We start from the raw sequence: 57,025 nt of genomic DNA, 5'->3' as shown, positions 1-57,025 counted from the left end.
CGGTTTACCATCGAGCACGGAAGCAATAATGTGTTAACGCTCGATCTGGCCAGTGTGGCTTACTGGTACCAGGACAAGGCAGACCGCACACCTCCGATACCGGATGCTGCGGCGCGTAAGCCCATGCCGCTGATCGGACCGTCGGAGATCCATCGCTGGCGCAATGAATGGCGGAAGAGCAAGGGCAATGATACCCGCCTCTGGGGTAAATAAGCAATGGCCCGTAACAAAATGATCAGTAAAAAAAATCAAAAAAGAAAAATAATTTATGGCACGTTTTATCAAACAGGGAAGAGCGGTAACCGAACTGCAGCAGGAGCACTCGAAAGTAAAAGAGGTGGTGGAGGAAATGATCCGCGCTATTGAATCCGGCGGAGATGAAGCCGTGCGTTCCTATGCAGCAGGCCTTGATCAATGGACACCCGAATCCTTCCGTCTTTCAGCAGAACAGATACAGGCGATCATAGAGCGCACACCACAACAGGTAAAGGACGATATTCTTTTTGCACAGCAGCAGATCCGTTTTTTTGCTGAACAACAGCGAAAGGCCCTGCTGGACCTGGAAGTAGAGACCCTGCCGGGTGTGTTCCTGGGGCATAAGAACATCCCGGTGAACAGTGTGGGCTGTTATATTCCCGGGGGGCGCTATCCCATGGTGGCCTCCGCGCACATGAGCGTGCTTACGGCCAAAGTAGCAGGCGTAAAAAGAGTGATCGCCTGCACACCACCAATACAAGGAAAGATACCGGAAGCCACCGTTTGTGCCATGCACTTTGCAGGAGCCGATGCCATCTATATACTGGGAGGTGTGCAGGCACTTTGTGCTATGGCGATCGGTACGGATTCCATCCCTGCGGTGGATATGATCGTGGGCCCCGGAAATGCTTATGTGGCGGAAGCCAAACGGCAACTCTTTGGACGGGTGGGCATTGACCTGCTAGCGGGGCCTACAGAAGTACTGGTGATTGCGGATGAAACGGCGGATGCAGAGATGGTGGCCTGCGACCTGCTGGGGCAGGCAGAGCATGGTCCCACCTCACCGGCAGCACTCATCACAACTTCTGAAAAGCTGGCACGGGAAACAATGGATGAAATAGAGCGCCAGCTGAAAACCTTGTCTACGGCGGATCTTGCAGGAGCCGCCTGGCGGGATTACGGTTCGGTGCTGTTGGTAGATGATCTTGCGGAGGCGGTGGCCGAAGCCGATAAACTGGCGTATGAGCACGTGGAAGTGCTTACGGCCGATCCTTCTTATTTTCTGGAACACATGACCAATTACGGGGCCTTGTTCCTCGGTCCGGAAACGAATGTGGCCTTCGGCGATAAGGTCATCGGCACCAATCATACCCTGCCTACGATGAAAGCGGCACGGTATACCGGCGGATTGTGGGTAGGCAAGTTTTTAAAAACCTGTTCCTATCAGCGTTGTACGCCGGAGGCCGGCGCGATGATCGGTGCGTATGCAGAACGGCTTTGCGCTATCGAAGGCTTTGCCGGACATAAGGCGCAGGCGACACTTCGTGTGAAACGGTATGGTAAAAAACAGGAAGCTGAACAATGAATAGCAAATTTTTAAAACCAGTCAGTAACACGTTAAAGATCGTGTTGCTCTCGCTTGTTATAAGAAGCAATATGGTTGTTGCACAACCGGTCCGCTACGAGGTGCCACAGATCAACGGATCCTTTGTGCATCTGTTTGATCCCAATAATGATCCCGCCCGCGGCGACAGCTCCTGGTACACCAATGATCATTGCTTTGTAAAAGCGGCAGACGGCTCCTGGCATGCCTTTGGTATCATTCACCATTTGCCCGTGGCACCCTGGAAAGAAACCCGTTTGTTTCATATTACATCACGTAAGTTATTACAGCCACACTGGGAGGACAAGGGCTATGCAATGTCGGCGGAACCCGGTGTGGAGCGGGTATTGTGGGCACCGCATGTTTTTACGGAAAAAGATCGTTATTATCTGTTCTATAACACGGGCAACATGCAGGAAAATGCACCCAATTATGCTTCATGGGGGCAACTGCGCCTGGCCACCAGTGCGGATCTGTATCGCTGGGAACGACATGCATTGAACCCCTTATTCAGTGATGCAGGTCATGCCAGGGATTCCTATATTATGAAATATAAAGGAACTTATTACTATTATTACACACGTACCTACAGTGAGACCGATCTCCGTTCCGTAGTGGCCGTGCGTACGGGACCGGATCTCTACCACTGGAGCGGTCCGCAGATCGTACATACACAGCCTTTCCGGGTAGACTGGGGCGGGGATGCAGAGAGTCCTTTTGTGGTAGAAAAGGACGGACTGTTCTATCTGTTCATCTGCCGGGCAATGACGGAGTACAACCGTACCGATGTGTACTGGTCAAAAGACCCGCTCTATTTTCCAACGGAACAGTTGGTCTGCACGCTGCCGGTACATGCTGCGGAAGTGATCTATGATAAAAAAGAAGGCTGGTTTATTTCCAATACCGGCTGGGATAAAAAAGGGCTTTACCTGGCCCCGTTAAAATGGGTATCAAAACCGTAATAACATGAATGTTTCGACCTTAAAACGAGGATGGTTCCTTTTGCTGCTGCCGTTTTTTGCAACGGCGCAATACCGGCAGGGGGCTGCATTGCCCGCACAGCCCTCCGGTTATGATGCTTACCGTATGTGGAGCAGTCTGCCACAGCAGCGGATCGGTGTAAGGGCCTATATGCGCAGCACCTATGATCGTGGTGGCGGTGGTTATGATGCTTCCAATTTTCTTTTTATGAAAAAAGAAGATGAGAACGTAACGCTGGATGTAAAGGGGAATGGCACGTTATGGTTCTTCCGGGCCAATCACTGGCACGGCAGTCCCTGGCATTTTGTAGTGGACGGAACCGATAACGTCGTTAAGGAAACGGCAACAGCTGATCCGGTGGATGCCGTTAAAAAATATAAAACAACTGCTTATATCCCCGCAAAAGCGCTCCCTGAGCCGTTTGCATGGACCTGGGGCACTACCAAGGGGGCTAATCTTTCCTGGATACCGATGCGGTTCAATGATTCGTTACAGATCGCTTATTCAAGAACGTTTTATGGTACGGGATATTATATCTACCATCTTTATGCGGATAATGGGTTGCTGGCGGGCAGGACCAACCCCTGGAACCTGCAACAGGTGCCGCCTGCGGATGTGATGACTTTTGTAAACCGCGCAGGCACGGATATCGCCCCGGCAGATATCCGGAAAATAAAGGGAACCATACAGCGTGATCAGGAGCATGCCGTTCTGGCTACACTGCGCTCCGGACCTGCTACGCTCCGGGCGCTGAAGCTGACGTTGCCGCTGGATCAGGCGGAACAACTGGAGCGGGTACGGCTGAAACTGACCTGGGACGGGGCCGCGGAGCCTTCCGTTGATGCACCGCTTTGTCTGTTCTTCGGAGCAGGTACCTTTTTCAACCGAGAGAAAAAAGAATACCTGGTGAAAGGATTGCCGATCAATATAAGATACGATTACGCAAAAGGGATCGTAGAACTGGCCTGCTATTATCCCATGCCGTTCTTCCGCTCGGCACGGATCGAACTGACGGGTATCCCTTCCGGTGCGGGAGCGATAGGCTATGAACTGCGTTATGAAAAAAAGATAGCCGGAACACCGGAGCTCAGCAGTTATTTTCATGCTACCTACCGCGACTTCCCAAAACCGGAACTGGGACAGGATATGGTGTGGCTGGATACAAAGGGGCTGGAAGGGCAGCAGGACTGGTCGGGAAGTTTCCTGGGTAACTCGTTTATTTTTTCACACAATGCCAATCTCAATACACTCGAAGGTGATCCGCGTTTCTTTTTTGATGACAGTCAGACGCCACAGGCCTATGGTACGGGTACGGAGGAGTGGGCCGGCGGCGGCGATTACTGGGGCGGAGAGAACATGACACTGCCATTGGCAGGGCATCCCTGCGGTGCCATTGAAAAGAAAAAAGCGGTAAATGAAAAGGACCTGACCCAGTCGGCATACCGCTTTCTCTGGGCGGACCTAATGCCTTTTGGAAAGCGGGCCGTGATCCGCTTTGAGCACAATGAGAACGTTTCCCAGGAACATTATGAATCGGTTTGCTACTGGTACGGATTGCCGGCGGCCTCCCTGGTGGAGACGGATCAGCTGGACATCGGCAATGAGCCCGATGAACAACGGCACAACTATCATTCACCACAGGCTTCTGCGGTAGAAACGATTGAGTCGCGGTACGAATGGGGACCGGATGCCTATCCCGCGCATGCCTGGGGTTACGATCTTCCCAACCTGCCGGGATATAAAGAATACATCGGGAAAGAGATCTATCCTGCACAAAAGGAAGACGGGCGCACTACAACGGGTACTACCGAATTTAATATCCGCCTGCGGAAGGACAACCAGGGTGCATTGCTGCGGCGTATACTGGATTACGGCTATCCCAATCAAACGGCTGAAGTATATATCGCCGTACCCACCGGTAAAAAAACAATTGCAGCAACCAGCTGGAAAAAGGTGGGCATATGGTACCTGGCGGGCTCCAATGTATCAATGACCTCGCGGCCCAAGGATGAACTGGGTAAAAGGGTGTACGAGGTACGCACGTCCAACCGGCGCCTGCGTGATGATGAGTTCCTGATCCCGGCCTCACTTACAAAGAACCGTACCACCCTGCGCGTGCGGATCAAAAATGTTCCCGATGAACAGGAGCTGTATCCGGGGCATCCTTTCCCTCTGAAGAGCAAATGGAGCGAACTGCGTTACCATGTTTTCAGTTATATCATTCCTTCATTCAATATTCCCGGAAAATGAACCTGAAAAAGTTATTGTTGATGCTGCCGGCGATCGCAGGAGTGATACAGGCAAAGGCCGATATCCGTCTGCCGGACATCATTGGAAGCAATATGGTACTGCAACAGCAAAGCAGGGTAAAACTATGGGGATGGGCCGATCCTTATGAGAAGATCACGGTGAAGGGATCCTGGGATGATAAAGTATATGAGACCACGGGTACGCGCGATGCGAAATGGGAAATTGAATTACAGACACCCGCCGCGGGCGGACCGTATACCATTTCCTTACAGGGAAAAAATACCCTGCTGCTGGAAAATGTGCTGATCGGTGAAGTATGGCTTTGCGCCGGGCAGAGCAATATGGAAATGAGCGGTAGCTGGGGATTACAGGACATTCAGAAAGAATTGCCGCAGGCACACCGGCAGGAGCTGCGTTTTTTTCACATACCTAAAACAACCGCAGCTTTTCCGCAGGAGCAGGTAAGGGGGCAATGGGTGGTCTGCGACAGCAATACACTGAAGACCTTCAGCGCGGTGGCTTATTTTTTTGGAAAGCATCTCCGGCAAAAACTGGGTGGCCCGGTGGGCTTGATTGAAGCGGCCTGGGGCGGTACGGCTGCGGAAGTATGGACACCGGACCGTATTGTAAATAGCAGCCCCGTACTAAAAAAAGCGGCGACCCTGATACAGCCCAGCGGCATGTGCCCATTTATACCGGGCAGCGCTTACAACGGGATGATCGCTCCCATTGTTTCGTATACCATTGCAGGGGTTACCTGGTACCAGGGCGAGAATAATACGGATGCGGCTGCTACCTACCGTCCGCTGTTTACGGCGATGATCGATGCCTGGCGCCTTGCCTGGAAGCAGCCATTGCCGTTTTATTATGTACAAGTGGCGCCTTTCCGCTATAAGAAAATAAATGCGGGCGCCCTGCTTCGGGAAGCGCAATGGCAATGCCGCGTTATTCCGCACACGGGTATGGTGGCCACCAATGATATTACCGGCAATGTAAACGATGTGCATCCGCAGAACAAACACGATGTGGGGCTGCGGCTGGCCAACTGGGCACTGGCGGATCATTACGGCCGTACCGGCATCGCCTATAAGAGCCCGGAATATAAAAGCATGTCGGTAAAAGGGGCAAAGGCATTTATAAAAATATCGGGTGCGGAAGCAGGGTTGAAATTAAAAGGAGATACCCTTGCGGAAATACAGATCGCCGGTGCAGATAAGGTCTTTTATCCTGCGCAAGCTGTTATACAGGGCGATACCATCGTGGTTTGGAATACGAAGGTAAAAAAGCCAATGGCCGTCCGGTATTGTTTTACCGATACGGCCATTGGAAATGTATTCAGCAGTGCCGGGCTTCCATTATTGCCCTTCCGTACCGATCGGTGGGCATTCCCGGGATTTTAAGAACAGCGCTGCCGGGTATTATTTTAAAAACAACTCGATCACCGGGATCTCGTAAGGTGGCTTTTGTTTGGGGAGTTCCAGTACAATATCTCCATTCTCCGTTTTGTAAAGGACCTCTGATGCATCATGTAAGAACTGTGCATATTGGATCTTGTCTGCATAGCCCGGTAATACCAGTTTTCCGTAATTGGAGGGATAGGTGAACAGGTGCAGGTACAATCGTTTTGTTTCAGGATTATAGGTCTGTTTGATGTCCAGCCCTTCGGGCAGCTTGTAGGTATCCGGCGGATAGGTACAGTTATAAATAGACCTGTTGTTGGCATGCATCCAGTAGGCGATACTGTCCAGTGCATTATTGGCGCGGTAGTCAAACTCACCACGGGCGGTAGGCCCTACATTCAGGATCAGGTTGCCGCCGTTGGCAGCCGAAGTGATCAGCAGGTCCAGCAATTGCCGGTGCGATTTCCAGGTATTTTCATCCCGGTAGTATCCCCAGGAGCCGGAAAAGGTCTGGCAGGTTTCCCAGTACTTGCCTTTGTATTTCAGCAGTTCGGAAGGCTTTACCTGTTCGGGTGTTTCGAAGTCATAGCCATCTGTATAATCATTAAGGTCAAGACGGTTATCTACAATAATGCCGGGCTGTAATTTCCGGATCAGCTTTAATAATTCAATGGATCCCCAGTCGTCATGCCCCTTTCCGTTCTTGCCGGGGTAGGAGAAGTCGAGCCACATGATATCGATCTTGCCATAATTGGTCAGCAGTTCCTTGATCTGGTTCTGCATGTACTGGCGGTAGCGGCTCATGTCCTTGCCTTTGTTCAGCGCGGCATAATCGGCTTCTGTAGCATCACTGCCCAGCCGCTGCGGATGTACATGGTCGAGGGTAAAGTCAGGGTGGTGCCAGTCGATCAGCGAATAATAGAAGCCGATCTTGATGCCTTCGGCGCGGAAGGCGTCCACAAATTCTTTTACCAGGTCGCGTTTGGCTTGTGTATTGGTGGCCTTGTAATCGGTGTATTTGGAATCAAACAAACAAAAGCCTTCATGGTGTTTGGTGGTGAGCACGGCATATTTCATACCTGCGGCTTTTGCTTCCTTTGCCCATTTCTTCGGATCGAATTCATCCGGGTTAAAATGGTCAAAGTATTTCTGATAGTTTTCGGTGGTGATCTGTTCCCGTTGTTTTACCCACTCGTGCCGGGCTGCCTGTGCGTACAGGCCCCAGTGGATGAACATGCCGAAACGGGCATCGGTCCACCATTGCATCCGTTTTGCTTTTTGGTCCGGGGTTTCATTCGATAATTGTTTGGGCTGTGCATGGAGCAGCGAAGCGGTAAGCAGCGTAATCGCCAGTAGCATTTTTTTCATTGTAATTGCAAATTTGAAGTTGAACAGTCGTTGATCGTAAATATACAAACAAATCAACTCCTTGTTCCTTCAGAAGGGCTTTTTACGATGAAATGGGTAAGATATTTTACTTAATGGATAAGATATTAAACTGCTGCTTTTGTATGGACCTGCCCGCCAGCATGATTCGCTATAATGCAGCAGGGATCTGTACTGGTTATCAATAAAAAACCATCCCGACAAAGCGGGATGGTTGGGTTGACACAATGCGAGCACTGTTATTTTGTGAGGGTAATGGTCCCCACATCCGTCACTTTGCCGAATACCACATTAATATTGTTGATAAGCGTGTCGCGGTACATGCTGGCGCTGTCTGCATCGATGCCGAGCGAATAGGCACCGTCCGCCAATCCCACAAAATGGAAGAACCCATCGGGTGCCGGGATTGCGCTTCCTACGGTATCGGTTCCTTTCAGTGCATACAGCCAGGGTTTCGCTTCCAGGGGTTTTACATAACCTCTGAACTGTCCGTTGGTTTCTTCGCTGAAGGCTTTTACCACGGGTTTCAGCATATACTTGCCGCTTTTGCCTGCTTCATGTACCGAGCGTGCGGCATCAAAATCCAACCAGATCTTGTACACGCCATCGGGAGCCAGTTCTTTATGAAAATTGATCTTATACCCGCTGGTGGAACCGGAAGGTACCGTTAATGCGTGGTCCACTCCATCGATAACCACTTTGTTATTGTCGCCCAGTACCAGGCGGATCTGCTCAATTTTTCCGGCAGGTAATGTCAGGGGGTCACCCATTGCCACCACAGTACCATTCCGGTAATCCAGGATATTGACCGGGGTATTGAATTTGGGATCCAGCGGATAGTCTATCCATCCCGCATCACCGGTACTGTTGTTGATGGAAACACTTTTCACATCCAGGAAAACAGCATCATAGGTAGCCGGGGCATCGGTAAGCATCATCTGTACTTTTGCCTGTCCGTTTGAATTGTTGTTATTTTCGTTTTTTGAACAGGAGGCGCTGCCCAATAAAGCAACTGCTCCCATAGTAAGGAATAAGAATTTCATTGTAGCGGATTTTATATTGCTGTACGAAACTAAAACCCGATTATGAAGGGAAAATGAAAACGGTATGCCTTATTTAGTAAGATGTGTTGAAGAGAAATGCAGCTCAAACCGCGATCCCCGGCCTTTTTCAGAGGTTACGGTAATGCTGATACGCTGATAATCAGCGATAGACTTTACAATTGATAGCCCCAGCCCGAAACCTTCCCGCTCCGTAGTGCTTTTTTTGAAGCGGTCGAAGATTCCTTCCTGTTGATGTGGGTCGATCCCGATACCTGTGTCTTCAACGTATAAACGGTAATCCTGCGGAGTCTGTTCGTCGCTGATGATGATACTTCCGTTTGTTGTATTGTACCGGATCGCGTTATGGATGAGGTTGTAAAACAACTGAAAAAGCAGGTCCCTGTTCACATGGTGAAGCGTTACGATGCTGCTGATCCGCTCTTCCACGGTCAGGTCTTTTTCATCGGCCCGGTGCTGCAGTTCTTCCAACACTTCGCGGATCATGGGTTTTACGGCTACCGTATCATTGCGGTTGTATTGTTCGTTCTCGATCCGGGAGATCAGGAGTAATGCGTTCACGATCTTTTTCAGCCGTTTCATAATGCGCATGGTCTCCTCCAGTTTTAACACCGTGCCGGCAGGAAGCCCGGGGTCCGTCAGGATGTTTTCGATCTTGCTTTGCATGATGCTGATAGGCGTCATGAGCTCGTGGGAGGCATTGGAAGTAAATTCTTTTTCCTTTTCAAAGGCATGATTCACCTGCTGCATCAGCCGGGAGATGGCCTGGTCCAGATATTTAAAATCATAGGTGGAGGTGATCAGGGTGCGTTGCCGTTCGCGGAACGGGAAGCTTTTTTTGATCAGCCGGCTGCGGATAATGAATCCGAGCGGCTTTAACAGGTAGCGGGTGTAAAACAGCTGGATCAGTGCCATGATCAGCGTTAACCCGATCAATACACCGGCAGTAGCCCGTTGCAGGGCAACGCTGTCTTCTTCAATGGAGGTGATCTTCTTACCGATCTCCAGCAGGTAGGTATGCTGTTCGGTAGTGAAGGTATCGATGAGTATCCGGTAGTTGATCGTGTCACCATCAATAATACGTTCTGCGGTCTGCAGCCGGGTCAGGTCCGACGAGCGGTTAAAAGGTTCCAGTGAGATGTATTCATCCTTAAGCATGGAATAACTGCCGTATGCCGAGTCGCCCTGGAAATAATAATCGATCCCATTCTTTTTAATGGCGCTCAATGCTTTTATCCGCTGCTGGTCGAGGTTTTTATTGGTATTGCCTGATGCGATCTTTTGCATGAGGAAAGGCAGCTGCCACACAAAAAGCCCCAGCACCACAATGGTGGCGGCAGCGGCAAACAGGGTGAGCTTGGTATGCAGCCTCATTTGTCTGTTTTTATTTTATAGCCCACACCGCGTACGGTTTCCAGCCAGTCGGTATCGGCATAGGCATTGAGTTTCTTTCGAATGTTCTTGATGTGCACATCGATATAGTTGGAATCGTATTCGTCATCGGCATTATCGCCCCACAGGTGATCGCTGAGCTGCATGCGCGAGAGCGGCCGGTTCTTGTGCAGCAGCAGGTAGTTCAGCAGGTCAAATTCCTTACGGGAAAGCGGTATGGCCGTTTCCCGGTAATGAACGGTACGGTTTTTAATATGGATGGTAAAAGCGCCCAGTTCCAGCGACTGATCATTTAATTTGAATTTCCTGCGGATGATCGCCTGCATCCGGGATTGAAGCTCCAGCAGTGAGAATGGTTTTGCCAGGTAGTCATCGGCGCCCATATCCAGCCCTTTTATACGGTCTTCCACTTCCCCGCGTGCGGTGAGCATAATGATGGCCGTTTCGGTATGGTCTTTCCGGAGCTCTTCCAGCAGCCAGAAACCATCCCGGTCCGGCAAACCAATATCCAGTAAAATAAAATCAAAGCTGCCGGTATCCGTCCGGTGTAATGCGTCCTTTGCCGTATGCGCTGTCTCGCAAAGAAAATGATTCTTTTGAAGCGCGGCTTCAATTTCTGTTGCCAGGGATTGTTCATCTTCTACGATCAGTACGCGCATGTAACGGTTTTTTAAAACTGGTAATAAGCACTTAAAGTGAAAAAACTATTTACCGTGCCTTCATTGACAGCGTTATTGCCCAGTAACGACAATTTTAATGCCGCTTCTACAAGATAGGAGGCGCGGTTATAGGACACCGGTAGCTTGAGGTTATAAGAAAGCAATCCGTATTTTTTATAATCAATGGTTGTTTCGATGGTTTGCCCGGGCGGCAGCGGCTTATTCCCGTTTCCGTTCCCGTTGGCTTTTCCGTTTCCCTTTCCCGGGTGTTCTTTTTCTACCAGGTAGGTTTCATAATATTGCTGGGTGCCGGCTGTTACCGCCAGCTCCGGTGTGAAGTTAAGAATGGCCCTTCCGCCGGAAAGATTAAAATCAAAGGATTTGGAATTGGAAAGCGTGGTAAAGTAATCCGTTTGTTCGCCAAAGGCCAGATCTGCATCCAGTGCGGTTTTCAGGAAGTATTCGTATCCCAGTGAGGCACTTGCCATGTTGGGACTGGAGGCCTGCAGGAAGGGTGATTTTGAAGGGAAAAAGGTATGCGTAAAGCTGATATCGCCGGTTAACCTGGGAGAGATCCTGAACCCGTAGCCCAGGCTTAGTGCGGAGGCGGATAAAAACAAGCTGTCGGAGAACAGGTGAAAGCCGGTAGCTGAAAGATAAAGACCGGCAGGGATCCGCACGGTTGCATTTAATGCAAGATAGGGAAGGTGTTGCTCTGTCGTCTGGCCATAGTAATCAATGCCTGTACCATAAAGTGCGGCAACCGTGAGCGTTGTTTTTTCCTTTACGGTATCGGCCTGCTGTACGTCGCTGCTATCCTGGGCAAACAGCCGGACTGCACCCGTACAATATAGTAAAACAAGAAATAATTTTTTCACAATACCCGTTTCTTTTATCGGCCCAATCCTTTCCCGTTAATTTTGGGTTTAATGATCTTTATCGGCTTCATTTTAAGTCCAGGAGGAGCTACCATTTTGGGCTTCGCCTGATTTTTCGCTTTAGGCACTTCCTTAATAGGTTTACCCTTTGGAACATTCTGGGCAGCCGTATTTTTGTCACGGGCCGGAACGTCCTTTTTCTGTGGGGGAATGGTATCGGCAGCCATTACCCGTTCTTTCTCTTCTCTGATGCGGTGGGATGCGCCTGTTGCGGTATGAGCCCACAGCGTACCCCCCAGTAAAAACAGATAAAGAAAAAAGACTTTCATAACAGAAAAAATATCAGATAGCGGTTAAGCTATCTGATAAAGGTACTGATTAAAAAGAAATCGGGCCGTCGGATCCCGTTATCGTAGGGTACGGATTTTGGTTGTTCCTTTATTGACAACAGGATACTTTCTTTGCTTGTGAAATTTATTCTATCACAAACATAGCTGCCGATTATGAAGATTTGATGAAATCCGGGAGATAATCACGGTTGCCCGGTGATAATGGCTAATGAGCCGGCGGCTGTTGTAATGCTGACGCGGGCGGCTGGGGCTGGTCCAGCGCAGCAGCCAGCTGTTCTTTGTCCAGCTGCTTTTCCCAGTTCGCCACTACTATTGTTGCCACTCCGTTGCCTACCAGGTTCGTAAGCGCGCGGCATTCCGACATAAAACGGTCGATGCCCAGGATCAGCGTCATGCCGGCAATGGGTACCTCCGGTACAATGGCCAGTGTGGCGGCCAGGGTGATAAAACCGGCACCGGATACACCTGCTGCGCCTTTGGAGCTAAGCATGGCCACCAGCAGCAGCAGCACCTGTTGCTCCCAGGTTAAAGGAATATTACAGGCCTGTGCGATGAAGAGGGCGGCCAGTGTCATATAAATATTGGTACCATCCAGATTAAAGGAATAACCGGTAGGGATAACGAGCCCCACCACCGGTTTGGCACAGCCGGCCTTTTCCAGTTTCTGCATCAGTGTGGGCAGTGCCGCTTCGGAGGAACTGGTGCCCAGTACCAGCAACAGCTCGTCTTTTATATACCGTATGAATTTAAAAATGGAAAAACCATTGTAGCGGGCCACAGCACCAAGCACAAGGATCACAAATAATGCGGAAGTGAGATAGAACGTACCTACCAGCATACCCAGGTTGATAATGGAGCGGATGCCATACTCGCCGATGGTAAAGGCCATAGCACCGAGCGCCCCAACGGGTGCCAGCTTCATCAGTATCTCCACTACCTTGAAAACAGGATAGGTAACGGCCTTTAAAAAATCGGTCACCATCTTGCTTTTCTCAGCGGTGAGCGCCAGGCCTACTCCAAATAAAATAGCGGCGAATAATACCTGTAATATATTATTGCCGGAAAGCGGACTGACCAATGTCTGCGGGATGATGTCAAAAATAAAATGCTCCAGGGTCTGTTCCTTTGCCTGCGACACATACTTGGCTATAGCGCTGGCATCAAGGGTGCGGTGGTCGGCATTCATTCCTGCACCGGGGCGCACGGTATTGCTTACAATAAGCCCGATGATCAGCGCAAGCGTGGAAAAAGTGATAAAATAGAGAAAAGCTTTTCCGGCCACACGGCCTACTTTTTTAAGATCGTTCATCCCGGCAATGCCTGTACTTACTGTAAGGAAAATGACCGGCGCAATGATCATCTTGATCAGCATGATAAAACCATCCCCCAGGGGCTTCAGTTTTTTACCGGTCTCCGGTGCAAAATGTCCTAAAGTGATACCGATCACAATCGCAACGATCACCTGGAAATAGAGTACCTGGTACAGCTTCTTTTTTTTCACCGGCTTTTGCTGGTCGAGATCCGCAATCATCATTCTTTTTTTATACAACAAGATAAATAAAATTGAAATGGGAACCGGTAATTTTTGAAAACGAACAAATGCTTGTTATAAAAAACAGCAACCATAAGATGTTAAATTTTATACGCTTTTTTTATAACCGGCCTTTGCTTGATTTACAACCAGGTGCATGGGAACAACGTCTTTAACGGGTAGTACAGCAGGATGGCCGGTAAAAAACTGGTATTGTTTTTTCTTTAGGCTAGATTGACAGAACGTGTTCAAATAAAAATTAATCAGTATTTAGTTCTCTTGAAAACCTGTCAGACTTTTTATTGTTATTAATGGTGGATATAAATCTTATAAATATGAAAAAGGTAATTTTAGCAGCAGCGATGGGCGTACTGTCCGTTAGCTTTGTTCAGGCGCAAAGTATGAAGAACACCCTTAAAATTGGTGTAATGGGAGGCGTAGCAGTGCCTAATGAAAATGCTGCAGCAAATGCAGGAGTGGATGTGTCGTATCAGAACCTGATCACACCACATGTGGGACTTGGTATCGCTACCGGTTACAATCATTTTTTTGGTAAGGACAATGACCTCGGTAACACCACACTTCAAAACAATAGTTTTGGTGTAGTGCCCGTGGCTGCACTGGTCCGCTACTATCCGCAGGCAAAAGGTATTTATGTAGGTACCGACCTGGGATACGGTTTTATCACCGGCGATGAAAAAGTGGCCAGCAACAGCGGGGTGAACCGTCCGGACGGAGGTTTTTATTTAAAGCCTGAAGTGGGCTGGCACAACCGCAACTGGAATGTGTTTGCGCACTACACAAAAGTATTTACCGGTGATGACGGCAAGATCAACATCGGCAATGCTACCCAAAAATACAATGCAGGGAGCATTGGGGTAGGAGTGGCCTACAATATTGGTTTAGGTAGATAGTTTGGTTTTAAGACACCGGTTCAACCGGAAAAAGCAGGCGGAGTATTCCGCCTGTTTTTTTATTGCATGCTGTGTCACAGATGATTGCCATTGGCCGCATCAGCTTTTCAGCTGTGTATCTGCAAAATGGATCATCGCTGCATTCATAAACGCCGCAAATTCCGGATCGGTGGTGCCGTTTACGGTAGTGTACCGGGTATCTGCAACATAGAGACCACCCAATCCTTTATAGGCTGCTGCGATGTTGTCCGTTTTGCCCCAGAATTTTAAAATGCAGTCGTAGTGCTGCTGCACCAGTTGCTGCACCTGCGGACTTTTCGGATCTTCTTTCTTCAGCGCTGCCAGTTGCTCGTTCACGCTTTTAAAAGTTTGCTGCAAGGTATCAAAGCCGGCCCTGCTCATTTTCAGGAGCATTTTTTCGGAATGCTTTACCTGGTCCGGCCATTTTTCAAGCGCTTCTCTGCGCCATTGCTGTGCCTGCTCCTTTGGCAGACCGGCATATAATTCTTCGTGTGTCATGTTGATTTGTCCTTTTAGATTTAAAATGGTTTTGTCAATGGTCTCCATCATTTTTGAAAGCTGCTGCTGTTTTTGCTGCAAGGCCTTTTTATGACCCGTAAGCGCTTCCACCAGGTCAAAATCCGGCGCATCCAGTAATGCAGCTATTTGGGCAAGTGATAATCCCAGCTCTTTATAAAAGAGGATCTGCTGCAGTCGCAGCAACTCCGCTTTGCCGTAATAACGGTATTTTTTTTCTGTGCGGAGGGCGGGCTTCAGCAGCCCGGTACAGTCGTATACGTGTAACGTGCGCACCGTTACACCTGCGGCCTTTGCCAGTTCTTTTACAGAGAGATGTTTCATAAAAAATGATTGAACCCATGTTTCAAATGCAAAACTATTCCATGACCTAAGGTAAGGGTCAAATTTTTTTCCGACTTTTTTTTGAGAGAAAGGAAATATTTAAAATTTTCTGATGCGGATGGCATCCTTTTGTATGACGGTGAAGGCGTTTGGTAATTGATCCTGGTACTTTTCCGTTAATGAGCACACGATGGCTGCCCGCTCCTGTGTTGTACAACCTTCCAATCTTAACAGGAGTACACCACTGTGCACCTGGTTGAGGCGAAATACCAGTTCTCCAAAGTCTTTGTCTCTTGTAATAAGGATTCTTTTTTCCTTTGTGGCAATTTGCAATAACGTTTTATCATCAAGCGACCTTATTTCCTCGATGACATAATATACATCAAAATTTAGCCCACGCAAACAATTTACGATACTTCGGTCAACGCCTTCGTCTGCTAAAAATTTCATACCGCTATAGGATAGATTCGTTCGGTCTTCAGTGCTTCGGCCGCAAAAAGCAACGCAGCGGAGATAGCATCCCTAGTTATTCTTGGATAAGAATCAAGGATATTATCAACAGACTCGCCCGAACCAAGTGACTCCAGGATCATCTCAACAGTGACCCGGGTGCCTTTAATCACTGGCTTACCCATCATAATCTCAGGTCGGATTTCTATATAAGAAGCGATGTCCATCACGTTTGTATTTGTTCTTCAAATTTACGACCTTCTCCAGTAATTATCAAAACCATCCATTTATTACCCGGTGCTGCACTGTTGTTTGCCCAGTTTTGCACTGCCGCACAAGAGTGCGACGCAAGACAGCTGATAGCAGCACTACAGTTTGGTCCATAAAAAAAGTCCCGCCAGCGGGCGGGACCATAAAACCCATCTTTTAATATTATAAGTGAATGGCTTCACCATAGGCCACCTCAATAGCGTCTTTTACGCTTTCGCTGATGGTGGGGTGCGGGTGAATGCTGTTCAGTACTTCATGATAAGTTGTTTCCAGCTTGCGGCCCACAACGGTTTCCGCTATGATCTCGGTAACATTATACCCGATCATGTGGGTGCCCAGCCATTCGCCGTATTTGGCATCGAAGATCACTTTTACAAAACCTTCGGTATGTCCGGCAGCGCTTGCTTTTCCGCTGGCGCTCAAGGGGAACTTGCCCACTTTAACCTCGTAGCCGGCGTCTTTCGCCTGCTTTTCGGTAAAGCCCACGCTGGCTATTTCCGGATAGCAATAGGTACAACCCGGTACGTTGCCGTAATCCAGGGCTTCCGGCTGATGGTTGTATTTCTTTTCTCCAAAGGCGATGTTGTCCACGCAGATGATGCCTTCTTTTGAAGCCACGTGCGCCAGTGCCTGTCCGGGAACACAATCCCCGATGGCATAAACACCATCTACATTGGTCTTATAGTATTTGTCTACGGCGATCTTTCCTTTATCGGTCTTTACCCCCAGGGTCTCCAGTCCGATGCCTTCAATATTGGCGGCTACGCCCACAGCGCTCAGCAGCACATCCGCTTCAAGGATGGCTTCGCCGGTGGCGGTTTTCACTTTTGCTTTTACGCCGTTGCCGGAAGTGTCCACAGAAGTTACTTCGCTGCTGGTCATAACGGTAATGCCCTGCTTTTTGAGGTTCTTTTCCAGTTCTTTTGAAATATCCTCATCTTCCACGGGAACAATGCGGGGCAAAAATTCAACGATGGTCACCTTTGTACCCAGGCTGTTGTAGAAATAGCCGAATTCCACGCCGATGGCGCCGCTTCCTACCACAATGATGCTTTTGGGCTGCTGGGGCAGTACCATGGCCTCGCGGTAGCCGATGATCTTTTTACCATCCTGTTTCAGGGCGGGCAATTCGCGGCTGCGGCCACCGGTTGCCAGGATGATGTGCTTTCCTTCCACCAGGGTGGTCTTTCCGTCGGCTCCCTTTACTTCTACCTGGCCCTTGGCTTTTAAGGTGCCGAATCCCAGGATCACATCAATTTTATTTTTCTTCATCAGGAACTGTACGCCCTTGCTCATTTTATCGGCCACGCCGCGGCTGCGTTTTACGATAGCTTCAAAATTGGGTGTTCCGGACGCCTCAATGCCATATTCCTGTGCATGCTGAATATCGTTAAAAACCTGTGCGCTTTTCAATAAGGCTTTGGTGGGGATACATCCCCAGTTCAGGCAGATCCCTCCCAGGCTTTCCTTTTCAATAATTGCGGTCTTTAAACCCAGCTGGGAGGCGCGTATAGCGGCTACATATCCGCCCGGGCCACTACCTACAACTACTACGTCATATGCCATAAAATGTACTGTTTAAAAATTAAATAAGATTTGATCGTGAGATTGCGAATTTAGTTGAATTACGGTAACGGGCAAAATGCCGTTTCATCCAAATACGCAATCGTTTTTTATAAAGCCAACCACCAGTGATACAACAATTAAGGAGCTGCTTTGTTGCTGTACGGCGATAGTGTTTTTTAAACAGCGTTGCTTGCTGAGGACAACAGCCCGGCAGGAGGAACGCTGCGGGAACAGCGCTCCGGGAATCTGCGGTTTTTAAACTTTTCACTTTATTAATCAAGGCGGAAGAAGACTGCAGCAACAGGAAGTTGAGTGTGTTTTTTAAACGGTTGATAGTCAATATCGTAAAAAGTTTTTAATTGTCATTTTTCCCGTTATGTATTACTTTTGCGGCAGCAACGGGGAATGGAGGGGTGGTGAAAGCAGGAGGAGAAATCCGGAAACGGAAGTTTTTTAAAAAATAATTGGCGTTTTGTTATAAAATGCCGTGCGGAATACTTACCTTTGCACTCCTAAATTTTTATTCATTATGGCAAGAGTATGTCAGGTTACAGGTAAAACCCCAATTGGAGGCCACAAGGTTTCTCACTCCAATATTAAGACAAAGCGCCGTTTTTTGCCTAATTTGCAAAAGAAGAAATTTTACCTGGTAGAAGAGGACAAATGGATCACCTTGAAGCTATCTACAGATGCCATCCGTACCATCAACAAAAATGGTCTGTATGCTGTAGTAAAGCAATTGCGTGCTAAAGGCGAAAAAATATAACTAAAGCAGTTTAAAGCATTATACAATGGCGAAGAAAGCAAAAGGAAACAGGGTACAGGTAATTCTGGAATGCACAGAGCACAAGACCAGCGGTCAGCCCGGCACCAGCCGTTACATTACTGTAAAAAATAAAAAGAACAACCCTGAGCGTTTGGAATTGAAGAAATTCAATCCGATCCTGAAGAAAGTAACAGTTCACAAAGAAATTAAATAAAGTTGAAAATTTGAAAGTGTACCAATTTGAAAATGAGGTGCATTTATTTTCAAATCTTCAAACTATCACATTTTCAAATTAATATAAAATGGCAAAAGCAGCTTCAAAGAACGCGAAGGTTAAAGATGCTAAAGCAGCAGCAGAGTCTAAAAACTGGACAAAGGTGATCCGTGCGATCCGCAGCCCCAAAACAGGTGCCTATACCTTTAAGGAGCAGATCGTGCACAAGGAGAAAGTTAAAGATTTCCTGGCTCAGAAATAAGTTCCTGCTTTCATTACAATATTAAAAGCTGTTCGTTTTTTAAACGGATGGCTTTTGTTTTTTTAATGTTTGGATTTGATGTTTGACGTCTCTGCTTTTGGCCGTAACTTCAAACTTTGAACCTTAAACCTCAAACAAACAGAATGAGTTTTTTTGGAAAATTATTTGGGAAGAAGGAAAAGGAGTCGCTGGATCAGGGTTTGCAAAAGACCAAGGAAGGCTTTCTTTCAAAAATAGGTAAGGCCATTGCAGGGAAAAGCACGGTTGATGAAGAAGTACTGGACAACCTGGAAGAAGCATTGGTTAGTGCCGATGTAGGCATCGAAACCACCGTGCGCATTATAGAGCGCATTGAACAGCGGGTGGCAAAGGACAAGTACATGGGCGCCGGTGAACTGAACCGGATCCTCCAGGAAGAAATTGAAGGCGTACTGGTGGAAGCACCTTCCGGAGCCAGCTATACCTTCGACAGTGAACTGCCAGCCAAACCGTATATCATTCTGGTAGTGGGCGTGAATGGTGTGGGAAAAACGACGACCATTGGCAAGCTTGCTTATAATTTTAAAAAGGCCGGCAAGAACGTATTGCTGGGTGCTGCGGATACCTTCCGTGCGGCGGCGGTGGACCAGCTTACCATATGGAGCGAGCGTGTGGGTGTGCCGATCGTAAAGCAGGGAATGGGCAGCGATCCTGCGGCTGTGGCTTTTGATACCGCGCAAAGCGCGGTGAGCCGGGGCAGTGATGTGGTGATCATTGATACCGCCGGCCGTTTGCATAATAAGGCGCACCTGATGGATGAGCTGAACAAGATCAAACGGGTGATCCAGAAATTTATACCTTCAGCTCCGCAGGAAGTGCTGCTGGTACTGGATGGCTCTACCGGACAGAATGCGCTGGAACAGGCCAAGCATTTTACCGCAGCTACGGATGTAACAGCCCTGGCCATTACCAAGCTGGATGGTACGGCGAAAGGTGGAGTGGTACTGGCGATCGCCGATCAGTTTAAAATACCAGTGAAATTCATCGGCGTGGGCGAAAAAATGGAAGACCTGCTGGTGTTTGATAAGCACGAGTTTGTGGATAGCTTGTTTAGTCTGGATAAATAAAGGAATGCCTCAAAGACCCGGAGGGATAAAAACCTTGGTGTTTCTTAGTGTCTTAGCGCCTTAGTGGCAATGAAAACCACGAAGACTCCAGGGCTCAAAGAGGCACAAAGATTTCATACAGTTATCGTAAGGATTTTTTTCTCACAGACTACACAGACAGGCACAGATATATTATTAGCGAATGATCTTCTGCGTGGATCCGCGAAATCTGTGAGCAACTTTTCAAAAAACTTTAAAGAGGCACAAAGAGGGAAGATAAAAGCCTTGGTGTTTCTTAGTGACTTAGCGCCTTAGTGTCAAAAAACTACCTACCATTAATTTGCTCCTTAACTGCTGCTATCAGCGGTTTGTTTTTCAGTTTCTGAAGTTCCGGAATACCGATATGTGTGATCAGCAATACTTCATTGGGAGTGGTGGTAAAATAGCAGGCGATGGGCGCCTCTGTTTTTGCCAGTTTCCGCACATATCCTTCTCCGGCAGTATCCATACGGGTAATTAGCTGCTGCAACGCCGCTGTATTCTCCGTTTTGATGAGGTAATACATAGTCTTTAAAGAATCACGACCCGCATTATTGAGCAGGGCTGTGCCCTCATAAATGGTTGTTTCCAGTTGTTTCCCTTTATAGGCGGGATCGACCAGCTGCAGAGAGGAAGTGATAAAGTCGATATCTGATTGGCAATTTTTTTCAGTAGTGGCGCAGTTGGTTATTGCGTTGTTCTTAAAAGTAACCGCGTTGTATTGCTGCACCTTTTCAAGGTGAATGCGCGTGGTATCTTCCTGGGTTGCCACGGGTGCCGGGTACTTTTTATTTTCCGCTGTTTTATCGGCGCAGGCATAGAGCCGGGTAATGGCTACAAGCGCCAGCAGGGTTAATGTAGAATTCCTAAAATTCGCCATAAAATGCTGATTTAATATCCGGAGGGGCAGCATAATCGACCTGAACATATAACTGACCCGCTTTAACAAGACCCTGTATGGCCTCATCAGAATTTTTTGCAGTACTGCCCGAAAGTGTTTGAATATCGGATTTGAACTTGTCGAATCCGCCAATGATCTCGACGCAGCCTGCGGCACCCCAGCCGGATTCAGTCAGGGAACTCGGACCTGCATGCACCAGGAAGGAACCATCTATCTGGATGCCTCCGTCATAAGGAGAAGGCGTATTCTGTACCTTGTAATTGGGGTTGTAATAGGTAACCTTTTTGCGGGCTACCTTATGTTTACCGGAGTTGACCCACCCTTTTTGTTTGTAATGTGTACTTGGGTCCTTGGGGTCGTTCCAGTAGGGCATAAAACGCAGGGCTTTCCATCTTCGGGTCACTTTTTTACCTGTGCTGTCTGTACTTTCAATATCCACATAATAAACAGGGATCTTATAGATCTCGGTCTTCCCGTTATTGTCGAAGTCACTGTCGGGATACGACCGTCCCAGGTAGGTATCGCCGGTTGTCTGGCTGGTAACGATTATATTTACTGTACGGGGCATTTTTCAAAAATATAGCATCAAATCTAATGAATTTTTTAAATGCTGCAAACTCGTCTGATCAACAGTAGCTATCATTTTTTAAAAATTAATATCGGATGCCTGGTTTATAACCGCTCATCCCGGGAAAGGGCGCGGTCTGCCGTCAAAAGAGCAAATTGGGCAGTTGTCAACTGCCCAATTGATCAGAAATTCCATCCGGCCCTGAAGCCGATAAAACTTTTGGTGCCATCCTTCATCCATGCCTCGTATTTGGCCTGGAAATCAAAGCCCAGCACCCGGAGCCCTACACCCGGCGACAGGATAAAGGCAGAGCCGTCGTAATGTTTACCGGCGTAATTAGCCGCACCCCCTTCCAGTTTTACGTATAGCAGGGGAATCAGGCGGTATTTCAGGCCCACCCTTACAGGCACGGCCTTAAGATCGTATACCCGGTAAGGGTTGCCGGCTTCGTCCCGGCGGTCGCTTCCGCGGAAATACATATAGCCGACGGACCCGGTAAGGGCCAGTTTTTTGATCAGTTTGATGTCGGCCGTACCGCCTACACCCACGCCCCAGTTAAAATTATCGCCAAACTCTCCCTGGGTGATGGCGTATTCCCCGTACGGGCCAATGCTAAAACCTTTCCATTGCGCCTGAACGGCGGAAGATCCACTGAAAATAACCAGCGCAACCAATAAAAAACGGAGTTTATTCATGAATAGAGGGTTTATTTTGGATAAGAATAATGTGCAGTTCTACCAGCAATTATTATACCTTATTTAAAAAACTTTGTATAAGTGTTTGATCCGCAGGGTAAAGTTAGGGAAGATATCACTGTGAAACGGCAAGTTTGAGTAGTTTTTCAAAGCTGGTCAATAATCGTTTCTGCTCGGTTAAAGCCACCGGAGCGGTTGCTGCATTACTACGCAGCCGGACCAGCCGGCTGTTTTTAAAATAGCCACGGGTTTCTGTTATGGTTGCCTTTTTCAGGTCAAAAGCTTCCGTATCACCATTTTCTTTCATAGCTGTTGAATCGTAATACATGGGTCTGTTATAGTGGTAAGTACGCTCCAGCACGAATGAAAGTTGTGCATTTAGCAGATAATATTGTGTTAGCTGCTGATACATTTCTCCAAAGTGGCGGACAATGATCTTTTCCAGAGTTCCGTTCAGATAATAAAATGCGGCTACACCGCCTTCGGTGCTTTCCCAAAGATCTCTTTTAACAACAGCAGTCCAGGTGGTGATGGCATTGATCCTGCGGAAATTTTCCCGTATGGGTTTCAATTGCTCCTGCCGGTTAGCCGGGATGGTGTCTGTGAATACGGTTTTGCTGCTGATCGTATCGGGAATTAATGAAGGTGTCTGAACCGTGGTGCTATCGGCATGGGCACTGGTGATACCTGCACGCTTTTCCTTTGCAGGGGCAGCACTGCAGCCGTTCAGCGCGGCACCGATCAGCAGCAGGCCATATACCGGTTTGTTTTTCATCTTTCTTCTGTTATAAAGTTAGGGAATACCGGCTGTATTGATAAAAAGCACCGGCCAGTGACCGGTGCTTTTTTATAAAAGGAATAACTGATTACAGCTGTGCCAGGCTTTCCCCGATCGCTTTTATCTTTTCCTCTGCATCCGCTTTTTTACGGCGTTCCACCTCCACTACTTCCGGTTTGGCATTTTGCACAAAACGCTCATTGCTGAGTTTCTTCTCCACCGATGCCAGGAAGCCCTGCAGGTAGGCCAGGTCTTTTTCCAGCTGCTCTTTCTGGATGCTCGTGTCCAGCTCCGTAGCCGGGAGGATGAACAGCTTGTCCTTACCCACCAGCACGTTGATGCATTTATCAACCGCTTCTGTGGTAATGGCAACGGACTCCACATTCGCCTGGCGCTCCAGGATCGGGGCCAGACTGGTATAGCTGTCCGGCTGGGTGGTCTGTACAAACAGTTTCACCGGTTCCTTACTCTTAATATTATTCTTCACCCTTGCATCACGGATGGCGGTAATGGTCTGCTTCAGCAGCTCGCCCAGCGCCAGTATGCTGTTGTCTGTAGCCTGTGTGGGCGCATATTGTTTTACAGAAAGATCATCGCTTTGCTCGCGGAGCAGGTGATAGATCTCTTCGGTAATGAACGGCATGTAGGGGTGCAGCAATTGCAGCAGCTCTTCAAAAAACTCAATGGTAGCCTGCAATTTAGCATTACTGGTAGGCTGACCCTGTGCGGGCTTCTGCCATTCCAGGTACCAGGAGCAGAAATCGTCCCAGATCAGGGAATACAGGGTTTTCAGCCCTTCGCTGATACGGAACTCTTTGAACAGGTTTTCCATTTCGGCCTTGGCCTGCTCAATGCGGTTACGCATCCAGGCGGCCGCAATATCCGGTTCGTTACCGGTGGTTTCGGTAATACCATTGGGATTGTTCTGCCACATGCGCACCAGCTTCAGCGCATTCCAGATCTTGTTATTAAAGTTGCGGCCCTGTTCCAGCGAGCTTTCGTCAAACAACAGGTCGTTCCCCGCCGGGGCGGAGATCATGATGCCAAAACGCACCGCGTCTGCTCCATAAGTATCAATCAGCTTCAGCAGGTCCGGCGAATTGCCCAGCTGCTTGCTCATTTTGCGCCCCAGCTTATCCCGCACCATGCCGGTAAAGTAGACGTCTTTAAAGGGGATCTCTTTTTCATATTCCAGTCCGGCCATAACCATCCGTGCCACCCAGAAGAAGATGATATCCTGTCCGGTCACCAGCACCGAAGTAGGGTAGTAGTACCGGATATCGGCATTGCCGGGATCGGTAATACCGTGGAATACTTCGCTGGGCCAGAGCCAGGAGGAGAACCAGGTATCGAGCACATCGCTGTCCTGCGACAGCTCCTCCATTTTGAGGTTCGGGTTTTGAGCATTGAATTTTTCAAACGCCGCTTCTTTGCTTTCTGCCACTACAAAAGTGCCATCCGGTGCATACCAGGCCGGTATCTGCTGGCCCCACCACAGCTGGCGGCTGATGCACCAGTCCTTCACGTTCTCCAGCCAGTATTTATACGTAGCCAGGAAACGGTCGCCGGGATGTATTTTGATATCGCCTTCCACCACCGCTTTTAAGGCCGGTTCGGCCAGCTCCTTCATTTTTACAAACCACTGGGTAGAGATGCGGGGTTCTACCACCGCGTTGCTGCGCTGGGAAAAACCGTTCTTGTTAACAATGTCCTCCGTTTTTACCAGGTTGCCCGCTTTTTCCAGGTCTGCCACAATTTTCTTCCGCACTTCAAAGCGGTCTTCACCTACATATAATTGTGCGGCCTCGCTCAGGGTACCGTCTTCGTTCAGTGTATCGATCACTTCCAGGTGGTGTTTCAGTCCCAGGTTATAGTCGTTGATATCATGCGCCGGGGTGATCTTGAGGGCACCGGTACCAAATTCCATATCCACGTACTCATCAAAAATAATGGGGATGCGGCGGTTTACCAGCGGCACAAAGGCATAGGCCCCCTTCAGGTGCTGGTACCGCTCATCATTGGGATTTACACAGATGGCAGTATCGCCCAGGATGGTTTCCGGGCGGGTGGTGGCAATGGTAATAAAGCCTTCCTGTCCATCCAGCTGGTACTGCACATAATACAGCTTGCTGTTTACCTCGCGGTATTCCACTTCCTCATCGCTGAGGGCGGTCTTGGCAGCCGGGTCCCAGTTGATCATGCGGGCCCCGCGGTAGATCAGTCCTTTATTATAGAGGTCTGTAAATACTTTGATAACAGCCTTGTAATAATGGTCGTCCATGGTAAAGTTCACCCGGTTCCAGTCTACGCTGCAACCCAGCCGTTCGATCTGGTTATAGATGATGCCGCCGTATTTTTCTTTCCATTCAAAAGCGTATTCCAGGAATTCCTCGCGCGTCAGGCTGTTCTTATCAATGCCTTTTTCCTCCTTCAGCATCTGCACCACTTTGGCCTCCGTGGCAATGGACGCGTGGTCGCTGCCGGGCACCCAGCAGGCGTTAAAGCCGCTCATGCGGGCGCGGCGCACCAGTATGTCCTGCACGGTCTCATTGAGGGTGTGCCCCATGTGCAACACACCGGTAACATTGGGGGGCGGGATGACCACGGTATAGGCCGGGCGTTCATCCGGGGTGCTGTTAAAATACCCTTTTTCCTTCCAATGCCCCGTCCACCGGGTCTCAATAGCTGCTGGCTCAAAATTCTTTGTTAATTCCATAAGGCGGCAAATTTACTGCATTTTTTGCATCGAAGTAAATGTTGGGGGCGGAAGGTTTTGGAGGGCTGTGGATGCTGTGGGACCGGTGCGGCCTCTTGTGACCGGTGCCTGTGCGCAGAGGCTAACGTTCGAAGGGATAGGTGGTAACCCGTCCTGCGGGTCGTGCAGATCCCCCCAAATGCAATAACCCGCTGCCGGATTTTCTTCCGTTGTCAAAAAGACTTATTTTAGCGAAGTATTAATGTATGGCACCGTACCGGAAATAAAAAACGACTGCTAAATATGAACAAGACAGATCCGCAAACTTCCCAAAGTGCGATTTATAACATCTTTACCCGGGCGTGGTCCTATAATAACTGTAGGAGGGCGGTTATGATAGTGGTGCTCGTAACATCGGGTTGTGCAAATTCTAATAATACAAATATGAAAAATAAGTCATCTGAAGAAAAAACAGCTATTGAACAACAAGCGCAAAAACCGGTATCTTTTGATACTACGCAATTGGTAAAGACGGCAGAAATGCTGGATGAAGACCTGTATTGGTCCATCATAGATAAATCATTAAAAAGTACTACGGATCAGGAAGATCAGGAGCAATACCTGATAAAGGAGATCGGTAAATTAACACCCAGGCAGATGATCGGTTTTCGCCTGCGGACGGATAAGCTGCTTTATGATACCTATACTTCTGAAATGTGGTGTGCCGGCTATATTATGAACGGCGGATGCTCAGATGACGGGTTTGAATACTTTAGAAACTGGGTCATTTCAAGAGGAAAGGATATATATCTTAAGGCAAAGCAAAATCCGGATAATCTGATCACCCAGGCTACTCAGGATGCAGAATACTACGAATTTGAAAGCTTTTGGTATGTAGCGCTTGAGGCGTTCAGGCAAAAAACAGGTAAAAATTTGTATGACTATATCGATAACGATCATTTCAAAACCAAAGAGGGGAATTACCCGCACTTCGAGTTTACATGGAAAGAGGAAGATCCGGAAAGTATGAAGAAGATCTGCCCGCGGCTTTTCGAAAAATTTTCGCATAACTGATAATAAATGTGCCGGGGGCGCATACAATACAATGAACAGGAGCAATGAAAAACAACTTTTAACGATCAGCAAGTTTCTAAGTCTTGTATTAAGACATAAGCCGGAAACAATAGGCATCCGGCTAGATGAAAATGGCTGGGCAGATGTTGAGGTGCTCATTGAAAAAGCCGGTATTTACGGTGTCTCTTTTGATAAGGAAATTCTAAAAGAAGTTGTTACAACCAATTCCAAAAACCGGTTTGCTTTTAATGAGACCATGGACAAAATAAGGGCAAGCCAGGGGCATTCCGTAGCAATTGATCTGGGCTATAGCAATCAAAAACCGCCGGAAATTTTATATCATGGCACGGGCGAAAAATCAGTTCCTTCCATTTTGAGCACCGGCCTTGAAAAACGCGGACGGCAACACGTGCATTTAAGCAATGACAGGGAAACTGCAATTAAGGTAGGGGAGCGGCATGGCAGGCCTTTTGTATTTAAAGTGCTTGCCGGGCAAATGTATGATGACGGTTTTATATTTTATCTTTCAGACAATGGCGTTTGGCTAACGGATAACGTTCCTGCTAAATATTTACTACAATAGGAATGTGCACCTGCCGCCGGCACGGCCAGGGATCTAAGTTGATTACGGAGCCCGGATGCCCGCCGTTTTGTAAGCCAGCAGGCACTACACCTGGGAGTAAGTTGCAGGCACCAAAAAGGTATTGATGATCTTAGAGATCGTATTGGCATACCGGGTGTCTCCAATAAGCCGTTTCCATTCCGGGTCGGCCACAAAGGCGCCCCATCCTTTGTCGCGCTCCTCCATGTTATTGCAGGTAAGCAGGTAGGTAATGCGGGGCAGCTTATCGCCCGCAATCACTTCTCCAAAAAATACCGGGTTCAGTTTTGCCCGTTTAAAAATGTCAAACTCCCCGTCGTGGAACATCTCCACCTTCCTTCTTACCGCATCCTCACTATACCCTTCATAGGTCCTTAATTCAAAGATCCGGGGGGCGCCCGGCGGCACCGCTATTACCGGCCAGCCATCAAAGGCCGTCATCAGGGAAGCGGTAAAGCGGCTGTACACCGGTTTATCCGCCGGAATGCTGTTATACGCAGCGCTGTTCTTAATATAATCAGCGTCCGCCTTTACCTTTGTGTTTACAGCAACATAGCTGTCCATAGAAGCATAGGGGATCAGTACATAAAATTTAGCAGGCTCTGTTTCCTTCCAGTCCTTAAAAACGCCTACTGTTTTTACACCATACTTGTTCAGTGCCGGTATCAGCGCCGTTTTAAAATATTGTTCCAGTTGCCCCTTATCCACTCCAAAGCGCATTTCATATACGCGCCATTCATACACTTCCTTTTGTGCAGCGGGCCGCTCACCGGCTGCTGCGGGGGTACCCATTGCTGCCATACCAGCGGTAGCAGCCAGCGAGGCGTGGAGGAATTTCCTGCGTTTCATCCGTTTGTTTTTTTAAGTTTTTAATGGTCTGGCAAAGCTTCGCAAACAATCAGTTCCCCTTGTAAGAAAAAGTATCCCGCTACGGTTCATCTTAATTGTTTTAGCCTTTGTTCGGTTCATATCCGGTATATAGGCAGTACCTAAAAATAGAACATCTTTCCGGTATAATTAAAAAAAGTAATGCAGGCATCCGGTTTTTAGCCGGGCAGTAGAGCCCGGTACTTCCCGGTCAGGGAGCCGCTCATCCAGGCGGTGGTAGTTATTTTTATTACCCCGGCCCGGTGCACAGGGCAGCTTCGTTGTGTCACTCACTTGTGCTGTAGTGCAGGGGGCAGCTGTTTGTTTGCTGTGTGGGACATGGGCGATTGGTGGGACCTTTGGCCATCCATCAGGCAGCCCTGCCCGAAGGCCCGGCTGGCCCCGGCGCAGCGTAGCGCACACACCTGTCGCGTAAGTCCTGCAAGTCCCACCAAAGCTAATCCCTGCCCCCCAGGTCTCCCGTTCCCACCCATGCAGCAGCCCCTGCCGGATTTATCAGAAAAATGTACTTTAGCAGGAAAACAAAACCAGGCGGATGAATAATAGCACCTATGTACCTCAAACCGAAGCGGAGCTTGAAAGCTGGATGAAAGCGCATTGCTACCACTTTAACAATTACGCTGTTAATGGCAGCGCTATTACTGAAGGCTGCGGCATTGAACGGTTTGGGAGCCTTTTTATCTGGTATTACACAGAACGCGGACAGCAAACCAGGCTGAAATATTTTTACACGGAGCGTGAAATTGTTGAATATGCCTTCAGCCAGATAAAAGCAGATAAATGGGCCAGGGCACACTGCATCGGCTTTACGGAAAATGAGGCCGAAAAAAAAGAGCTTGCGGCCCTTCTTACCAACAGGAGCATTGAATTTTTTCAGGATGCAATTCCTTATTACGGACCCGGCAGGCCGGTATACAGAACATTTGTAACGGGATGTGCTATAAAGGAAGTTGCGCCGTTAAAAAGCAGGTATTATAAACAAATAAACAATAATCCCCAAGAGCATCAGTAATTATATGGAGCACTATTATCTGCATAAAGCCGTTTGGACAGAGAAAGATTATCAACAAATGGGCTGGCACGACAGCACGATCTATGGCTGGATTTTTAAGCCCACTGAAAACGGGTTTTCTTCCGATATTGTTTTTGATATGGATTATATTTTTCAGTGGGTAGATCCTGATGCGCCAAAGCGGAATTTTTCATTTTGGGTAGCTCCCTGCAGCCTCGTTTTTAAAAATACGTTTTCATTAACCATAAATATCGACAGGCGGGGAGGTACCACAGATATGCTGGAAGTAGCAGATCTGTACCTGGTAGATAAGGTGGAGGAAGAGGTGAATAAATGGATGTACGAGTGGACCATCGACCTGCAGGAAGGGCAGATCAATTTTAAATCAACCGGCTTTGACCAGGTTGTACGGCAGCAGCCCGTTTTTACAGATGCGCAATGCCTCACATTGGAGCAGCGAAAAGGGATCAGTTTTGATCTTACACCCTGTATGTAGCTTTTTAAATATAAGGCCCCGCACGCACACTGCCGGGCCGCAGCAGGGGTGAGGGGAATGGATCCGGGGTGTACCGGGCGGCCGTGTATTGCAGCTCCTGCCCACCTTTACAGGCATGGTACCCGACCAAAAAGTCCGCACCCATCTGCGGCTCACCCTTCCGCATCATTCCTGTTTTAAAAAGCTGCGGGCATTCAATGCCGCCCCTTCCAGCGCCTTGCAGGCGGACAGTTTATACGCCACCAATGCCTGCCGCGCCGGGGCGCACCGCTCCAGTTCATCCATCAGCTTCGCCTCCATGTATAGTAAGGCTGTTTTTTGCAGCGATCCGGGCAGTGCAGCCGGCAGTGTCAATTGTATCAGCGTCATCTTTTGCTGCAGCTGTTGGTAGCGCTGCCGCATTGTATCCAGCAGGCGGGTGGTGCGGGCCGCTTCCAGCGCCGCACGGCGTGCCTTGTCGTTCAGTTGCTTTTCAGCCCTGGAAAGTTGTACTGCCTGGCGCTGCTGCAAGGCCGCCGGTTGCCGTGCTTTTTGGGCAGACAAAAGCTGCACCTGCAATTCCCCCAGCTTAATGCCCGCCGCAACAGGCAGCTGGCGCCGACCGCTTTCATACATCGCCAGCACACCACGGGTAACGCCTATCAATGCAGCCAGCTCCTCCTGGGTAAGCCCCCATTGTTTTCTAAAGTTTTTCATATCAGTAAGTTATTGCTGCTATAAAAATAATCGTTATTGTAGCAAACCCGCCTGTTACACTGTTAAATGTCATCGCAAACTTTGTAACAGATCTGTTACAGTATTTTATGTTATAAAATAATTTGTAACAATATTTTTTGTAACATAAAAAGCGCAGGCAAGCCGCCGCTCCGGGGGGCATACAATGTCAGTTCAGCAAAAAAAAATAAATGGAACTACATGTACCACCTGCTGCTACCGCATGCGCCATCTGGTAATCATCCTATCATTTTGTATCCTGTTTGCAGGCAGCGCCGCCAGCCAGGTCCGTCAATTGCCAAAGCCCGTAAGCGATAGCACAACAGATAACCTGCCAAAGCCGCCGGGCCGGGTAAGCGATTACGAGCAGGTGTTTACGCCGGTGCAGATCGGTCCGCTGTATTCCCTGATCCGCCGGTTCCGGGAAGCGACCACCAACGAAATAGCCGGTATCACCATCGACAGCAGCCGGGTAAAAAAAGAGGCTTTTAATGATTATACATTAGCCATTGCCCGCCAATGGGGCGTTGGAAATAAACAGTTGAACAATGGCATCCTCACCGGCTTCAGCACCGGGTACCGGAAAATACGGATCCGGAACGGATCTGGCATGGAGGCCAAACGCACCGATGGGGAAACCGCCGCGCTACTTAAAAAATACATCATCCCCCCTTTTAAAAAAGGCCATTATTTTGAGGGCATAAAAAGCGGACTGCTGGCTATAAGGGCAGCCATCCGGCAGGGGGTTAATGCCGGTTTGGGTTTTGCGCCCGGCAGCCAGCGTCAGCAAAAAATAAAAGGGTAAATTTGCAGTGGATCAGCCGCCTCCGCGGCACAAAAAAATAACTATGTCAATAACAAAAGAATCCGAGCTTACCGGTATGCAGCAGGCCGGCAAAGCCGTTGCCCATACCCTCAAACAGATGATGGAGCATGCCCGCCCCGGCATGAGTACAAAAGCGCTGGACGATTACGGGGCAGCCATCCTGGCCGGTTTGGGTGCCCGCCCTGCGCCGCGGCTTACCTATGGGTTCCCCGGCTGTGCCTGCATCAGCGTTAACAACGAGTTCTGCCACGGCATTCCTTCCCACAAGCGCCTCTTAAAAGAAGGCGACCTGGTAAATATTGATGTGTCTGCGGAGCTGAACGGCTTTTGGGCGGATAATGGCGCTTCCTTCGTCCTCGGCCGGGATCTGCACCGGCATCAGCAGCTGGTAGCCGCCTCCAAAGCCATATTAAAGCAGGCCATCAGCCACATTAAAGGCGGTGTAAAAATTGCGGACATCGGCCATCTTATGGAAACCGAAGCAAAAAAACAAGGCTTCATGGTCATTAAAAACCTCGGCGGCCACGGCATCGGCCGCAGCCTGCACGAGCAGCCGGAAGCATTGCTGAACTACCGGGACCGGTTTGATCAGCGGCGGTTTAAAAAGAACTCCGTGGTAGCCATCGAAACCTTTATTGCCACCGCCTCCACCTTTGCAACGGAGCTCGGCGATGGGTGGACGCTCGTGGGCAACAACGGCGGCTATATGGCCCAGCACGAGCATACGATAGTAGTAACCGGCGGCCACCCCGTTATCCTAACGGAAATGAACGGCATCTTTAATGAACACCCGTGCAGCTTCAATAATTAATCGTATTTTTTTTATTAGCCCGGCTTCAGTGCTTATGGCAGCTATCTTGCGTCGCACTCGTCAGCACCTCAATACAGGGCGGCTGGTGGTTTGTTGGGGGGACAAGGGCGACTGGTGGAACATTGCGGCTACCGGCTAAATGACTGCGTCCGATGGCCCGGTCGACCGGGCCTTGCAACGGGCCTTAGTCTGTGGTACACCAAGGGCCGGTCAGCCCAGGTGCAGGGTAGGGCACACACCTGTTGCGTAAGGCCTGCAAGTGCCACCAAAGCAGCACCTGCACAATCGTTTCAAAGGGCCATCGGCCTGGCAGCTGGTTACAACGCCGGAATTGATTCCGGGTGCTGTAGCCACGCTACGGAGCGGGGAGTGCCGTAGGCCCGCCCGCCTGCCCGAATGAATTCATTCAGGCGGGGATGACGCCGTCGGACGGGTACGGCCCATAGGCCCCCGTCTCCCGGCCCACCAATGCAAGCACCTGCACCAACCACATCAAAGGGCCATCGGCCCGGCAGCTAGTTATAACTTCGGAATTCATTCCGGCTGCCGTAGCCCTGCTACGGAGCGGGGGAGTGCCAGGGGTACGGCCCATATATCCCCCGGTCTCCCAGCTCCAACAATGCAAGTACCTGCACCACTCACCCCAAAGGGCCATCGGCCCGGCGCATAGTTAAAATGCCGGAATTGATTCCGGATGCCATAGCCCTGCTACGGAGCGGGGGAGTGCCGTAAGCACGGCTCATAAGGTTACCCACCTGTCCCACAAAGGCCACCATGTCCCACCAACGCAAGCCCCGGCACCCGCCACATCAAAGGGCCATCGGCCCGGCAAATAGTTATAATGCCGGAATTGATTCCGGCTGCCGTAGCCCTGCTACGGAGCGTGGAGTGCCATGGGCACGGCTCATATATCCCCCGGTCTCCCCGTCCCACCAATACAGCACCTGCACCAGTCACCTCAAAGGGCCATCGGCCCGGCAGGTAGTTACAACGCCGGAATTCATTCCGGATGCCGCAGCCACGCTATGGAGCGGAGAGTGCCGTAGGCTCGGCTCATAAGGTTACCCATCTGTCCCACAAAGGCTACCGTGTCCCACCAATGCTAACCCACACCGCCGGCCTCTTACGGTTTTCCGTAAAAATGTGCTGTTGCTGAGGGATACATTTGCACAAATATTTTTTTATGAAGAAAATAGCTTGCGAGTTATGCGGCAGCAATCAATTACTGAAGCAGGACGGTGTTTTTGTTTGCCAGAACTGTAATACAACGTATTCAGCCGAAGAAGCAAAAAAAATGATTATTGACGGAGTGGTGGAGGTGACGGGCAGGGTAGAAGTGGATAGTTCTGGTAAGCTAAGTAATTTATACCAGATTGCCCGGCGTGCAAAAAACGAGGAGAATGCCGAAAATGCGGTCCGGTATTATGATATGATACTTGTTGAAGACCCCGCCAGTTGGTAGGCTGCGTTCTATGTAGTTTACTTTAAGGCCGTGCAATGCAAAATTGCTTATATCCAATCTGCCGCAGTTTCTGTTAATAACTGTATAGATGCGGTATTTGGGCTTATTAAGGATAAGGTGGCCGAAGAAACGGAACAGGAGCAGGCCATTAAAGAAGTAGCTAACCGTGTCATAAATATTTCCAATATGCTTTTTAATGGCGCCACAAACCATTATTATGATACTGATTTTGAAATACGGCAAAACTACGTGCAGGAATATGTCAACAACGCTTTTGCATCCTTCAATACTGTTTATTATTTGGGTGATGTATTGAAGGGTGAGTTTGGCGATAAACAATATGCTTGCGAATTAGCTGCTGCGGCCTGGAAGGAAGGTGTTAGCATGCATAGCAGAATATTAAGTTTTTTAAATGATAAAGTGGGTAACAAGAATGAAATAATGAACTATGTAAATAAAATTCAAAAACAGGATCCTTCCTATCAGGCTCCTAAACTATCCACGGAGGCATCGGCCAGCTCAGGCTGCTATATTGCCACCGCGGTTTACGGCAGTTATAATAGCCCGCAGGTATGGGTGCTCCGCCGTTATCGCGATGGTACCCTGGCCAAAACCTGGTATGGCAGGGCATTTATCCGGCTCTATTACGCCACCAGCCCCACTATTGTAAAGTGGTTTGGTAATACCCAATGGTTTAACCGCATTTTTAAAAAACTGCTGGATGGGTTTATTGAAAAATTAAAAAAATAAGTATATTAGCAAAACAACCAATTGGAGAAAATTAATACTGCTAAAAAATAAATACCAGAACGGTTGCGGAAGGAATAAATTTTTCACTAGTAAAAACTATTGTATTGCTGTGTAAGCGTTTGATAATTGATGCAATCAGTAATTTAACAGCAATAGTTATATAATATTACAATTATGTCAGGAACAAAAAAGAAGGTTGCCGCTAAACTTGAAAAGAAAGTAAGGAAACGTAGAAATTTTCCAAATGTAGGTTTTCAAGAATGTTTTGATTTTGCGAGGGTTATTTATGAATTGGGAGCTGGGCAAAAAGTAAGACGGTTGACTGCCTTTGAGAAAATTGAAAAATCTCCCGATAGTGGACCCAGTCGTATGCTAGTCACCAATACTAATAAGTATGGTTTAATTATTGGCGGCTATCAAGCTGACTTTTTTGAATTAACAAAAGAAGGAACGCTGGCTGCAAATAATGATATTGAAGATCAAATTCAATTGCGGGCAAAGTTTGATTTGGCATTTACAAAGATTGATATATACAACCAATTATATAATCGATTTGTAAATAATAAACTTCCTTCTCATAGTGTGATTGCGGATATTTTAAGTGAATTCGTAACTGATATTGAAAAGGATGAAACAACTGCAATTGTTGATACATTCATAGTTAATCTTAAATATTTAGGATTACTCAGAACTATTTCAGGCGCTGAAAGAATAATTAGTATAGAGCACGTCACAGATGAATTGCCTAAAAGTTCTAAGTTGCCTACAAGTATTAGTCAGAGTCAAACTGCTAATGAAACTATTGACTTAGTTCATACTTCATCAGCAAATGGAGTGAGTAAATATGAGAGTTTCGAAAACCTCTGTTTTTATATCACTCCAATTGGTGAGGAAAACTCGGAACAGAGGAAACACTCCGATTTATTCTTAGAAGCAATCGTAGAACCTGCATTAAAGCAATTGAACTTGGAAGTAAAGAGAGCTGACCATATCGACAAGCCCGGAACAATCACTAAACAGATTATCGAGTATATTTCAAAGGCTAAGCTCGTAATTGCTGATTTGTCCTATCATAATCCCAATGTTTTCTATGAGCTAGCACTTCGACATGCTTTCAGACTACCAACCGTACAAATTATACGAAAGGTAGACAGAATACCATTTGACCTAAATCAAACCAGAACGATAACAATAGACACAACTGATATTTACTCTCTAGTACCTAAAATAGAAACATATCGCTCCGAAATAGCAAATCAAGTCCGACAAGTTTTAAATGATCCAGATGCAGTTGATAATCCAATTGTAACAGTTTTTCCAAAATTGAGTATCAAAATACAATAATGTCTTACTATTGTAGAAGGTTTCAGGTCTGTGCGGCTAGTATTTGATGGACGCAGCTCTGTTCGATGGGGCTCTTGAATTAAAAAAAGTGTATTAGTGGATCCCTAAAATTTTGAAAGACTACTTAATTAATGCATCGAAACTCCTTGGATAGCTATAAGTATAGTAAGCATACTTATATTCTAAAAAAATATTGGAGGATAATAGCTAGTTTTATAAGTTTAAAAGTATTATTAGTATGCAAATTAAAAATTTAGAAATTAAAGGACTTTACGGGTATATTAATAAAAGTATTACGTTTAATAATGATTTGACGCTTTTGGTCGGAATTAATGGATCAGGAAAAACGAGTATTTTAAATATTGTTAATTGGATTCTTCGTCCTTCTATAGCGCATTTGTGTGTAACTGAATTCAAAAGTATTAAACTGTCTTTTGTATTTAAAGATGTAGATTATACAATTACTTGCCGGCATAATAGTAATTCGTTTGTGTATTCTATTCAAAATGGTCGGGAGAAACTTTCTCCACTACGCGTTAGAATGAAGGTTACTCCTTTAGAGATAAAGAATGATGAAACTTTGAAATCAAGCCTTATCCAACAGTACGCAAATCTTGGGCCCGATCAGAAAGAAAAAAATACCTGGGATTTAATTGCAACGTTTCCGAATCCAACTATTATAGGACTGGATAGGACTTTATATACAGAGGAGTCGGAAAAATTGTTTATAGATGAATCTATTCGTGGGAAAATTGTAAAAGGAAGCTCTATTCAGAATTTATCTCCCTTAGACAGAGTAAAGGAAATTGTAAATAGAGAATACCGAAGACAAAAGAATTCAATTTTGAACTTAACTAGTAATTTGAAAAATCACTTGATGCTTTCCACATTTGCAGGAAGTATTACTTTGGAGTCTTTTAATTCCGGGATAAGGCACAAATTAAATCTGAATCAAATTGATGGTGCTGAAAAGCGCGTGAATGACTATTTTAATAATATTGAGAAGAGTTCACTTAGTGATGAGGATCAAAAGACGATTACTAGATATTTTGCACAGTTAAAAGAAATTACTACGAAGTATCAAGCAAACCCAGATAATGAAAGTATAAAACTTCTTTATGGATTAAATGCAAGCCAATTTGTAAAGGTTAATAAACTTTTAAAAGAGTTTGAGAAATTTGAGATAGAATCAAACAAAGCTTTGCAACAGATAAACACGTATATTAGTACGTTGAATTTCTTTCTAAAAGACTCTTCCAAGCAGCTGCTTTTTAAGGAGGATACTTCGGAGCTTTCCTTTCATACCATCGATAAAAGCGGTAAAATTGTGACCGAATTTAAAGACATTAAGTTCTTGTCGTCTGGAGAACAACAGATCTTGATCCTTTTTTCGTATATAGCTTTCAATAGCCAAGATGGAAAAATATTTATTATTGATGAGCCTGAATTGTCGCTTCATATTAAATGGCAAGAAGATTTTTTACATCAGCTGGAAAACGTCACTCCTCATGGAACACAGTTGATTCTGGCAACTCATTCGCCAATTCTTGCTAATAAAAAAAGAGATAAAGCAAAACTTTTACTCCCATATAATTAACAGACGACCATGACTGACGGATTTCCAGAACTAACAGATTCTTTTCTATCTGGCCAAGATATTTTATATGCACAGTTTAACGAAATAGAATTTTATGTGGAAGATGTTGAACAAGAGCATTTCTATTTTAATATTCTTCGAAATTTATTCCCCGATATTAAGTTTGAAAAGATTTTTCCCTTGAATGGTAAAAGTAATGTAATCAATGGCGCCAGAATGAATACGAGAGATAAAAGGAAGATTTATTTGGTTGATTTGGACTTTGATCATATTCTAGGTACTATTGAGGATGTTGCCAATTTATTTTACTTGAAGAAGTACTCAATTGAAAATTATTTGTGTACAAAAAGTGCAATATATGAGCTCATTCGTTCTAAGACACCAAAACTTAAAGATGCTGACATCGATGCGTTATTCGATTTGGATTCATTGCTGGCGAACTGTATTTATTGTTTAAAAGAATTAGCATGCAGTTTTATCGTTATCCAGAAGCACCAATTGCAACATTATTACTATGTACTTAATGTCAACAGAGATTTCGTTTTTGATGACCCTCCTGTGTATAGACTAAATTTTGTAAAAGACTATCTTCATGAAGTTGAAATTAGGCTTAAGATGAAAGATCGACGTTTTTCCCTCAATAGTCAGATAAATAAATTCTTTAAATTCTTTAATGTTTTTACCGATGCTCTATCTAATATTCCGGGAAAGTATATTTTACTTTTTTTAAAGGAGAGACTACAATCGTTGAAGCTGATTAATCAAATGTCAATGGACACGTTTACCTATAGTTTATCTAAAGATTTTGAAAGCGATGAACTTACATATTTAAGGTCATGTGTTGTTGAATATATTAAGGAGTAGAAAGGTCAGTGGATGATGTGCCTTTTATTTTTAGTGTTGAATATACTATCTATTCTGAATGATTTATAGTTTGATTTTTTGCGCAGATTAATATTTCTACCTCTTAACCTCCCTAAAAAACTCCTCAAGCGTTAAATCCCTTGCCGTACACATTTTGTGTAGAGTATAAAGCCCTATTTTATAGGAGGTTTTTTTATAATCAATGATTTGCCTTATAGTTTTTTCGTCCACGTCATGCTCATCAGCAAAGGAGCGCATGGAGCCTTCCCATTGGGCTATCCACTCCTTATTAATGTAGTTACATATATCGGCGCTAAGATCAAGCATTAAGCAAATAAAAATATTATAAAAAAATATTTTGCGGATTTTGCCCCGCATTTGAGAAAAGTAATGTATATTTGTTTTGAATAAAATATTTTTGCGATTACTTCATAAAATTAGTTGAAGCATTCGCTTTGAATCTCGCTTTTGAAAACTGGTAATTTTTAACACACGAGATGATAAGCAGAATAGCTCACGACCTAGGCGTGAGCTCTCTTATCTGTGTGTGGGTATACCAGTACCTCAAAAGCGGTAAGTTGAGCGCCACGCCTTTTTTGTGCAGGTGCCCAGCATAAAACCTATTGTTATGGATAACGCCGTTGCTACACCCAACACCTTTAACGAAGCACAATGGCTGCAAGTGCTGTTCCTGCTGGCAGATACCCAAAGCTGGCTGCACCAAATGCAGCAGGGCCTTATGGGCCAGCTGCCCGTAAAGCACCGTAAAAAGCTGCTGCGCCAGGGCTGGTACCTGAGCGCCAAAGTGCTGGCGCATATTTTAGAGCGCCATTATTACAAAGTGCCGCGCCACCCGCTCACCGGTAAGTTTACCCTGCCCATACCGCAGCTAGTAGCCTGCATACGGGATGCCGCCCGGCAGCCGCCGGAGCCGGTGCCCCGCAGCTGCCACCTGCAACGCGTATGGGATGCGGGCACGCCCGTGGGCTACGACCCGGCAGGCAATACCGTAACCACCCTTACCGTTATCGCCACCACCAGCGGGGAAATAATGACCGCCTTCCCCGGTACCATGCAAGTGCAGGATAGTTCCGGATGATATCATTATTAGTTCCGCCGGCTTCGTGTTTATGATAAAGACAACCATCCCGATGGAAATAATTCATATCCGATTGAGCAAAGCTGCTTAGAAGGCGTCCGCAAAAGCAGCAAAAGGAAAAATCAAGCGAAATGGCGTTCCGCCCCAAGCGCAACAAAGCCTGAAGCGCCGGATTTTTCTGTTCCTGCCGGCAACATTGAAGTCTGGTCCGAATTAAGAATAGTCAGGCAGGATTTGCCTTTTTTGCGGACAAGATTTTTGCTCCACTTTTCATCGATTGGAAAAGTGGAAAAAAGAAAAAAATAGAATATCGATTATGCACGTAAAACCTGCAGGGCTTCTTTTGATAGGCATAGAGATTCCTCCGCTACGCTGCGGTGGGAATGACGAGAAACAATAATTCACCTAAAAACAAACTCCATGAAAAACAAATCCCCAAAAGATCCGTTTAAAACCCATTGCTGGGCCTATACCATAGTCACCGACCCCTACCAGGTGTTTGCAGAATGCTTCATTTTTGCAGACATCGGTTCTGTAAAAAAGACCATCCGGCAGGTGCTGTGTTCCGTAGACCGCAAAAAAGTGCATAAAAAAGACGAACCGGCATCGGTGCTCGACCTGTTTAATGCAGTTACTTCAGTGATCCTTGCCGCGTGGGAGCTGTACCGGCAAAAGAAAACGTCTGCCCTTAAAATTGAGCCGAGGCAGTTTACAGACAAGCGGCTGTATGCCCGTCCCGGTACAAACTGTGCAGAATGGGACTACCTGCCCAAAAACCTGTCCGCCGGGGAGTATCAGAATCCCTATAAAGTATTCAGCCGTTTTTTTAAGCACGGGGATGTAACACAGTGGCGGCACCATATAAAAGAAGTATTGAGTTATGCGCTATCCAGCTGCACCAATGATTGTGAGCTGGACCTATTAAAGCTGTATTTACAGTTAACCCGGCTAATGGAAGCCGCGCATTTAATAGATGTGCGGGAGGTATTGCATATAGGCGGGCATCTGAAGCCCGCGCTGGTAAAGGAGGGGTGAGGGGGGATGCTTTTTCCTGTCATGGTGAGCCTGACATAGTGAGCTTGTCGAACTATGGATGAAAAAGTTCATTGTCATGGTGAGCCTGACGAACCCTGCCCGTTCCGTTCAGGCGGGCATGATTGAGTTGGTCGCCCTTACCCGAACCGAATGTCGTCACCCTGAGCGGAATGTAATGAAGCCGAAGGGTCTCACAATTGTCGTGGCCTTCTGCGTTACAGAGATGCTTCGGCTGCTCCCGGCCTTCGCCGGGATTCGCTCAGCATGACGTGAACCCTGTTTCGTCACCCTGAGCGGAATGCAATGAAGCCGAAGGGTCTCGCAATTGTCGTGGCCTTCTGCGTTACAGAGATGCTTCGGCTACTCCCGCTATCGTGGGATCCGCTCAGCATGACGCGAGCGTGCTTGTAGTCCGTCACCCTGACCACAGCGAAGCGGAGTGGAAGGGTCTCCGGATTGTTGAGGCCTTCGGTATTGCAGAGATGCTTCGGCTACTCCCGGCCTTCGCCGGGATCCGCTCAGCATGACGTGAACCCTGTTTCGTCACCCTGAGCGGAATGTAATGAAGCCGAAGGGTCTCACAAATGTCGCGGCCTTCTGCGTTACAGAAATGCTTCGGCTGCTCCCGGCCTTCGCTGGATCCGCTCAGCATGACGCGAGCGTGCTTGTAGTCCGTCACCCTGACCGTAGCGAAGCGGAAGGGTCTCCGGATTGTTGGAGCCTTCCGTATAACAGGGATGCTTCGGCTACGTTACACTCCGCTCAGCATGACGGAAGTATAATTATTCAATATAAAAGACTATATATCTCCTTAGAAATTTCCTCATTAAAAACCTTCCAATCCGGATTTTTTTGTGTGATCAATTGTTCTTTCTTTTTCCTAACCCATCCCTTCAACTGTTTTTCCCGTTCTATAGCCGAGTTGATTGTGTCGAACCACTCGTAATAAATGAGGAATGTTACATTGTATTTGTCTGTAAAGCTACCGGGTGTTTCGTGGTGTTCATGTTCCCATAACCGTGCCCGGAGATTGGACGTGACGCCGATATAGAGGACCGTCCTTGTTTTGTTTGTTAGTATGTATACAAAACCTCCTTTTTGCATGATACAAATTACTAAAATAATTTTGTTTCGTCGCTCCGGGCGGAATGCAATGGCGCCGAAGGGCCTCGCCGATATTGAGTTTTTCGATAGGGCAAAGATGCTTCGGCTGCGCTCAGCATGACGTGATCGTGCTTGTAGTCCGTCACCCTGAGCGTAACAGAGTGAAGCCGAAGGGTCTCGCAATTGTCGCGACCTTCCGTGTTATAGGGATGCTTCGGCTGCTCCGCTGTCGCGGGATCCGCTCAGCATGACGTAAATAAGTTCTGTTTAGCATGACGTGAGTGTGGTTTTATTCCGTCACCCTGACCGTAGCGAAGCGGAGCGGAAGGGTCTCCGGATTGTCGGGACCTTCTGTAGTATAGGGATGCTTCGGCTGCTTCCGCTGTCGCTGGCTGCGCTCAGCATGACGTGAGTGTGGTTTTATTCCGTCACCCTGACCGTAGCGAAGCGGAGCGGAAGGGTCTCTGGATAGTCGGGACCTTCTGTATTATAAGGATGCTTCGGCTACTCCCGCTGTCGCGGGATCCGCTCAGCATGACGTAAATAAGTTCCGTTCAGCATGATGCGAGTGTGTTGCAAAAAACAAACCAGCGGGAACAAAGCCCGCTGGTTGCACAGATGCAGACAACTTGCTGCCTCAGTTTATCCATACTACTATACCATAACACACGCCTCTTCCTCTGCCTGTTCTGAAATCGTTTCCGCAGCTGCTTCCGCTTGCGGCAGCTGCTTTACCCGCCGCTGACCGGCCAATAGGATGATGAGTGCCAGCAATCCGCTGGCGGCAATAATGATGGCCAGCGGGGCCGGTGTTCTGTTGGCAAACACACCGGTAAGGGCCGCAGCCAGCGCGCCCAGCCCCATTTGCAGGGCACCCAGCAGTGCCGAAGCACTCCCTGCCTCCTTACTAAAAGGCAGGATGCTGAGCGCCGCTGTATTGGGAGAACTGATGCCCAATGTGCAGAAAAGGAGAAAGATAACTGCAATAGTGCCATACAGTCCTAAAACGCCGGTGATAATACCCGCCAGCAGTACAAACCCGATGATGGTCTGCAACAGGATGGACGCGGTAACCAGCTGTTCGCTCGAATATTTTTTTAATAAGACCGCGTTTAGCTGGCTGCTGCCGATAAGCCCTGCCGCAATAACGGCAAAGATGGCGCCGTAGGCGGTTTTGGATACGCCAAAGTATTCCATAAACAAAAAAGGCGAGCCGGAGAGGTAGGCAAAAAGCCCCGCAAAGGAAACGCCACCCGCAAACGCATAGGTAAAGAACTGCGGATTTTTTAATACCCCGCCAAAGGCGTTGAGTATGGGCCGCGGCTTTAAGGATACGGATGCATCCGGCGCGCGGCTTTCCCGGAACCGGAAGATAACGGCGGCCAGCGTGGCGGCGGCTATAAGCGCCAGTATAATAAATACATCCTGCCATTGATAATAGGCCACCACGTAGCTGCCAAAGGTAGGCGCCAGGATGGGGGATACCCCTAACAACAAAATGAGCAGGGACAATACTTTGGCATTATCCTGAAGCGGGAACAGGTCGCGGGTAATGGCCCGCGGCGCTACCATGGATACGCAGCAGCCCAGGGCCTGGATGAACCGCAGCACGATCAGCGCCTCCGGTGTGCGCACCAGTACACAACCAATGGAGGCGGCAATATAAATGACCAGCCCGATGATGAGCGGGCGTTTTCTGCCATAACGGTCCAGCAGCGGACCACTGATCAGCTGCCCGATACAAAGCCCGATGAAAAAGCTGGACAAGGAATAGGAGATGGTGTTGATGGACGTATGCAGGTCGGTTGCCATAGCCGGAAAGCCGGGCAGGTACATATCTATGGAAAACGGACCAATAGCGGTGAGTAAGCCAAGGATGGCGATGAGCACCACCCTTGTGCGCTTATTGGTAATATCTGTTGTTTGCATAAATGAGTTGTTTTTATTCAATGCACAATATTTTTTTCGATGTCGTCCTGAATTTTTCGATGTCGTCCCGAGCCTGACGAAGGAACCTGCTGTCACCCTGAGCTTGCCGAAGGGCGACCCTCACAATTATGGTTCGTCAGGCTCACCATGACAGTGAACTTTTTCGTTCACAGTTCGACAAGCTCACTGTTCGTCGCGCTCCCTGCCAACCGGCTATTAATGACAGCGCTTCTAAAGTAGTAAAACCTGCTGTCACCCTGAGCTTGCCGAAGGGCGACCAATAGAATCATGGTTCGTCAGGCTCACCATGACAATGAACTTTTTCGCCCACAGTTCGACAAGCTCACTGTTCGTCACACTCACATTTCGTCGCGCTGCCTGCCAACAGGCTATTAATGACAGCGCTTCTAAAGTAGTAAAACCTGGTGTCACCCTGAGCTTGCCGAAGGGCGACCACACAATCATGGTTCGTCAGGTTCACCATGACCATCAGCTGGGAAAAAATACAACGCGCACTTTATTTCCATCCGCCGCCCAGGGAGCGGTACAGGTCTACCGCAGCGCTCAGCTGCAAACGGTGAATGTTGGCGAGGTTAAGCTCCGACTGCAATACATTGGACTGTGCAGAGAGCACCTCTATATAATTGGCCATACCGCTTTTAAACAGCAGCCGCGCATTTTTTATAGCCAGCTGTAAGGTATCTGCCTGGTTGCTGGCAATGGTCTTTTGCTCCTTTAATTTTTCCGTGGCCACCAGGGCGTCCGATACTTCGCCAATGGCAGTAAGTACGGACTGGCGGAACTCCAGCACCGATTGCTCCCGCTGGATCTTTGCCGTTTCCAGCTCCGTCTTTAACCGGCGCTGCTGAAACACGGGTTGGGTAACATTACCCAATAAGGTACCAAACAGCGACGCCGGTATATTGAACCAGTTGTTGGACAGATACGAGTTTAGCCCGCCCTGCGCAGTGATGGACAGGCTGGGGTACATATTGGCCTGGGCAATGCCGGCCTTTGCATTGGCGGTGATCAGCTCCATTTCTTTAGCGCGCACATCCGGCCTGCGGCTAAGGATGGCAGAAGGAATGCCGGGTGTTAGCCATTGCGGCACATCGGAGTTAAAAAGTCCCTTGCCCCGCTCCACCGGGCCGGGCAGGCTGCCGGTTAAAATGCTTAAGGCATTTTCCTGTATGGCAATGTTCTGTTCCAGCTGGGGAATAAGCAGGGCCGTGGATTGCTTTTGCGCTTCCACCTGCTGCACCGCCAGGGTGGTTACCTCACCCGCGTTGCGTTGCAGCTGGGTAAAGCGGAGCGTGCTGTCTGTTAATGCCAGGTTCTTTTTGGCAATGTTCAGCTGCTCATCCAGCATCAGCAGGTTGTAATAACCCTGTGCAATGCTGGCTACGATCTGCGTCTGCACGGCTTTTGAAGCCTCGTAGGTTTGCAGGTAACCGGCCATGGTCGCTTCCTGCTGGCGGCGGATCTTGCCCCAGATGTCGGCCTCCCAGGTAAGGGTAAGGGCGGCATTAAAATCTTCCACATGCTGCTTTTTTATAAAGCTGCCGATGCTTAACCCGTTTAAGCTGTTATTGGACGGGTTAGTGGTTTGCCCGGTAACGCTAAAGCTGAGCTGCGGCAGTTGTAACAGTTTGGCCTGCTTTAGGGTTTGCTCAGAAGCGGCTACGCGCTTCAGCGCAATCTGCAGGTCGTAGTTATAACCGATGCCTTTGCTGATGAGGGTTTGCAAAGCAGGGTCTGTAAAAAACTGCCTCCATTCCACATCGGCAATGCTGCTGGTATCCGCCGTGGCCACCGCGCGGAACTCCTGCGGCAGCGCCACTTCCGGGCGTTTGTAGGCTTGTCCTACTTTACAGGAGGCCGCCGTAACCAGTAGTGCGATCACCGGCAGCAGGTATTGCAGGGAATGTCTTCTTTTCATATTTAAATAATTCATAGTTGATTTTGATCCTTTTGAAGAACTTTTTATGATGCTATTTACTTTCTACCGTCATGTTGAGCGAAGCGGAGCGTAGTCGAAACATCTTTGTGTTATCATACCGTCCGATATTTGTGAGACCCTTCGGCTTCACTTCGTTACGCTCAGGGTGACGGAACATGGTTTGTGTCACGCGATCCTGGTAATGAAGCTAATTGCGCTTCTGTCATGCTGAGCGGAGTCGAAGCATCTCTGTGCGATCATACCGTCCGATATTTGTGAGCCCCCCGTCCGAACGGAGTTCATCCGGGCGGGCTTCGGCTTCACTTTGTTGCGCTCAGGTGACGGAACGATAATCACGTTTACGTCATGCTGAGCGAAGTGTAACGGAGCCGAAGCATCTCTTCGGATTGGGAGCCCCTTCGTCAGGCTCAGGGTGACATTGCTCTTTGTCATAGTGAGCCTGACGAGCTGCGAGCTGCTATCCCAGCTCCCAGTCCTCCTCATTATCATGCACCCTGTTTGCTACAATTTTTTCCTGCAAATACTGGAAGATGATGTACAGCACCGGGATGATGAACACACCCAGCAACACCCCGGTAAGCATGCCCCCTACGGTACTGTAACCGATGGAGTGGTTACCGATGGCGGAGGCGCCTTTTGCAAACACCAGCGGCAGCATACCGACGATGAAGGCAAAGGAAGTCATCAATATCGGGCGCAGGCGCAGCCTGGAGGCTTCCAGTGCCGAGGCTACAAGGCTCATGCCTTTTCTTCGCCGCTGTACCGCGTATTCCACAATAAGGATGGCGTTCTTGGCCAACAGCCCGATGAGCATGATCAGCCCGATCTGTACATAAATATTATTTTCCAGTCCGGCAAAGCCGATGAATAGAAATACCCCCAGTATACCCGCCGGTACGGTAAGGATCACCGCCAGGGGCAGCACATAACTTTCGTACTGCGCGGCCAGCAGGAAGTATACAAAGATGATGCTGAGCAGGAAGATGTAGATCTGCTGACTGCCCGCGCTCCGTTCCTCCCGGGTAATGCCCGTCCACTCGTACGAGTAGCCTCTCGGCAGGGCCGTCTTCGCGGTTTCTTCAATAGCGCGGATGGCATCACCCGTACTAAAGCCGGGCTTGGGCACCCCGTTAATGGTAACGGCATTAAAGAGGTTGTTGCGGGTCACCGTTTCCGGACCAAATACCCGTTTCAGTTTTACCAGTGTTTTAACCGGTACCATTTCGCCCAGGTTGTTCTTTACAAAAATGCCATCCAGCGAAGCCGGGTCTTTACGGTAGGGGATATCCGCCTGCGCCATTACCCGGTAGTATTTACCAAAGCGGTTGAAGTCGGACACAAAGCTGCTACCAAAGTAGATCTGCATGGTCTGCATCAGCTCGCTTACGGATACGCCCAATTGTTTGGCTTTTATAAAATCCGTTTCGATGGTATACTGCGGGTTACCGGCAGCAAAGGTGGTAAAGGCATACGCTATTTCCTTCCGCTGCATCAGCGCGCCGATGAAGGCACCGGCGGTGTTGCCCAGCTTTTCCAGCGGACCATTGGTACGGTCCTGCAGCATAAACTCAAAACCGCTCACGTTACCAAAGCCCTGCACCGTGGGGAAGTTGAAGAAGAAGGTATTGGCATCCTTTACGGAGGTTACCTTACCGGTAAGTGCTCCAGCAATTTCATCCGGGTTCGTCAGCTTGCCCCGTTTGTCCACATCCTTCAGCCGGATAAAGCCTGCGGCATAAGGAGAGGCGCTGGCATTGCTGATAAAGTTCAGCCCGTCGATAACCCAGAGGTTATTGGTAGACTCTTCCTGTTTGATGATCTTATCAATAGCCGCTGTGGCTTTGTGCGTGCGGTGCAGCGAGCTGCCCGGAGGGGTGTTTACGGCGTAGAGCACGAAGCCCTGGTCTTCCGTAGGAATAAATCCGGTAGGCGTTCTTTTGATCAGCCAGAAGCTGACCCCGGCAATGAGCACCAGCGCGCCGATGGCTACCCATTTCCGGCGGATGAGGAACTTCAGACTGCCGATGTACCGGTTGGTCAATGTGCGGAACCCGGCATTGAACGCGGTAAAGAAGCGGCCCATAAAACCTTTCTTTTCGTGCGGGTGTCCTTTTTCGCCCGGTGTATGCGGGTTTTTGAGGAACAAGGCACAAAGAGCGGGACTCAGTGTTAACGCGTTTACCGCGGAGATGAGGATGGCGATGGCCAGTGTAAAGGCAAACTGCCGGTAGAACACCCCTGCCGGGCCCTGCATAAAGCCAACGGGCACAAACACCGCGGCCATTACCAGCGTGATGGAGATGATGGCACCCGAGATCTCGTTCATGGACTGCACGGTGGCCTTACGCACCGGCATATCCTTATGCTCCATTTTTGCGTGCACGGCTTCTACGACCACGATGGCATCATCCACCACAATACCAATGGCCAGTACCAGCGCAAAGAGCGTTAACAGATTAATGGTAAACCCAAAGAGCTGCAGGAAGAAGAAGGTACCCACAATGGCTACCGGCACGGCGATGGCCGGTATCAGCGTGGACCGGAAGTCCTGCAGGAAGATGAATACCACGATAAACACCAGTATAAACGCGATGATCAATGTTTCCCTTACCTGGTGGATGGAGGCATCCAGGAACTCCTTGGAGTTGTACATGGTAATGGGTTTGATGCCCTTTGGCATGGTGGTGTACAGCTCTTTCAGCTGACGGTCCACCTCTGTAAGAATGTCGTTGGCGTTGGAGCCTGCGGTCTGCAGAATGGCGAAACCCGCTACAGGCTTGCCATTCAGCCGGGCGTTGGCGTTATAGGTAAAGGCGCCAAATTCCACACGGGCCAGGTCCTTCAGTTTTAGTACGGAACCATTGGCGTTTGCTTTTATCACAATGTTCTCATAATCCTCGTTCCTGTTCAGCTTGCCCTTGTACTTTAATACATATTCAAATACCTCATCGCTGTTCTGGCCCAGCCGTCCGGGAGCGGCTTCCAGGCTCTGGTCCCGGATGGCGCTTAATACATCCTGGGGCGAAAGGTTGTTCGCCGCCAGGCGGTCGGGTTTCAGCCAGATCCGCATGGAGTAGTCCTTGGCGCCAAATACCTGGGCCTGGGCCACACCGGGGATCCGCTGTATCTGCGGGATCACGTTGATCTTCAAATAATTTTCGAGAAAGAGCTCATCATACTGGGCACTGTCTTCACTGTAAAGCCCGGTGAACATGATAAAGCTGTTCTGCACCTTTTGGGTGGAAATGCCCGACTGCACCACTTCCTGTGGGATCTGGTTCACGGCTTTGGAAACGCGGTTCTGTACGTTTACCGAAGCGATGTCGGGGTCGGTACCCTGTTTGAAAAACACGGTAAGGGTCATGGTACCGTCGTTGCTGGAGTTGGAGGTCATGTAGGTCATGTTCTCCACACCGTTGATGGCTTCTTCCAGCGGGGTGGCCACGGAGCGCGCCACTACCTCACCGTTGGCACCGGGATAGGTGGCGGTAACCTGCACACTGGGCGGCGCAATGTCCGGGAACAGGGTAACAGGGAGGGCAAAGAGCGAGAGAATACCCAGCAAAAGCAGGATAATGGAAATAACCGTAGATAATACGGGTCGTTGTATAAATTTCTTTAGCATGATAGGGAGTTGTAAGTATGCTGTGCGTAAATAATTGGGTAAAAGGATCCCGGAGCGGCAGGGGCTGCTGCTTTTTCGGGGCTGCTTTTACAGCGGTGTGCTGTTCCGCAAAAAATAAGTAGTGTAAAGTTTCCCGCAGAGCCCGTAGAATAGTGCTGATCGTAATAATGTTCTGCGCGCTTCTGCGAAGTCTGCGGGAAGCCGAATCTCTTTAAATCGGATTTGCTTTTAACACACTGTCGGCCGAAACCACCTGGGGTTGTATCTGTACACCGTCTTTTAAATTGCCGGTGCCGGAGAGTACGATCTTTTCGCCTGCGGAAAGTCCTTTGTTTACAAAGTAGTAGTAGGAGGTTTTACCGGAAACGGCAATGGGTTTGCTGGTTACCTTGTTGCTGCTGTCTACTGTAAATACAAATACTTTATCCTGGATCTCGAACGTGGCTTCCTGTGGCACCACCAATACTTCATTAAAGAGCTGTGGCAGGCGGATCTTACCTGTGTTACCGCTTCTTAATATTTTATTGGGGTTGGGGAAGGCCGCGCGGAAGTTGATGGCGCCGATGGTCTTGTCAAACTGCCCCTGAACCAGCTCTATCTTTCCTTGCTGCGGATAAACGGTATTATCGGCCAGCAGCAATTCAACAGAGGGAACGTTCTTCAGTTTCTGCTCAATGGTTTCGCCCGGGTATTTATTTTTAAAGGCAATGAAGTCGGGCTCACTCATAGAGAAGTAGGCGTACATCGTGTTCACCTCGCTAAGCACGGTAAGGGGCTGTGTTTCCCCGCGGCCTACCAGGCTACCGGTTTTGAACGGAATGCTGCCGATATAACCGCTCACCGGTGCTTTGATCAGTGTATAACCTACATTGATCTGTGCACTGCCTACCGTGGTTTTTGCCTGTGCCAATGCCGCTGTTGCTGCATTGTAATTGGCCTTTGCGGTTTTTAATTGCACGTCGGAAACAACATTGTTGTCTACCAGCGGTTTCAGCCGGTCCAGCTCTACCTGTGCTTTTTGTACATTGGCCTGTGCTGCGAGTACATTGGCCCTTGCGTTGTTCAGCGCTTCGTTGTACAACTGGGCGTTGATCTTGAATAAGGGTTGCCCTGCGGTTACGTAAGCGCCTTCATCTACATAGATCTTCTCCAGGTAGCCGTCTACCTGTGGCCGTACTTCCACGTTCACCTTTCCTTCCAGCGAGGAAGAAAATTCCTGATAAACGGTTACGGGTGATACGGGTGTGCCCATTACGGGCAGCGCCGGTGCCTGGCTTTGCGGGCTTGGATTTGCTGAGCCGCTCATGCAGCTTTGCAGCGATATAGAAAGCGCAATAAGCGCGGGTATAATAATGCTTGTGGGGATGGTATGGTTGTTTGCTTTCATCTGTAGAGTTGTTTTTTGAGTCAAAGAAATATAAGTCCTGCCGGGGTACATACCGGAGAAAGGCGCCCAGGGTATTGCCGGGGCCAGTGATCCTGTTTATAGTGCAATTCCTGCGTATTACGGAACGGCAAACCATTGCCCGTTGTCATTCCGCAGCGGAATACACTAAAAAATAATTGCTATTTGAATTGTTGTCTTTTTGGCTTAAAGATTTTCTATAATGTTCACTACCATTTGATCGAGCACCGATACGTTCATTGTTTGCGGAACATCGGCGCTTCTTGCGATCATGATTGAAGTAAAACCATGTATTGCCGACCAGAATGCGTGCGTTTTATAACACGCGGATTCAATATTGGTTTTCTTTTCAATGATTATTTTTTTTATGATTTCATAAATTATATCCTGTAAGGCTCCAAATTCTGTTTTCATCTTTCCTTCTCCGCAGCAGGGCATTCCCACACCAAACATGAGCTTGAAATAACTCCTGTTCTTAAGCGCAAACTTCCAGTAGGTATCCACCAGCGCTTTCAGCTCCTCCCGCGGCGATTCTTTTTTTGCGATGGCTTTGTGGATGTTTGCCAGCAACAGTTTAAAACCGTCCTGCGAAATCTCAAAAAGAATGGCCTCCTTGTTGGCAAAGTGATCATAGATCACCGGGGCGCTGTATTCAATAGCATCGGCTATCTTCCGTATGGACAGCGACTCCCAGCCTTCATTCTTTACCAGCTGCAACGCTGCGTCAATGATCTTTTTCCGGATCACTTCTTTTTCTCTCAATTTGCGCTCTGCTACACTCATAAAAAATAAATTTACCTAACAGTGTTAGCAAAGTTAACGGTGTTTTGAAACTACTTCCAAATTTTTTTTGAAAAATGTTTGCGGCTCAAACGTTTGTTAGTGCTGCACCGTTGGCAACTGATTTCTTAAAGTGTTGTAATTGTAGACAAAGCGCATGTGAACGATTAATACACTTCTTTAAAAAAGGTAACCTGGTTTTCTGTCCGGATTTCAAAAGTAAATCAAAAAACTAATAAACCAAATAATTACTTTGTTTATTTTCTGTAAAATAATTGTTACGAAATAGCGCTGTTTTATTTGGAGGTCCGAAGCTAAAACGGGGCAGTGACAACAGTATGTCAGGATGGGTTTTGAGTTTTGTTGATTGTTGGGTCGGACGCAAAGACCGGCAGGACCCGAATCATTACGAAGTGGTTCGCCAGGTGGCTTTATCATCCAAAAGCAGCGAAACCATCAATGGACAAGAATGCTTTTGAAACAGCTCTGTTTAAAGAGCGGTATACTTTTCAATGACAGCCGTAGATTTCCAGGATCATCAGTATGGTGTATGGCTTCAGTGATAAGATGTATAAGTAACCTCCAGCACCCGGTCTTCAAAATAATCTGCCACTTTGGCCAATGCCGATTTGCGCTGAATGGATTTTAAAAAGCCATTGGTATCGTAAGTCATCGTAAGGGCACTTACGATCTGACCACCCCATTCATTTTCCATGCGCACCAGGTTCTGGTTTTTGTCGTAACTGTATTGCTCATTCCGTGGATCCGGCCGGTTGGGGTTTTCCCGTATCCCGGTCAGTAAACCCTTCTGGTAACTGTAATATTCGGAAGGAGTCAATTTGGCGTCGCAGTCCCTGTGCAAAAAGAGGAGCACCGGAAGCCCATTCTTATAGTAATAAGTCTTGCGACTGCTGCAGGTGTCCTTGTCCTGGAACTTCTTTTTAAAATCGAATAGTTCGGTCTGTTCTTCAACATTAGCGCCGTTCTCCGTATAGTACCGGTAATGCCGCGAAGAGAAATCATTTTCCGCGATCTGCTTTTCGTAAAAAGCATCATCCGGGGCATTCCCTTTTATAAGAGCTGTATAGGTGCCGGGCACGGTCCGGTAGTTCATAATGCTGCCTTTTTGCGACCGGCCGGGCAGATCCGCGTCCAGGGTAAAATTCCGGATAACGGAAAGTTTCCCTTCTTTGTCGTAGGCATATTTACCGATCCCTACAAGCCCGTCGTGATAGTCAATCTGAGCGGTATAGTCCATACTGCCCGAGGTCGTATAGCCATAGGCGGTATAAAATACCGTGTCTGTTTTTTCGTCCTTCCGCTGCAGGGTAATAAAGCCAGTGGTCCTCCCGTTGGTGTCAAAAGAATAATGGTAGTCGCGCCCCGCCCGGCCTTTGTCGCGCAGTACCAGGTTTTTGATCTTTTTAGCTTTTATAAAATCCGGATTGAAGGAGAACACCGTTTTGGAAAAATAGCCTTCCTCTTCAAAAGGCGTTACCTTGTAAAAAGGTATGGTTTGAGCATGAGTTGTGTAAGTCGCGGTTATAGAAATACTGGTAAGGAGGCCGGCCAAGAACAGTGCGTTTACAGGAAAATGCGTCATGCTGCAAAAATAGTTTTCTGCAGGGAGCTGGAAGGTTTTTATTTGAATCGTATCTTTTGAAGATTATAAAATGGAATGATGAAAGATTGTATCTTGCTAAGGCAATTTATTTTATATGTTTCGTCTTTTTCCTAAGAAAAGCAGGGAGTGCCCCATAGATCCGGATATGCGTCTCTGGATGGAGCAGGCATTTTTATGGCTGACCAGGCAATTCAGGGAAATCGCCACCCGGCCAATGCTCTGCCCGACACCTGAATGTTTCCCCATCCGGTACGACGGCTCAAAAGAATCGCTGTTAAAAACCGGGGAGATTATTGCCCGGCAAATGGATATTGACATTAAAACAGTAAATCTTGAGCTCTACGATGAGCATATCCGGCAACTGAGCAACGGTTTTGGACACGGGGTCTGGACTGCTGTGGATAAGGATGATGGTGGTACACTTACTTCAGGATTATATTTTGATAAAAATAAAAAAGGAATCTATGATATCCTGATCGAAAAAGGAAATCTAAACAACCCGGAAAACCTGGTGGCGACCATCGCACATGAATTCTCCCATATAAAAATATTAGGCGAAAAAAGACTGGATTTTAATGATGAACAGCTGACCGATCTGACAACAGTGATTTTTGGATTAGGAATATTCAGTGCGAATGCTGCTTTTATGGAATTCAAATCTTTTAACCAGTACGGACATAGCAGCCTGGGGTATTTAAAACAACGCGAATGGGGATATGCGCTGGCGTTGTACGCGTATTTTCGAAAAGATTCGGTTTCGGATTGGGTAAAGTATCTCACTCTTAATATCCGATCGGACTTTAAAAAAAGTATGGATTTCATAAATGCTAATAAGGACCGGATTTTCATGGAGCCCTATATCAAGAAATAGCCTTGTAAGATCCAGCGCGGCGATTTTAGTGAGGCAATATTTTAAAAAAACAATGGAAAGATCATCGATCATAAAAGAACTGACCCGGATACCGGGTGTCGGAAAATCGATTGCCACCGATCTATATAATATTGGCATCCGGTGTATTGAAGATCTAGAAGGAAAGGATCCGGAGCAGCTTTACAATGATTCGAACCGGTTTGTCGGCTGCGTGCAGGACCGGTGTCTGCTGTATGTATTCCGGTGTGCCGTCTATTTTGCAGAAACACCAAAGGAGCGACAGGATACGGAAATGTTAAAGTGGTGGAACTGGAAGGATCGGAAATGATTTCTGTTCCTGCCTGGGGATTTTTAGTTAAACAAGTATCCGTTTCGAGATAACAGTAATTTTACCAAAACAGCATCGTTTACATGAAACATCCATACCTGATCCTGGCCATTATCTTAATGGTAACCTTACTGTTGATTTTTGACCGGCTAGAGTTGAAAGACCGGCGCATGCGGGACGGGTCAGCTATAAAAGATCCTGCAGACGGGTCATTACCTGAAGATAAAGTTGCCAATGATAAGCTGATTGTTGTGGAAGGGATGAATGAAGACCAAATAAAAGGAATCATCCGGGATTTTTGCGGGTGGCATAACCGGGAAATGCTGCAGTTGATCCCGGTTGTAACAAAAATGACGGATCAGCTGTTCGCGATCACCTTTCCGTATGATGTTTCTTTTGATATCTTTTGTTTTCTTATAAGCTATCTGAATTATCCCAAGGGATATACTCGGCGTTTTCATACGATGGGCTGGGCTACCACACGGTTAGCAGATATGTGGATGACGGAAGAAAATGCCGGCAAACAGGTGCTGTTATTTGTTCCGGATCGTGAAACGGCGTACGACCGTGTTTTTATGACGACTGCTGATCAGACCACCTATCAGCTTGGCTTTGCTGAAGAGGCGGCACAGTTGCTGCAATATCCTGATATGTCGTATCGCATGCCCCTGTTTACTGCACATGATCTGGCGGGCAGGGAAACGATCGTGGTTTCATTCAATGGGCGATGACCGGAGGGTAGGACTCTCATGAATCGGTTATTTTTACTTTTAAAAATTTTACTGTTGCACCAGCTTTACCAGCACTACCGCACAGGGCAACAGCTTAGCATTATAATAACTTTTTTTGCTGCTTACTGCCCGGGTTTTTGGAACCAGCATATCGCTGTTTTCCGGGCTGTTGAAGGCATTGATGTCCGTATGCTGCAATTCCCATACTTCGGCGGCACGATAACCTTTTGGCAGCGTAAGTGCTACTTCACGATGGGCATTCCAGGAGCGGTTGATCAGTGAGACATAGATGTCGTTGCCCGGAGACTGAACGGCCACCGCATCGATATACGTAAGTTGTTCATTACCCATTTGTATTTCCTTGCAGTCGCCATCAATTGTGGGCGCAGCGGCAGTACCGGTAATGCCCGGACCATTCACCGTTACATCCAGCTTTGAGCCGGTCATCCATTGCCGGTATTGTTTAAAGAGATAGAAGAGGGGCGTTTTTAACGCATTGTCGGTGCCTACCGTGCGGATCAACCCATGTCCGTTCACCGGGAAGATATAATTGGCCATGCCTACCATGGGACTTTGCCGGATGAATACATTGAGCATGCCTGCCGCCACGGCTACATCAAACTGGCGGCGGGGCGACTGGCGGGTGAATTTGTATTCGTTGTTCTGAAGAACAGAGTGCCGGTTGTTCCACTCATCCACGCAAAGCCGCACCGGGTTGCCAGCCTTGCCGCCGTTATAATCTGCCAGTAGTTTACCCAGAGCGCGCAGGTGCGCTTCCATTTTTGCCGGGGCAAAAAGGGTATTGTCCGGGTTCTGGATATGGCCCTCTTTTAGTTTGCTGATCACATAATAATGCTGGGTAAGATAATCAATGTCTTTCCCGCTTTTTTCCAGAACGGTTTTATCCCAGTCCAGGGTATGACCCACGCCCAGCAACCGCAGGCCGGGATATTGACTACGGATGGTACCGGCCCACAATGCCAGCCGGTCGCCATATTCGGTGGCCGTTTCTACGTTGTGCCGACCCCAGGGTCCATAGTTCTCATTGCCGATGCCCCAGTATTGTACATTGTACGGCGCTTTGTGGCCATAGGCGGCGCGCAGTCGCCCGCCGTTGGTAGTATCGGCACTGCCGTTCACATACTCGATCCAGTCCAGCGCTTCCCAAAGCGTGCCGCCGTACAGCGGATGGTTGGCCATATTAAAGTTGATATAAGGCTGCGTATGGATCTCTTTACACCAGTTCAGGAATTCATCTGTGCCAAACTGGTAGTTTTCTTTTCCTTTCCAGGCATAGGTATTTACCACCGGGCGCAGGTTACGCGGACCGATCCCATCGCGCCAGCGGTATTCATGAATAACGGTGCCGCCGGGCCAGCGCATAACCGGTATATCCAGTTCTTTCAACAGCTTTGTTATGTGCGGTTGCACGTTCCCGTTGCCATCCGTAACGCCACCGTAGATCACACTGTCGTTCACATTTTCCAGCATTTGCCCGTAGATCATCGGATCAATGGGGGCGGGTTGCTCCGGGATGGTAATGGTAACCCGGGTTGTTTGCGCCGTTACGGTTACAGACCCGGCTATGGACATCAGCAGGGCGATACATACCGTATTTTTAATTTTTTGCATCCTCTTTCTTTTTACGATTCTCATCTGTTGATTTCTTTTATGCTTGCTCGGAATCTTCTTCCTAGAGCAGGTTGTTATTGTTGTTCCGGTATCAGCTGCAGCATGGCGAAGGCACAGGGCAGCAGCCTGATGGTGATACCGGATCCTTGTTGCTTCACCGGTTTTATCCGGGGCACAACTTCAAAGCGGTTGCCTGCTTCGTTGGACGCATTGATGTTCTTATGATCCAGCGCCCAGATCTGCGTTGCCTTGTAAGCGGCAGGAAGGGCAATTGTAAGCTCCTGTACTTTTTCTGCCGATCGGTTCACCAACGCGATGTGGATCTCTCCCTCCTTATTGAGGACGGCTGCTGCATCGATAAAGGTCAATGGCGCGTTGCCCATTACCACTTCATCACAATCACCGGTAATGTTCAGTGGTACATTTTTTGCATCCATACCCGGACCTTTTAAAGTTACATCTATTTTATGCCCGGTCATCTTTTCCCGGTATTGTTTAAACAGGTAATAAAGGGGGGTAAGGAATGCATCATCCGTACCGACCGTGCGTATCAGCCCATGGGCATTCACCGGGAAGATATAATTGGCCATGCCTACTACCGGACTTTGCCGTATAAAGACGTTCAGCATACCGGCGGCCACTGCTACATCAAATTGTTTCCTGACCGACTGGCGGGAGAACCGGTAACTGTTTCCGTCATAAAGACCATGCCGGTCGTTCCATTCATCCACCGAAAGCCGGACCGGATTGTTTGTGCGCTCTAACGTTTGGTTCATCTGAGTCAGCCGCAGTCCCAACAGTTTTAAATGGGCTTCCATTTTAGCCGGAGCAAACAGGGTGGAGGCCGGCTCCTGCAACAGGCCTTCTTTCACTTTGGCATTTACATAATAGTGCTGTGTTAAAAAGTCGACATGTTTGCCGGCCCGTGCCAG

At 48.0% G+C, this 57,025-nt stretch carries 55 protein-coding genes (2 of these 55 running past the window's edge); 26 read left to right on the top strand and 29 right to left on the bottom strand.

Annotated features, from left to right (window positions below; translation table 11 throughout):
• The 5 genes in view from K7B07_RS01140 to K7B07_RS01120 are tightly spaced (at most 55 nt apart) and all read left to right on the top strand, a layout consistent with a single transcriptional unit that may run on beyond the window.
• Nucleotides 1–213, top strand: partial view of a glycoside hydrolase family 172 protein gene (locus tag K7B07_RS01140; protein ID WP_223706688.1) — the 3' portion only. It extends 951 nt beyond the left edge of the window; 213 of the gene's 1,164 nt are visible here — the last part of the coding sequence; the start codon falls outside the window, past its left edge; it ends in the stop codon at nt 211–213.
• Between the two features lie 55 nt (nt 214–268).
• Nucleotides 269–1,561, top strand: a complete 1,293-nt coding sequence (gene hisD / locus K7B07_RS01135; RefSeq protein ID WP_223706686.1) for a histidinol dehydrogenase — start codon at nt 269–271, stop codon at nt 1,559–1,561.
• Nucleotides 1,558–2,541, top strand: coding sequence for a glycoside hydrolase family protein (locus K7B07_RS01130; protein WP_223706683.1), 984 nt, complete (start codon nt 1,558–1,560; stop codon nt 2,539–2,541). The genes hisD and K7B07_RS01130 overlap by 4 nt, the downstream gene beginning before the upstream one ends.
• A gap of 4 nt (nt 2,542–2,545) precedes the next feature.
• Nucleotides 2,546–4,810 carry a DUF2961 domain-containing protein gene (locus tag K7B07_RS01125; protein WP_223706681.1) on the top strand — a complete coding sequence of 755 codons (2,265 nt, stop codon included), beginning with the start codon at nt 2,546–2,548 and terminating at the stop codon, nt 4,808–4,810.
• A complete protein-coding gene (locus K7B07_RS01120; RefSeq protein WP_223706679.1) occupies nt 4,807–6,210 on the top strand; it encodes a sialate O-acetylesterase in 1,404 nt (467 codons plus the stop codon). Before K7B07_RS01125 ends, K7B07_RS01120 begins: the two co-directional genes overlap by 4 nt.
• Before the next feature lie 18 nt (nt 6,211–6,228).
• Here the strand turns inward: K7B07_RS01120 and K7B07_RS01115 are convergent, their stop codons facing one another.
• From K7B07_RS01115 to K7B07_RS01085, 7 genes are all read right to left on the bottom strand, one after another.
• The gene (locus K7B07_RS01115; RefSeq protein WP_223706677.1) at nt 6,229–7,578 is read right to left on the bottom strand and encodes an alpha-L-fucosidase; all 1,350 of its coding nucleotides are present in this window, start codon (nt 7,576–7,578) and stop codon (nt 6,229–6,231) included.
• A gap of 257 nt (nt 7,579–7,835) precedes the next feature.
• Nucleotides 7,836–8,639 carry a DUF4382 domain-containing protein gene (locus K7B07_RS01110; protein ID WP_223706676.1) on the bottom strand — a complete coding sequence of 268 codons (804 nt, stop codon included), beginning with the start codon at nt 8,637–8,639 and terminating at the stop codon, nt 7,836–7,838.
• A 69-nt stretch (nt 8,640–8,708) separates the two neighbouring features.
• The gene (locus K7B07_RS01105) at nt 8,709–10,031 is read right to left on the bottom strand and encodes a sensor histidine kinase (protein WP_223706675.1); all 1,323 of its coding nucleotides are present in this window, start codon (nt 10,029–10,031) and stop codon (nt 8,709–8,711) included.
• Nucleotides 10,028–10,708 (bottom strand): response regulator transcription factor, encoded by a 681-nt coding sequence (locus K7B07_RS01100; protein WP_223706673.1) that lies wholly within the window; start codon nt 10,706–10,708, stop codon nt 10,028–10,030. Before K7B07_RS01100 ends, K7B07_RS01105 begins: the two co-directional genes overlap by 4 nt.
• Nucleotides 10,709–10,719: 11 nt before the next feature.
• Nucleotides 10,720–11,586, bottom strand: a complete 867-nt coding sequence (locus K7B07_RS01095) for a hypothetical protein (protein WP_223706671.1) — start codon at nt 11,584–11,586, stop codon at nt 10,720–10,722.
• A 14-nt stretch (nt 11,587–11,600) separates the two neighbouring features.
• Entirely contained in the window at nt 11,601–11,915 is a 315-nt protein-coding gene (locus K7B07_RS01090) for a hypothetical protein (RefSeq protein WP_223706669.1), read from the bottom strand.
• 226 nt (nt 11,916–12,141) lie between these two features.
• On the bottom strand, nt 12,142–13,470 hold the full coding sequence (locus K7B07_RS01085; RefSeq protein ID WP_276225245.1) for a dicarboxylate/amino acid:cation symporter: 1,329 nt from the start codon (nt 13,468–13,470) through the stop codon (nt 12,142–12,144).
• Nucleotides 13,471–13,802: 332 nt separating this feature from the next.
• Here K7B07_RS01085 and K7B07_RS01080 point away from each other — a divergent pair, with 332 nt between their 5' ends.
• Entirely contained in the window at nt 13,803–14,381 is a 579-nt protein-coding gene (locus K7B07_RS01080; RefSeq protein WP_223706667.1) for a hypothetical protein, read from the top strand.
• Nucleotides 14,382–14,480: 99 nt separating this feature from the next.
• On the opposite strand, the gene K7B07_RS01075 is transcribed toward K7B07_RS01080, so the two are convergent.
• The 5 genes from K7B07_RS01075 to K7B07_RS01055 form a co-directional block, all read right to left on the bottom strand.
• Complete coding sequence (locus K7B07_RS01075) at nt 14,481–15,242, bottom strand: MerR family transcriptional regulator (protein ID WP_223706665.1); 762 nt, start codon at nt 15,240–15,242, stop codon at nt 14,481–14,483.
• 99 nt (nt 15,243–15,341) lie between these two features.
• Nucleotides 15,342–15,692: a DUF5615 family PIN-like protein gene (locus K7B07_RS01070; protein WP_223706663.1), complete on the bottom strand. Its 351-nt coding sequence runs from the start codon at nt 15,690–15,692 to the stop codon at nt 15,342–15,344.
• Nucleotides 15,689–15,919, bottom strand: a complete 231-nt coding sequence (locus K7B07_RS01065) for a DUF433 domain-containing protein (protein ID WP_223706662.1) — start codon at nt 15,917–15,919, stop codon at nt 15,689–15,691. The genes K7B07_RS01070 and K7B07_RS01065 overlap by 4 nt, the downstream gene beginning before the upstream one ends.
• Before the next feature lie 205 nt (nt 15,920–16,124).
• A complete protein-coding gene (lpdA, locus tag K7B07_RS01060; protein ID WP_223706660.1) occupies nt 16,125–17,528 on the bottom strand; it encodes a dihydrolipoyl dehydrogenase in 1,404 nt (467 codons plus the stop codon).
• 19 nt (nt 17,529–17,547) lie between these two features.
• On the bottom strand, nt 17,548–17,868 hold the full coding sequence (locus K7B07_RS01055) for a hypothetical protein (protein ID WP_223706658.1): 321 nt from the start codon (nt 17,866–17,868) through the stop codon (nt 17,548–17,550).
• 189 nt (nt 17,869–18,057) lie between these two features.
• Between K7B07_RS01055 and rpmB the strand changes: the two genes are divergently transcribed.
• The 4 genes from rpmB to ftsY all read left to right on the top strand — a co-directional run bounded on the left by rpmB (nt 18,058) and on the right by ftsY (nt 19,876).
• Nucleotides 18,058–18,294 (top strand): 50S ribosomal protein L28, encoded by a 237-nt coding sequence (rpmB, locus tag K7B07_RS01050; RefSeq protein ID WP_223706656.1) that lies wholly within the window; start codon nt 18,058–18,060, stop codon nt 18,292–18,294.
• A 25-nt stretch (nt 18,295–18,319) separates the two neighbouring features.
• Nucleotides 18,320–18,508: a 50S ribosomal protein L33 gene (gene rpmG, locus K7B07_RS01045; RefSeq protein WP_114788943.1), complete on the top strand. Its 189-nt coding sequence runs from the start codon at nt 18,320–18,322 to the stop codon at nt 18,506–18,508.
• Between the two features lie 88 nt (nt 18,509–18,596).
• On the top strand, nt 18,597–18,770 hold the full coding sequence (locus K7B07_RS01040) for a DUF4295 domain-containing protein (protein ID WP_018628658.1): 174 nt from the start codon (nt 18,597–18,599) through the stop codon (nt 18,768–18,770).
• 143 nt (nt 18,771–18,913) lie between these two features.
• Complete coding sequence (gene ftsY / locus K7B07_RS01035; protein ID WP_223706655.1) at nt 18,914–19,876, top strand: signal recognition particle-docking protein FtsY; 963 nt, start codon at nt 18,914–18,916, stop codon at nt 19,874–19,876.
• A 304-nt stretch (nt 19,877–20,180) separates the two neighbouring features.
• Here the strand turns inward: ftsY and K7B07_RS01030 are convergent, their stop codons facing one another.
• From K7B07_RS01030 to K7B07_RS01010, 5 genes are all read right to left on the bottom strand, one after another.
• On the bottom strand, nt 20,181–20,774 hold the full coding sequence (locus K7B07_RS01030; protein WP_223706653.1) for a hypothetical protein: 594 nt from the start codon (nt 20,772–20,774) through the stop codon (nt 20,181–20,183).
• The gene (locus tag K7B07_RS01025; RefSeq protein WP_223706651.1) at nt 20,761–21,363 is read right to left on the bottom strand and encodes a hypothetical protein; all 603 of its coding nucleotides are present in this window, start codon (nt 21,361–21,363) and stop codon (nt 20,761–20,763) included. Before K7B07_RS01025 ends, K7B07_RS01030 begins: the two co-directional genes overlap by 14 nt.
• 182 nt (nt 21,364–21,545) lie before the next feature.
• Nucleotides 21,546–22,058, bottom strand: coding sequence for an outer membrane beta-barrel protein (locus tag K7B07_RS01020; protein WP_223706649.1), 513 nt, complete (start codon nt 22,056–22,058; stop codon nt 21,546–21,548).
• Between the two features lie 115 nt (nt 22,059–22,173).
• Complete coding sequence (locus K7B07_RS01015) at nt 22,174–22,833, bottom strand: hypothetical protein (RefSeq protein WP_223706647.1); 660 nt, start codon at nt 22,831–22,833, stop codon at nt 22,174–22,176.
• 91 nt (nt 22,834–22,924) lie between these two features.
• Nucleotides 22,925–25,552 (bottom strand): valine--tRNA ligase, encoded by a 2,628-nt coding sequence (locus K7B07_RS01010; RefSeq protein WP_223706645.1) that lies wholly within the window; start codon nt 25,550–25,552, stop codon nt 22,925–22,927.
• A 423-nt stretch (nt 25,553–25,975) separates the two neighbouring features.
• On the opposite strand from K7B07_RS01010, the gene K7B07_RS01005 reads away from it, so the two are divergent.
• Nucleotides 25,976–26,605, top strand: a complete 630-nt coding sequence (locus K7B07_RS01005; protein WP_223706643.1) for a DUF4240 domain-containing protein — start codon at nt 25,976–25,978, stop codon at nt 26,603–26,605.
• Nucleotides 26,606–26,636: 31 nt separating this feature from the next.
• Nucleotides 26,637–27,188 carry an RNA 2'-phosphotransferase gene (locus tag K7B07_RS01000; protein ID WP_223706642.1) on the top strand — a complete coding sequence of 184 codons (552 nt, stop codon included), beginning with the start codon at nt 26,637–26,639 and terminating at the stop codon, nt 27,186–27,188.
• A gap of 84 nt (nt 27,189–27,272) precedes the next feature.
• On the opposite strand, the gene K7B07_RS00995 is transcribed toward K7B07_RS01000, so the two are convergent.
• Nucleotides 27,273–28,055, bottom strand: coding sequence for an NIPSNAP family protein (locus tag K7B07_RS00995; protein ID WP_223706640.1), 783 nt, complete (start codon nt 28,053–28,055; stop codon nt 27,273–27,275).
• A gap of 574 nt (nt 28,056–28,629) precedes the next feature.
• Here K7B07_RS00995 and K7B07_RS00990 point away from each other — a divergent pair.
• Complete coding sequence (locus K7B07_RS00990) at nt 28,630–29,106, top strand: hypothetical protein (protein WP_223706639.1); 477 nt, start codon at nt 28,630–28,632, stop codon at nt 29,104–29,106.
• A 4-nt stretch (nt 29,107–29,110) separates the two neighbouring features.
• On the top strand, nt 29,111–29,602 hold the full coding sequence (locus K7B07_RS00985) for a hypothetical protein (RefSeq protein WP_223706638.1): 492 nt from the start codon (nt 29,111–29,113) through the stop codon (nt 29,600–29,602).
• A 4-nt stretch (nt 29,603–29,606) separates the two neighbouring features.
• Here the strand turns inward: K7B07_RS00985 and K7B07_RS00980 are convergent, their stop codons facing one another.
• Together K7B07_RS00980 and K7B07_RS00975 are read right to left on the bottom strand one after the other, a co-directional pair.
• The gene (locus K7B07_RS00980; RefSeq protein WP_223706636.1) at nt 29,607–29,771 is read right to left on the bottom strand and encodes a hypothetical protein; all 165 of its coding nucleotides are present in this window, start codon (nt 29,769–29,771) and stop codon (nt 29,607–29,609) included.
• Nucleotides 29,768–30,298, bottom strand: a complete 531-nt coding sequence (locus K7B07_RS00975; RefSeq protein WP_223706634.1) for a helix-turn-helix domain-containing protein — start codon at nt 30,296–30,298, stop codon at nt 29,768–29,770. The genes K7B07_RS00980 and K7B07_RS00975 overlap by 4 nt, the downstream gene beginning before the upstream one ends.
• Nucleotides 30,299–30,482: 184 nt before the next feature.
• Between K7B07_RS00975 and K7B07_RS00970 the strand changes: the two genes are divergently transcribed.
• The 9 genes from K7B07_RS00970 to K7B07_RS00930 all read left to right on the top strand — a co-directional run bounded on the left by K7B07_RS00970 (nt 30,483) and on the right by K7B07_RS00930 (nt 40,104).
• Nucleotides 30,483–31,121 carry a TPM domain-containing protein gene (locus K7B07_RS00970; protein ID WP_223706632.1) on the top strand — a complete coding sequence of 213 codons (639 nt, stop codon included), beginning with the start codon at nt 30,483–30,485 and terminating at the stop codon, nt 31,119–31,121.
• Between the two features lie 43 nt (nt 31,122–31,164).
• Entirely contained in the window at nt 31,165–31,953 is a 789-nt protein-coding gene (map, locus tag K7B07_RS00965) for a type I methionyl aminopeptidase (RefSeq protein WP_223706630.1), read from the top strand.
• A 1,183-nt stretch (nt 31,954–33,136) separates the two neighbouring features.
• Nucleotides 33,137–33,415: a DUF2318 domain-containing protein gene (locus K7B07_RS00960; RefSeq protein ID WP_223706629.1), complete on the top strand. Its 279-nt coding sequence runs from the start codon at nt 33,137–33,139 to the stop codon at nt 33,413–33,415.
• Nucleotides 33,416–33,445: 30 nt separating this feature from the next.
• Nucleotides 33,446–34,165, top strand: coding sequence for a CFI-box-CTERM domain-containing protein (locus K7B07_RS00955; RefSeq protein ID WP_223706627.1), 720 nt, complete (start codon nt 33,446–33,448; stop codon nt 34,163–34,165).
• 174 nt (nt 34,166–34,339) lie between these two features.
• Nucleotides 34,340–35,509, top strand: a complete 1,170-nt coding sequence (locus K7B07_RS00950) for a hypothetical protein (RefSeq protein WP_223706625.1) — start codon at nt 34,340–34,342, stop codon at nt 35,507–35,509.
• A gap of 238 nt (nt 35,510–35,747) precedes the next feature.
• Nucleotides 35,748–37,106, top strand: coding sequence for an AAA family ATPase (locus tag K7B07_RS00945; RefSeq protein WP_223706623.1), 1,359 nt, complete (start codon nt 35,748–35,750; stop codon nt 37,104–37,106).
• A 9-nt stretch (nt 37,107–37,115) separates the two neighbouring features.
• Nucleotides 37,116–37,970: a DUF4435 domain-containing protein gene (locus K7B07_RS00940; RefSeq protein ID WP_223706622.1), complete on the top strand. Its 855-nt coding sequence runs from the start codon at nt 37,116–37,118 to the stop codon at nt 37,968–37,970.
• 628 nt (nt 37,971–38,598) lie between these two features.
• A complete protein-coding gene (locus tag K7B07_RS00935; RefSeq protein WP_223706621.1) occupies nt 38,599–39,069 on the top strand; it encodes a hypothetical protein in 471 nt (156 codons plus the stop codon).
• A 420-nt stretch (nt 39,070–39,489) separates the two neighbouring features.
• Entirely contained in the window at nt 39,490–40,104 is a 615-nt protein-coding gene (locus K7B07_RS00930) for a hypothetical protein (RefSeq protein ID WP_223706619.1), read from the top strand.
• 786 nt (nt 40,105–40,890) lie between these two features.
• Here the strand turns inward: K7B07_RS00930 and K7B07_RS00925 are convergent.
• The 7 genes from K7B07_RS00925 to K7B07_RS00895 all read right to left on the bottom strand — a co-directional run bounded on the left by K7B07_RS00925 (nt 40,891) and on the right by K7B07_RS00895 (nt 52,510).
• Complete coding sequence (locus K7B07_RS00925; RefSeq protein WP_223706617.1) at nt 40,891–41,208, bottom strand: GIY-YIG nuclease family protein; 318 nt, start codon at nt 41,206–41,208, stop codon at nt 40,891–40,893.
• 654 nt (nt 41,209–41,862) lie between these two features.
• Entirely contained in the window at nt 41,863–43,137 is a 1,275-nt protein-coding gene (locus K7B07_RS00920) for a multidrug effflux MFS transporter (RefSeq protein ID WP_223706615.1), read from the bottom strand.
• Between the two features lie 517 nt (nt 43,138–43,654).
• A complete protein-coding gene (locus K7B07_RS00915) occupies nt 43,655–45,091 on the bottom strand; it encodes an efflux transporter outer membrane subunit (RefSeq protein ID WP_420847737.1) in 1,437 nt (478 codons plus the stop codon).
• 463 nt (nt 45,092–45,554) lie between these two features.
• Entirely contained in the window at nt 45,555–48,722 is a 3,168-nt protein-coding gene (locus tag K7B07_RS00910; RefSeq protein WP_223706611.1) for an efflux RND transporter permease subunit, read from the bottom strand.
• 211 nt (nt 48,723–48,933) lie between these two features.
• A complete protein-coding gene (locus K7B07_RS00905) occupies nt 48,934–50,109 on the bottom strand; it encodes an efflux RND transporter periplasmic adaptor subunit (protein WP_223706609.1) in 1,176 nt (391 codons plus the stop codon).
• Between the two features lie 204 nt (nt 50,110–50,313).
• Nucleotides 50,314–50,910, bottom strand: a complete 597-nt coding sequence (locus K7B07_RS00900; protein ID WP_223706607.1) for a TetR/AcrR family transcriptional regulator — start codon at nt 50,908–50,910, stop codon at nt 50,314–50,316.
• A 553-nt stretch (nt 50,911–51,463) separates the two neighbouring features.
• Entirely contained in the window at nt 51,464–52,510 is a 1,047-nt protein-coding gene (locus K7B07_RS00895) for a hypothetical protein (RefSeq protein WP_223706605.1), read from the bottom strand.
• Nucleotides 52,511–52,625: 115 nt separating this feature from the next.
• On the opposite strand from K7B07_RS00895, the gene K7B07_RS00890 reads away from it, so the two are divergent.
• The 3 genes from K7B07_RS00890 (at nt 52,626) to K7B07_RS00880 (ending at nt 54,461) form a co-directional block, all read left to right on the top strand.
• The gene (locus K7B07_RS00890; protein ID WP_223706604.1) at nt 52,626–53,402 is read left to right on the top strand and encodes a hypothetical protein; all 777 of its coding nucleotides are present in this window, start codon (nt 52,626–52,628) and stop codon (nt 53,400–53,402) included.
• Nucleotides 53,403–53,454: 52 nt separating this feature from the next.
• A complete protein-coding gene (locus tag K7B07_RS00885; RefSeq protein WP_223706603.1) occupies nt 53,455–53,730 on the top strand; it encodes a helix-hairpin-helix domain-containing protein in 276 nt (91 codons plus the stop codon).
• An 83-nt stretch (nt 53,731–53,813) separates the two neighbouring features.
• Entirely contained in the window at nt 53,814–54,461 is a 648-nt protein-coding gene (locus K7B07_RS00880) for a hypothetical protein (protein ID WP_223706602.1), read from the top strand.
• Nucleotides 54,462–54,509: 48 nt separating this feature from the next.
• Here the strand turns inward: K7B07_RS00880 and K7B07_RS00875 are convergent, their stop codons facing one another.
• Together K7B07_RS00875 and K7B07_RS00870 are read right to left on the bottom strand one after the other, a co-directional pair.
• Nucleotides 54,510–56,093 carry an alpha-L-arabinofuranosidase C-terminal domain-containing protein gene (locus tag K7B07_RS00875; protein WP_223706600.1) on the bottom strand — a complete coding sequence of 528 codons (1,584 nt, stop codon included), beginning with the start codon at nt 56,091–56,093 and terminating at the stop codon, nt 54,510–54,512.
• Nucleotides 56,094–56,167: 74 nt separating this feature from the next.
• Nucleotides 56,168–57,025 carry the 3' portion of an alpha-L-arabinofuranosidase C-terminal domain-containing protein gene (locus K7B07_RS00870; protein WP_223706598.1) on the bottom strand. Its footprint extends 762 nt past the window's final position, so the window shows 858 of its 1,620 coding nt (coding positions 763–1,620); its start codon lies off the right edge, out of view — the gene reads right to left on this strand; the stop codon is at nt 56,168–56,170.

The organism is Niabella beijingensis (assembly GCF_020034665.1).
In the GTDB taxonomy this organism is placed as follows: domain Bacteria; phylum Bacteroidota; class Bacteroidia; order Chitinophagales; family Chitinophagaceae; genus Niabella; species Niabella beijingensis.
This window is presented reverse-complemented; position numbering and strand designations above follow the sequence as displayed.

What these genes read in the sequence shown, in the direction of transcription:
- hisD (WP_223706686.1), top strand. Translation starts at nt 269, where the DNA reads ATGGCACGTTTTATCAAACAGGGAAGAGCGGTAACCGAACTGCAGCAG.
- K7B07_RS01130 (WP_223706683.1), top strand. Translation starts at nt 1,558, where the DNA reads ATGAATAGCAAATTTTTAAAACCAGTCAGTAACACGTTAAAGATCGTG.
- K7B07_RS01125 (WP_223706681.1), top strand. Translation starts at nt 2,546, where the DNA reads ATGAATGTTTCGACCTTAAAACGAGGATGGTTCCTTTTGCTGCTGCCG.
- K7B07_RS01120 (WP_223706679.1), top strand. Translation starts at nt 4,807, where the DNA reads ATGAACCTGAAAAAGTTATTGTTGATGCTGCCGGCGATCGCAGGAGTG.
- K7B07_RS01115 (WP_223706677.1), bottom strand. Translation starts at nt 7,578, where the DNA reads ATGAAAAAAATGCTACTGGCGATTACGCTGCTTACCGCTTCGCTGCTC.
- K7B07_RS01110 (WP_223706676.1), bottom strand. Translation starts at nt 8,639, where the DNA reads ATGAAATTCTTATTCCTTACTATGGGAGCAGTTGCTTTATTGGGCAGC.
- K7B07_RS01105 (WP_223706675.1), bottom strand. Translation starts at nt 10,031, where the DNA reads ATGAGGCTGCATACCAAGCTCACCCTGTTTGCCGCTGCCGCCACCATT.
- K7B07_RS01100 (WP_223706673.1), bottom strand. Translation starts at nt 10,708, where the DNA reads ATGCGCGTACTGATCGTAGAAGATGAACAATCCCTGGCAACAGAAATT.
- K7B07_RS01090 (WP_223706669.1), bottom strand. Translation starts at nt 11,915, where the DNA reads ATGAAAGTCTTTTTTCTTTATCTGTTTTTACTGGGGGGTACGCTGTGG.
- K7B07_RS01085 (WP_276225245.1), bottom strand. Translation starts at nt 13,470, where the DNA reads ATGATGATTGCGGATCTCGACCAGCAAAAGCCGGTGAAAAAAAAGAAG.
- K7B07_RS01080 (WP_223706667.1), top strand. Translation starts at nt 13,803, where the DNA reads ATGAAAAAGGTAATTTTAGCAGCAGCGATGGGCGTACTGTCCGTTAGC.
- K7B07_RS01075 (WP_223706665.1), bottom strand. Translation starts at nt 15,242, where the DNA reads ATGAAACATCTCTCTGTAAAAGAACTGGCAAAGGCCGCAGGTGTAACG.
- K7B07_RS01070 (WP_223706663.1), bottom strand. Translation starts at nt 15,692, where the DNA reads ATGAAATTTTTAGCAGACGAAGGCGTTGACCGAAGTATCGTAAATTGT.
- K7B07_RS01065 (WP_223706662.1), bottom strand. Translation starts at nt 15,919, where the DNA reads ATGGACATCGCTTCTTATATAGAAATCCGACCTGAGATTATGATGGGT.
- lpdA (WP_223706660.1), bottom strand. Translation starts at nt 17,528, where the DNA reads ATGGCATATGACGTAGTAGTTGTAGGTAGTGGCCCGGGCGGATATGTA.
- rpmB (WP_223706656.1), top strand. Translation starts at nt 18,058, where the DNA reads ATGGCAAGAGTATGTCAGGTTACAGGTAAAACCCCAATTGGAGGCCAC.
- rpmG (WP_114788943.1), top strand. Translation starts at nt 18,320, where the DNA reads ATGGCGAAGAAAGCAAAAGGAAACAGGGTACAGGTAATTCTGGAATGC.
- K7B07_RS01040 (WP_018628658.1), top strand. Translation starts at nt 18,597, where the DNA reads ATGGCAAAAGCAGCTTCAAAGAACGCGAAGGTTAAAGATGCTAAAGCA.
- ftsY (WP_223706655.1), top strand. Translation starts at nt 18,914, where the DNA reads ATGAGTTTTTTTGGAAAATTATTTGGGAAGAAGGAAAAGGAGTCGCTG.
- K7B07_RS01030 (WP_223706653.1), bottom strand. Translation starts at nt 20,774, where the DNA reads ATGGCGAATTTTAGGAATTCTACATTAACCCTGCTGGCGCTTGTAGCC.
- K7B07_RS01025 (WP_223706651.1), bottom strand. Translation starts at nt 21,363, where the DNA reads ATGCCCCGTACAGTAAATATAATCGTTACCAGCCAGACAACCGGCGAT.
- K7B07_RS01020 (WP_223706649.1), bottom strand. Translation starts at nt 22,058, where the DNA reads ATGAATAAACTCCGTTTTTTATTGGTTGCGCTGGTTATTTTCAGTGGA.
- K7B07_RS01015 (WP_223706647.1), bottom strand. Translation starts at nt 22,833, where the DNA reads ATGAAAAACAAACCGGTATATGGCCTGCTGCTGATCGGTGCCGCGCTG.
- K7B07_RS01010 (WP_223706645.1), bottom strand. Translation starts at nt 25,552, where the DNA reads ATGGAATTAACAAAGAATTTTGAGCCAGCAGCTATTGAGACCCGGTGG.
- K7B07_RS01005 (WP_223706643.1), top strand. Translation starts at nt 25,976, where the DNA reads ATGAAAAATAAGTCATCTGAAGAAAAAACAGCTATTGAACAACAAGCG.
- K7B07_RS01000 (WP_223706642.1), top strand. Translation starts at nt 26,637, where the DNA reads ATGAACAGGAGCAATGAAAAACAACTTTTAACGATCAGCAAGTTTCTA.
- K7B07_RS00995 (WP_223706640.1), bottom strand. Translation starts at nt 28,055, where the DNA reads ATGAAACGCAGGAAATTCCTCCACGCCTCGCTGGCTGCTACCGCTGGT.
- K7B07_RS00990 (WP_223706639.1), top strand. Translation starts at nt 28,630, where the DNA reads ATGAATAATAGCACCTATGTACCTCAAACCGAAGCGGAGCTTGAAAGC.
- K7B07_RS00985 (WP_223706638.1), top strand. Translation starts at nt 29,111, where the DNA reads ATGGAGCACTATTATCTGCATAAAGCCGTTTGGACAGAGAAAGATTAT.
- K7B07_RS00980 (WP_223706636.1), bottom strand. Translation starts at nt 29,771, where the DNA reads ATGATGCGGAAGGGTGAGCCGCAGATGGGTGCGGACTTTTTGGTCGGG.
- K7B07_RS00975 (WP_223706634.1), bottom strand. Translation starts at nt 30,298, where the DNA reads ATGAAAAACTTTAGAAAACAATGGGGGCTTACCCAGGAGGAGCTGGCT.
- K7B07_RS00970 (WP_223706632.1), top strand. Translation starts at nt 30,483, where the DNA reads ATGTCAGTTCAGCAAAAAAAAATAAATGGAACTACATGTACCACCTGC.
- map (WP_223706630.1), top strand. Translation starts at nt 31,165, where the DNA reads ATGTCAATAACAAAAGAATCCGAGCTTACCGGTATGCAGCAGGCCGGC.
- K7B07_RS00960 (WP_223706629.1), top strand. Translation starts at nt 33,137, where the DNA reads ATGAAGAAAATAGCTTGCGAGTTATGCGGCAGCAATCAATTACTGAAG.
- K7B07_RS00950 (WP_223706625.1), top strand. Translation starts at nt 34,340, where the DNA reads ATGTCAGGAACAAAAAAGAAGGTTGCCGCTAAACTTGAAAAGAAAGTA.
- K7B07_RS00945 (WP_223706623.1), top strand. Translation starts at nt 35,748, where the DNA reads ATGCAAATTAAAAATTTAGAAATTAAAGGACTTTACGGGTATATTAAT.
- K7B07_RS00940 (WP_223706622.1), top strand. Translation starts at nt 37,116, where the DNA reads ATGACTGACGGATTTCCAGAACTAACAGATTCTTTTCTATCTGGCCAA.
- K7B07_RS00935 (WP_223706621.1), top strand. Translation starts at nt 38,599, where the DNA reads ATGGATAACGCCGTTGCTACACCCAACACCTTTAACGAAGCACAATGG.
- K7B07_RS00930 (WP_223706619.1), top strand. Translation starts at nt 39,490, where the DNA reads ATGAAAAACAAATCCCCAAAAGATCCGTTTAAAACCCATTGCTGGGCC.
- K7B07_RS00925 (WP_223706617.1), bottom strand. Translation starts at nt 41,208, where the DNA reads ATGCAAAAAGGAGGTTTTGTATACATACTAACAAACAAAACAAGGACG.
- K7B07_RS00920 (WP_223706615.1), bottom strand. Translation starts at nt 43,137, where the DNA reads ATGCAAACAACAGATATTACCAATAAGCGCACAAGGGTGGTGCTCATC.
- K7B07_RS00915 (WP_420847737.1), bottom strand. Translation starts at nt 45,091, where the DNA reads ATGAATTATTTAAATATGAAAAGAAGACATTCCCTGCAATACCTGCTG.
- K7B07_RS00910 (WP_223706611.1), bottom strand. Translation starts at nt 48,722, where the DNA reads ATGCTAAAGAAATTTATACAACGACCCGTATTATCTACGGTTATTTCC.
- K7B07_RS00905 (WP_223706609.1), bottom strand. Translation starts at nt 50,109, where the DNA reads ATGAAAGCAAACAACCATACCATCCCCACAAGCATTATTATACCCGCG.
- K7B07_RS00900 (WP_223706607.1), bottom strand. Translation starts at nt 50,910, where the DNA reads ATGAGTGTAGCAGAGCGCAAATTGAGAGAAAAAGAAGTGATCCGGAAA.
- K7B07_RS00895 (WP_223706605.1), bottom strand. Translation starts at nt 52,510, where the DNA reads ATGACGCATTTTCCTGTAAACGCACTGTTCTTGGCCGGCCTCCTTACC.
- K7B07_RS00890 (WP_223706604.1), top strand. Translation starts at nt 52,626, where the DNA reads ATGTTTCGTCTTTTTCCTAAGAAAAGCAGGGAGTGCCCCATAGATCCG.
- K7B07_RS00885 (WP_223706603.1), top strand. Translation starts at nt 53,455, where the DNA reads ATGGAAAGATCATCGATCATAAAAGAACTGACCCGGATACCGGGTGTC.
- K7B07_RS00880 (WP_223706602.1), top strand. Translation starts at nt 53,814, where the DNA reads ATGAAACATCCATACCTGATCCTGGCCATTATCTTAATGGTAACCTTA.
- K7B07_RS00875 (WP_223706600.1), bottom strand. Translation starts at nt 56,093, where the DNA reads ATGCAAAAAATTAAAAATACGGTATGTATCGCCCTGCTGATGTCCATA.